Source organism: Palleronia sediminis (assembly GCF_004358695.1).
GTDB lineage: Bacteria > Pseudomonadota > Alphaproteobacteria > Rhodobacterales > Rhodobacteraceae > Palleronia > Palleronia sediminis.
This window is the reverse complement of record NZ_SNAA01000001.1, coordinates 385,022-440,535: the sequence shown is the minus strand read 5'-3', so window position 1 is coordinate 440,535 and position 55,514 is coordinate 385,022. Positions and strand designations below refer to the sequence as shown.

Sequence of the window (55,514 nt, the reverse complement as noted above, 5' to 3'; positions counted from 1 at the left end):
CTATCTGGGCGAACATATCCCCATCGGTCCCGATCGCGTGATTCTCGACCCGCGCACGCTGGCCAAGCTGCTCGAGACCGCCGACATCCAGCCTACCCATCTCGTGCTCGATCTCGGGGCGGGGCATGGCTATTCGACCGCCGTGATCGCGCATCTGGCCGAGGCCGTCGTCGCGGTCGAGCCCGACGAGGCGCTGGCCCGCGAGGCCGAGAGCGCGCTGGCCGAAGCCGGGATCGACAATGCCGCCGTCGAATGTGCCGAGCTTGTCGATGGCGCGCCGGCCCATGCGCCCTATGACGTGATCGTGGTGCAGGGCGGGGTGCAGGTCGTGCCCGACGCCATCATCGCGCAGCTGCGCGAGGGCGGACGAATCGTCTGCCTCTTCATAGAGGGGCACTTGGGAACCTGCCGCCTGGGCATCAAGGTCGATGGCCGGATGAACTGGCGCTATGCCTTCAACGGGGATGCACCGGTGCTGCCGGGCTTTGCCAAGGTGCCGGAGTTCTCGTTGTGAGCGTGCTGCGCCGCGCGGTCCGCTGGGCGCGTCCGGGCGTTCTGGCCGCAGCTCTGGCGCTGCCCGCGGTTCCCGCCTCGGCCGAGACGCTGGCAGATGCGCTGGTGCTGGCCTACCGCCATAGCGGGCTTCTGGAAAAGAACCGCGCCGTTCTGCGCGCCGCCGACGAGGACGTGGCGCAGGCGGTCGCAACCCTGCGCCCGGTCATCGATTACGCGGTGTCGGCCAGCCGCAACTGGGTGTTTCCCAATGACGAGCCGGGCGGGTTCCTGTCCCCCGGCGTCAGCGATACGGCGACGAACAACGTGCAGGCGCAGATCACCGGCAGTCTGCTGTTGTGGGATGGCGGGGCGTCGCGCCTTGCGATCAGCGCGGCGAAAGAGGCGGTGCTCGCCACGCGCGAGGCGCTTGTGCAGGTCGAGCAGCAGGTGCTCGGCTCGGCCGTGCAGGCCTATCTCAACATCCAGGAGGCGCAGGCCTTCGTGAATCTGCGCCAGTCCAATGTCGCGCTGTTGCAGCAACAGCTCGACGCCTCGCGCGAGCGGTTCGAGGTGGGCGAGATCACCCGCACCGACGTCGCGCTGGCCGAGGCGCAGCTTGCCTCGGCACGGTCGCTGCTGGAACAGGCGCTGGGCGATGTCGAGATTGCCAAGGCGCAATATATCAACGTGGTCGGCGAGGTGCCGCGCAACCTCGCGCCCGTGACCACGCTGCCGCAGCTTCCGAACTCGGTCGAGGCCGCCATCGACGTGGCGAAAAAGACCCACCCCTCGATCCGGCAGGCGCAGCGGCTCGTCACCCTGGCCGAGATCAACGTGCTGCGCGCCGAACGTGCGATCCGCCCGCAGCTCAGCGCCAATACCAGCGTGTCGATCGACCAAGATTATACCGAACGCGCCTCGATCGGGCTCAATATCGGCGGGCCGATCTATCGCGGCGGCGCGCTGACCTCGCAATATCGCCAGGCGGTCGCGCGCCGCGACGAAGAGCGGGCCGATCTGCATGTCTCGGTCGACGATATCATCAACCAGGTGCGCCAGGCATGGGTGCAGCTCGACGTGGCGCAATCGCAGATCGCGGCGCAGCAGCTTGCCGTCCGTGCCGCCCGCGTCGCCTACGAGGGCCTTCAGGAAGAGGCGTCTCTGGGTGCGCGGACGCTTCTCGACGTGCTCGATGCCGAGCAGGATCTTCAGGATGCCCGCGCCAACCTCATCTCGGCCGAGATCAGCCGCTACGTCGCGGCCTATTCGATCCTGTCGACGATGGGTCTTCTGACGGTGGACCACCTTGGCCTTGGCATCGTGACCTATGATTTCTCGTTGTATTACAACGCGGTCGAGGATGCGCCGATCCGCAAGGTCAGCCCGCAGGGTGAAAAGCTCGACCGCCTGATCCGGTCGCTGGGGCGGCAGTAGCACGCGACGCCGATTGCCCGATGCCGCTCCGGGCGGTATCATCCCCGAAAAGAGCAGGTCGGACGCGGGCATGACAGAAGCCAGATCGAAGGATATCGAGGACGTTCTCGCGTCCATCAGGCGGCTCGTCGCCGTCGAGCCGCCGCGCGGGAAAGAACCTCCGCCGCGGCTGGTCCTGACCTCCGATCTGCGGGTCGGGCCGGGCCGCCCCGCCGCCGCGCCCGAGGACGAGGCCGCCGGCGTTTCCTTTGTCACGCGCAAGGCCTTCACCGGCAAATCGCTGCGCGAACGCATCGCCGAGCTCGAGGCGGCCGTTTCGCCCCGCCCCGATTTCGAGCCGGACGGCAGCGAGGACCAGGCCCCGCATCGCCCCACGGGCCTGCCCGAACGGGCCGAGCCGCGCATCCCCGAGCCGCGCATCACCACGGCGGCCGCGATGGATCCCAATGCCATCCTCGCCCCCGTGCCCGAGGTCGCGCCCAATGACGAGGGCTTCGTCCTGCCCGACGAGACCCCCCACCGCCCCTTTGCCGATTGGCAGGACGCGCCGCGGGGCGGCACCGACCGACCGCGCTTCGTGCTGGAACCCGTCGACGAGGTGACGCCGCTGCACAGTTTCGGCGGCGGCGATGCCCCCGCTGCGGCCGAAGAGACGACCGAAGACGATTGGCGCGGCACGAAACCCGCGCAGGACGATGCGGGCGGCTATACGGCGGTCGAGGATGTCGCGCCGGACGACACCGGCGACGGCCCCGAGCCCGCCGAGGACACGGCCGAGATCCTCGACGAGGACGACCTGCGCGACCTCATCGCCGAGATCGTCCGCGAAGAGCTTCAGGGCGAACTGGGTGAACGGCTGACCCGCAACATCCGCAAGCTGGTCCGCCGCGAGATCATGCGCGCGCTCAGCGCCAGCGAATTCGGCTGATCGGGGCGGCGCCGGTTGAACACCCCGGCGCATCTCTTGCTGGGCGGCGCGGTGTTCGGGCGCCGGGGCGACCGGGGGCTGACATGGGCGGCGCTGGCCGGCGGGCTCTTGCCCGACCTGTCGCTCTACCTCATGGCCGCGGTGTCCATCCTGCTGCTCGGCATCGGCCCCGACCGGGTGTTCGGCGAGCTCTATTTCTCGGGTGCCTGGCAGCTTGTCTTTGCCGTCGACAACAGTTTCGTCCTGTGGGGCATCGCGCTCGGCGCGGCATTGTGGTTGCGCTCGGGGCGGGGGGTGGCGTTGACCGGCTCGGCGCTGCTGCACCTCGTCTTCGACCTCCTGCTCCACCATGACGATGCCCGTCGGCATTTCTGGCCGCTGAGCGATTGGCGCTTTGCCTCGCCGGTATCCTATTGGGATCCCGCGCATGGCGGCGCCATCGTCGCGCCCATCGAAACGGCGCTGGCGCTGATCTGCGCCGGGATCATCCTGCGGCAGCGTCCGGGGCGGGTTCTGGGCGGGGTGGCGGTGCTGCTCGCGGCCGCGCAATTCGCGCCCTTCGTCGTCTGGGCGCTGGTCTTCGGCGGGCAGGGCGGCTGAGCCCCCGCCAAAACGAAGGGCGCCGCGTCGAGACGCGGCGCCCTTTCATCCATCCGGCAAGGCCTGTCCGATCAGGCGGCTTCGGCCTGCGCGGCGTTGCGACGTTCGCTTTCCTCGCGGCTGAGCGCGACCGAGGTGCGGACGCCGCGGCTGACAAAGGCCATCAGCCCCTTGACGACGCGATCGTTGGGGTCGATGCCGGCGCAGGTAAGGACCTCGCGACCGTCGCGGGAATTGGCCCAACGGGCGATCTGTTCGGGACCGTTGCCGTACTTCTTGTCGTCCGCGATCGCGTCGTCCAGCGCGGCCAGCACCACGGCGGCGAACAGCTTGCGGGCGCGGTTGCCCTGCTCGTGGTTGAAGGCGGTTCCGTCAACGAAGTTGGTCATTACACGTCCTTGTTCTTGTTCTTCCGGCTTGGGGGCCAGCGCCGGTATGGACGCTTTGGCAGCCGATAAGGGTCCCTATCTTCGAAAGGCACATATGCGTCTCACGCATGGCGGGCAAAACTCGGACGCCAGATGCCGCGTGTTGCACGTCGCCCAAACCGCCGATATAGGGAGCGCCATCTTCCTTTCAACAGTCTGACACAATTTGGCCACATGCCCAAAATCAACGGAAACGAGATCCGCCCCGGTGCCGTGCTCGACCACAACGGCGGCCTCTGGGCCGCGGTCAAGGTCGATCACGTCAAGCCCGGCAAGGGCGGCGCCTTTGCGCAGGTGGAACTGCGCAACCTGCGCAACGGATCCAAGCTGAACGAACGGTTCCGCTCGGCCGACAAGGTCGAACGCGTCCGGCTCGAGCAGAAGGACCAGCAGTTCCTCTACGAAAGCGACGGGATGCTCGTCTTCATGGATAACGAGACCTTCGAGCAGATCGAGCTTCCGGCCGAGATCCTGGGCGACCGCCGCCCGTTCCTCCAGGACGGCATGACCATCCAGATCGAATACTACGAATCCGAGGCGCTGAACGCGACCCTGCCGCAAAAGGTCGTCTGCAAGATCGTCGAGACCGAGCCCGTCGTGAAGGGCCAGACCGCGGCCAACAGCTTCAAGCCCGCGATCCTCGATAACGGCGTCAAGGTCATGGTCCCGCCCTTTGTCGGGCAGGACGAGGATATCGTCGTGAACACCGAGACGATGGAATACGCCGAACGCGCCTGAGCGCGCCGTTCAGATCAGCTTTTCCTCGAGCGACAGCTCGACGCCCCCGGCGTCGAGCGGCCCATCGGCGCGGTCGAAGCGCAGATAGGCCAGCGCGCGGTCGCCCGACACGGTATGCAGGGTGCCCGCCGGGCGTCCCTCGGCCGTGATCGTGGTGCCCGGTGCCGCATCGCCCGACAGCGCCACGCGCACCAGTCCTTTCCTTAGCTCGGTCTTGTGGTGCATCCGTGCGACGATCTCCTGCCCGACAAAGCAGCCCTTGCGGTAATCGACGCCGTTCAGCCGCTCGAACCCGAGCTCGAGGATGAAACTCTCGCCCGCGATCAGCTCGATCCCCGCCTGCGGGATGCCCAGCCGCACGCGCAACGCGTCCCAGTCGACCGGCTCGGCGCCGTCCCGGCCCCCGATGGCCCGCCAGCCCATGTCGGGGTGGCGGGGGTCGGCATGGGCGCCCTCGGGCGCGGGGCCGAGCCCGCGGCCGAGCCCCAGATCGATCGCCGCGATCTCGACCTTGCGGCGCAGCTTGTACATGTTCAGCCGCGCCAGCAGCCCGTCCGCCTGCGACGCGGCCACGTCGATCAGGAGCCTCCCGTCATCGCCCGCCCCGTCATGCGCGACAAAGAAATCGGCAAGGTACTTGCCCTGCGGCGTCAGCAGCGCGGCATAGGTCAGCCCCTCTGAGCGGCGGATATCGTTGGTGACGAGGTCTTGCAGGAAATCCACCCGCTCGGGGCCGGACAGGGCGATGATGCGGCGGGGGTCGGTCATTCAGGCGCTCCGGGCTTGGTCGATCTGCAGGCGATAGAGGTCGGCATAGATCCCGCCGCTTTCAAGAAGCGCGTCATGCGTGCCCTCCTGCACCACCCGGCCGGCGTCGAGCACGGCGATATGATCGGCGTCGCGCACCGTCGACAGGCGATGCGCTATGACCAGCGTCGTGCGGCCGCGCGACAGCTCGGCCAGCGCCTCCTGCACCAGCTTTTCCGATTGCGCATCGAGCGCCGAGGTCGCCTCGTCCAGCAGCAGGATCGGCGTGTCGCGCAGGATCGCGCGGGCGATGGCCACGCGCTGGCGCTGCCCGCCAGACAGGTTCGACCCGCGCGGCCCGGCCAGCGTGTCGAGGCCGTTGGGCAGCGTATCGGTGAAATCGGCCACCCGTGCCGCGACGATGGCCGCGCGCAGGCGATCCTCGGGGATGTCGGTACGGCCCAGCAGGATGTTCTCGCGGATGGTTTCGTCAAAGAGCAGCGCATCCTGGCTCACGACCGAGAACGCGGCCCTGAGCGAGGCCAGCGTCACCCCATGCGCGTCCTGCCCGCCGATCTCGACCCGGCCCGCCAGGGGCTCGGCCAGCCGGGTGAGCACTGCGAACACCGTCGTCTTGCCCGCGCCCGACGGCCCCACCAGCGCGGTGGTCTGGCCCGCCCGCGCGGTCAGGTTCAGCCCGTCGAGCACCGCGCGCCCGTCATAGGCGAGGTACAGGTCCGACAGCACGATCTCGGGCGGGCCGTCCAGCGCCAGGGCGGGCGCGCCGTCTGGCGCGGCGATGGCGGGGCGGGTGTCGAACACGTCATAGACATTCTCGAGCGAGGCCGCCGCCACCTGCAACACCCCCGCCGTGCCGCCCAGCCGCCGCAGCGGCTGGAACGCAAGCGCCATGGCGGTGAAGAACGACATGAACTCGCCCACCGTCTTGTCGCCCGACAGGATGTCCTGCCCGCCCAGCACCAGCACGCCGCAAAACCCGAGGCCCGTGACGATGTCGATCAGCCCCGGCAGCGTCGCCTTGCCCGCCTGGGTGCGGATCTGCTCGTGCACGATCCGGTCGACCACGCCGCGGAACCGGCCGAGCTGGTAATCCTCCATCCCGTTCAGCTTGACCGCGGCGATGCCGTGAAAGATCTCGTCGAGCCGCGTCGCCCGCAGCATCGAGGTACGCCGCATCGAGCGTGATTTCTTGCGGACGTATTTCTGAAGCACGACCGAGGGCAGGATCAGCAGCGGCACCGCGATCACCGCGGCCAGCGTCCATCCCGCGTCGATGGTGAGTGCCACGACCGAAAGCGACACCAGCGCCACGACATCGCGGCCGAGCCCCTGGATCAGAAGCTGCCAGACATTCTGCACCGCCATCGTGTCGCCCTGGACCTTTTCGATCAGTACGCCGGGGGCGTTCGCCTGGAAATAGCCCGGATCGAGCGTCATCAGGTGCCCCAGCATGTCGGTCTGCATCCGGGTCGAGGTCAGTTGCGCCACGCGCGTCAGGATGATGCGCTGCGCGACGCCGGTCACGGCGCGGATCACGAACAGCCCCAGGATGCCGCCGCCCACCCACCAGACCGCGCTGCCGTCGCCCTCGACGAAAACGCGGTCGAACATCGGCTGGAGCATCCAGCTCAGCAGCCCCAGCGTGCTGCCCTCGATCAGCATCAGCACGCCCGCCACGGCCAGCGCGACCCGGTGGCGGCGCACGTAGTCGCGCCAGAGCCGGCCCAGAAGGGCGCGGGCGGTTTCGGAAAGGACAGGAGGGCTCGCCATGGCCCGTGGCCCTAGCGCGGATCGCGGTCAAGGGAAAGCGCGGGGCCGATTGACGGGCGCGCGGCGCGGTCCTAGCCCTCGGGCTGCAACAAGGAGCCCGCCATGAGCCTCGCACACGGTCGCGAATATCTCGCCATCCCCGGCCCCTCGGTCATCCCCGATCGCGTGCTCAGGGCGATGCACCGGGCCGCGCCCAACATCTACGAGGGCGAGTTGGTCGAGATCACCGGCACCGCGCTGCGCGATCTCAAGGCGCTGGCCGGAACGGCGGGCGATTGCGCGATCTACATCTCGAACGGGCACGGCATGTGGGAGGCCGCGCTGGCCAACACCATCCGCCCCGGCGACCGGGTGCTGGTGCCCGTGGCGGGACGGTTCGGCCATGGCTGGGCCGAGCTTGCGCGCGATCTCGGCGCCGAGGTCGAGATCCTCGAATTTCCGACGACCGCCGCCGTCGACCCCGACCGCGTGGCCGAGGCGCTGCGCGCGGATACCGCGTACGGGTTCCGGGCCGTGCTGGCGGTGCTCACCGACACCTCGACCGGCATCCGCAGCGATATCGCTGCCCTGCGCCGCGTGCTCGACGATCTCGGCCATCCGGCGCTGCTGATGGCCGATTGCATCGCGAGTTTCGGCTGCGACCCGTTCGAGATGGACGATTGGGGCGTCGACGTGATGATTACCGCCAGCCAGAAGGGGCTGATGACGCCGCCGGGGCTGGGATTCGCGTTCTTCAACGCGCGGGCCGCGGCGGCGCGCGACCGGCTCGACCGGGTCAGCCCCTATTGGGACTGGCGCCCCCGTGCCGCGCCCGAAATGTTCTACCGCTATTTCTTCGGCACTGCGCCCACGCACCACCTCTTTGCCCTGCGCGAGGCGCTCGACATGATCGCCGAGGAGGGGCGGCAGGCGGTGCTCGACCGTCACGCGACGCTGGCACGCGCGCTCTGGGCGGCCTGCGATGCCTGGGGCCGGGGCGGGGCGCTTGCGCTCAACGCGGCCGATCCGGCGATCCGCAGCCATGCCGTCACCGCGATCTCGCTGCCCGGCGGGCCGGCCGACCGGCTGCGGGCATGGTGCGCGGCCGAGGCGGGCGTGACGCTGGGGATCGGGCTCGGCACCGGCGCGGCCACTGGCCCCGGCACGGGCGAGATGTTCCGCGTGGGTCATATGGGGCACGTGAATGCCCACATGCTGCTCGGCGTCGTCGGCGTGATCGAGGCGGGGCTGATCGCGCTCGATATTCCGCACGGGTCCGGCGGCGTCGAGGCCGCCGCGCGGGTCTGTGCAGGCCGCTAGGAAGCGTTGCGCCGCGCGCCGATCCGGCTGATGCCGCGATCGGCGGCATAGGTCACGCCCAGCGTCGCCAGCAACCCCAGCATCGCCCAGACGATCAGCAGCGCGATGAACAGCAGCGGCGCAAGCGTCGCGAGAAAGGCATTCGTGAAATCCGGGGCGGGCTGTCGTTCCATCGCGGCACCTCAGTCCTGTCTGGCATTGGTCGCATCCAGCAGGGCAACGGGCAAGCCCCGCGCAGGTTTCGCCGGGGCGGACGACGTGCCGCAGGTCGGGCCGATCCTGTGCTCGCCCCGCCTCGGCAGACGGGCCCCACGGCCGGCAGCGATGCCGCCGACCGCCCGTGGCGCGCCTCGGTCAGCCGAGCTCGGCCAGACGCTCCTGCGCCGAGCGGAGCCGGTCGCGCTGCGCCTCCTTCTCGGCGACGAGCGCGCGGGTCTCCTCGATCACGTCATCGGGGGCGCTGGCGAGAAAGCGGTCATTGCCGAGCCGCCCCGTCAGGCCGCGCAGGTCCTTGTCGAGCTTGCCCACCGTCTTGTCGAGCCGCGCGCGCTCGGCGGCGACGTCGATGATCTCGGCCAGGGGCAGGGCAAAGCTGCCGCCGCGCACGGGGATCGTGACCGACCCTTTCGGCGCCGCCTCGGCCTCGGTCAGCCGCTCGACCCGCGCGAGGCGGCGGATCAACTCGGCATTACGCTCCCACGCGGCGCGCCCATCCGTATCGAGCTCGGTCGTGACCAGTTCGACCTTGAGCCCTGCCGGCACGTTCATCTCGCCGCGCACCGACCGGATCTGTTCGATCAGATCGATCACCCACCCCATCTCGGCCTCGGCCGCGGGGTCGACCAGATCGGCGCCGAAATCGGGCCAGTCGGCGTGGACGAGCATCCCGTCGCGCGGCTGCTGGCCCCAGAGCTCTTCGGTGATGAAGGGCATGAAAGGGTGCAGAAGGATCAGGCAGTTATCCAGCACGAACGCCATCGTTTCGCGCGTCTCGGCGACCACCGCCGCGTCCTCCGAGGCGAAAAGCGGCTTGGCGACCTCGACATACCAGTCGCAGACACGGCCCCAGACAAAGGCGTAAAGCCCGTTCGCCGCATCGTTGAACCGGAACTCGGCCAGGGCGGTGTCGACCTCTTCGCGGATGCGCCCCAGCTCGCCCAGGATCCAGGCATTCGCGGTCTCGCGCGGGGTCGGGCGCGCGGGGCCGCTGGCGCCCACGCCGTTCATCTCGGCAAAGCGGAACGCGTTCCAGAGCTTGGTGCCGAAATTGCGATAGCCCGCCACGCGGTCCTTGGACAGCTTGAGGTCGCGCCCCATGGCCGCCATCGAGGCCAGCGTGAAGCGCACCGCATCCGCCCCGTATTCGTCGCAGAGCGACAGGGGGTCGATGACATTCCCCAGCGATTTCGACATCTTGCGGCCCTTTTCGTCCCGCACGAGCGCGTGGACATAGACCGTGTCGAAGGGGCGTTGCCCGACCATGGCGTATTGCATCATCATCATCCGGGCGACCCAGAAAAAGATGATGTCGAACCCCGTCACAAGGACCGAAGTGGGGAAATACCGCTCGAGCTCGGGGGTCTGCTCGGGCCAGCCGAGTGTGCCGACGGGCCACAGCCCCGACGAGAACCACGTATCCAGCACGTCGGGATCCTGCCAGACGGGATAGACCAGCCGCCCGGCATCCTGCGTGACGTTGTACTCGGCCAGCGACGCGGCAAAGGTATGTATGGCAGCCGCGCGATCCTCGACCTCGACGATGCGCGCGGCGTTGAGCGGATGGGGAAGGGCGGCGATATCGTCGCGGAACCCCTCGATGACTCCCTCGAACCGGGCCGCGCATTGCCGGCGCTGGCCGGAATGAACCAGCCGGTCCTTCGTCAGCAGCGAGATCAGCTCGACCTCGTCCAGCGCATCGTCGCCCTCGTCGTCGCGAAAGCTTTCGGAGTGCAGGTCGAGCCCGTACCACACCGGCACCCGGTGCCCCCACCAGAGCTGGCGCGAGATGCACCACGGCTCGATATTCTCGAGCCAGTGGAAATAGGTCTTGGCGTCGCGCTCGGGCAGGATGCGCACCTCGCCCTGCCGCACCGCGTCGATCGCCGGGCCGACGATGCGCGCGGCGTCGACGAACCACTGATCGGTCAGCATCGGCTCGATCACCACCTTGGAGCGGTCGCCGAAGGGCTGGGTGATCGTCTTTTCCTCGACCAGTGGCACGAGCTGGTCCAGCCGGGTCTCGCCGCCCTCCTCGGGGGCCGCGGGCGCGGCCGCCTGCGCGCCCAGCCGCGGATCGGTGGCGGGCACCATGACCGCCAGCCCTTCGGCGGTGATATCGGCCACGACCCGAGCACGCGCCTCGAACCGGTCGAGGCCGCGATACTCTTCGGGCACGAGGTTGATCTCGGTCGCGTCGCTCGGGGCGTCCTCTTCGCCGCGGGCGATCCGGCCGGCGCGGGCGGCGGCCTCGGGATAGTCCAGCCCGTCCGCGCGCATCCGCCCCCTGGTGTCCATCAGTACGTAAAGCGGAATGCCGTTGCGGGTCGCGACACCGTAATCGTTGAAATCGTGCGCACCCGTGATCTTGACCGCGCCCGAGCCGAAATCGGGGTCGGGATAGGGGTCGGTTATGATCGGGATCAGGCGCCGCTGCTCTTTCGGGCCAACCGGGATTTCGCAGAGTTTCCCAACGATTGGGGCGTAACGTTCATCCGATGGGTGAACTGCGACGGCCCCGTCGCCCAGCATGGTTTCGGGCCGGGTGGTCGCGATCGAGATATAGTCGCGCTGTTCCTCGAACAGCACCGCGCCATCCTCGTCGCGCTCGACATAGGTATAGGTCTCGCCTCCTGCGAGCGGGTATTTGAAATGCCACATATGGCCGGGCCGGTCGATGTTTTCGACCTCGAGATCGCTGATCGCCGTCTCGAAATGCGGATCCCAGTTCACCAGCCGCTTGCCGCGATAGATGAGCCCCTTGTCGTAGAGATCGACAAAGGCGCGGATCACCGCATCGTGGAAATTGCCCTCTTCGCCCTCGGGGGCGCCGGGGGCGCCCGACATGGTGAACGCCTCGCGCGACCAGTCGCAGGACGCGCCCAGCCGCTTGAGCTGTTCCTTGATGTTGCCGCGCGACCGGCGCTTCTGCTCCCAGACCAGCGCGGTGAACTCGTCGCGGGTCATGTCGGTGCGGCGGCGGTTCGTCTTGGCCAGCTCGCGCTCGACGACCATCTGCGTGGCGATGCCCGCGTGATCGGTGCCGGGCTGCCATAGCGTGTCATGCCCGCGCATCCGGTGCCACCGCACGAGGATGTCCTGCAACGTGTTGTTGAAGGCATGCCCCATATGCAGCGCGCCGGTGACGTTGGGCGGCGGGATCATCACCGAAAAGGCGGGCGCGCCCGGCCGCGCGTTCGCCCCGGCGGCAAAGGCGTTCGCCGCGTCCCAGGCGTCGTAGATGCGCGGCTCGGCCGCGCTCGCGTCGAAGTTCTTGTCCAAGGCCATGCGCGGCGCCCTTTTTCGATGATCTCGTGGCTGTCGAGCGTCGGGATAGCCAATCGCTGCTGAAAGGGAAAGGTCGCGGGCGGCGGCACGGCTTTCCCCCGGCGCGCGAACCGCCTAGATCGTCGGGGGGACATCACGGGAGGGGTCGCGACGATGCAGCCATTCGGGAAAAGCCAGTCGGTCGCCCGGCGCGAGGATATCCGCTTTCTCACCGGGGCGGGGCGCTATGTCGACGATATCGCCCCCGAGGGCGCGCTGGTCGCGGTCTTTGTCCGCGCGCCGGTGGCCCATGCGCGGATCGTCTCGATCGACCTGGAACCCGCGCGCGCCATGCCGGGCGTGGCCATGGTGCTCGACGCGGCGGGGGCCGTCGCGCTCGGCGCCGATCTCGGCATGGGCTATACCTGCGCGCCCGACCGCCGCGGCGGGACCGGCGCCGCGCCCGAGCGGCCCTTTCTCGCCCGCGGCCGGGTTCGTTTCGTGGGCGAGCCGGTGGCGATGGTGGTGGCCGCGACGCGGGCGCAGGCGCTCGACGCCGCCGAGGCGGTCGAGATCGAGTATGACGACCTGCCCGCCAAGATCGACCTGGCACCCGGCGGTGCGCCGCTGCATGACGAGGCGCCCGACAACCTCGCCCTCGACTATGCCATGGGCGACGAGGCCCGGGTCGAGGCCGCGCTTGCCGCCGCCGCGCATCGCGTCGCGATCACGCTTGCCGACAACCGCATCCACGCCGCCACGATGGAGCCGCGCAACTGTTTCGCCACATGGGACGGCACGCGCCTCTCCATGACCTATGGCGGGCAGGGGGTCTGGGATCTCAAGGACGAGCTCATCGCGCGGCTGAACCTCGCCCCCGAGGCGGTTCACGTGACGACCCCCGATGTCGGCGGCGGCTTCGGCATGAAGGGGATGAACTACCCCGAGTATTTCGCCGTCGCCCTTGCCGCGCGCGAGACCGGCCGCCCGGTGAGGTGGAGCGCCGACCGTTCGGAATCGATGCTGACCGACAATGGCGGGCGCGACCTCGTCTCAGCCGTCGAGATGGGGTTCGATGCCGATCTGCGGCTGGTCGCCTATCGCGTCGACAACCTGTCGAATCTCGGCGCCTACAACTCGAATTTCGGGCAGATGATCCAGTCGCACCTGTTCGCCCGCGTCCTGACCGGGGTCTATGACGTGCAGGCCGCCTATCTGGGCTGCCGCGGGATCTATACCAACACCGCGCAGGTCGACGCCTATCGCGGGGCGGGCCGCCCCGAGGCGATATTCGCGCTCGAGCGGGCGATGGACCGCGCCGCGCGCGAGCTCGGCGTCGATCCGTGGGATCTGCGGCGCCGCAACTTCATCGCGCCCGACCGGTTCCCCTATACGACCGTCTCGGGCGAGACCTACGATGTCGGCGATTTCCCCCGCCTGCTGGATCGCGCGGCCGAGGCTGCCGATCTTGCCGGGCTGCCCGCGCGTCGCGCGGCGTCGCGCAAGGCGGGGCGCCTGCGGGGCGTGGGGCTTTGCTATTACATCGAGTCGATCCTCGGCTCGCCTGACGAAGGGGTGCAGATCGCCTTTACCCCGGATGGCGGGGCCGAGATCCGCGTCGGCACCCAGTCGAACGGGCAGGGGCACGAGACCGTCTTTGCCCGGTTCCTTTCGGACCAGACCGGCATCCCGGTCGAACGCATCGCGGTGGTGCAGGGCGATTCGGACCTGATCGCCGCGGGCGGCGGAACGGGCGGCTCGCGTTCGGTCACGGTCCAGACGAACGTGACGCTAAAGGCCGTGGGCGAGATCGTGGCCGGGCTCGGGGCCTTTCTGGCCGAGCGTGTCGGCGTCCCGCCGTCCGATGTGTCGTTCGACGACGAACGGTTCCGCCTGCCCGGTTCGAACGAGACGCCGACGATGCTCGAGGCCGCGGCGGCCGCGCGCGACGCGGGGCGCGAGGATCTGCTGACATGGCGCTGCGAGGCGACGCTTCGGGCGCGGTCCTTCCCCAACGGGGCGCATGTGGCCGAGGTCGAGATCGACCCCGAGACCGGCCGGATCGCCATCGACCGCTATACCGTGATCGACGATTTCGGAAACCTGATCAACCCGATGCTGGCCGAAGGTCAGGTGCATGGCGGGGTGGTGCAGGGCTTGGGACAGGCCCTGTCCGAGCAGGTGGTCCACGACGCCGACGGGCAGCTCCTCAGCGCGAGCTTCATGGATTACGCGGTGCCGCGCGCAGCCGACATGCCGCGCATATCGTTCGAGAACGTGCCGGTCCCGTCGACCGCGAACGCCATGGGGATGAAGGGCTGCGGCGAAGCGGGGACGGTCGGTGCGCTGGCCGCGGTCGCCAACGCGGTGGAGGATGCGCTCTGGCCGCTGGGGGTGCGCGATCTGGACCTGCCGATGACCCCCCACCGCGTCTGGGAGGCGATCCGCCGCGCCGCCCCGCTCGAAGAGATCGCGGCCGAGTAGGGCGCGGGCGATTGCGGCATCCGTGAAAGAGAACCGCCCCCATAGCGGCTATGGGGGCGGTTCGTTGTTCGAATCGTGCAAGCCTCAGGCGACGTGCTGCAACGCCGGCTCGGGCGCGAGACCGAGCGCAAAGACCACGTCGCGGGTCAGGTTCGGCTTGTTCAGCGTATAGAAATGCAGATCCCCGACGCCCTCGGCCAGAAGGTCGCTGCACATCTCGGTGCAGAGCGACGTGGCCAGCAGGTCGCTGCGATCGTCGCGCTCGGCCTTGGCAAAGGCGTCCTCGACCCATGCGGGGATCGGTGTGCCGCAGCTTTCGGCGAACTTGCGAACGCCCTTCCAGTTCTCGATGGGCAGGATGCCCGGCACGATGGGCGCGGTGATCCCGGCCGCGACGCAGCGATCACGGAAGCGTAGGAAACTCTCCGTCTCGAAAAAGAACTGCGTGATGGCCGATTGCGCGCCCGCGTCGATCTTGCGCTTGAGCCATTCGACATTGGCCTCGGCCGACGCGCTTTCGGGATGCCCGTCGGGGTAGGCGCCCACGCGCAGGGTGAACTTGCCCGTCGCGGCCAGCGCCTCGATCAACTCGATCGAATTGGCGAACCCGTCCTCGTGGCGGCGGAACGCCCCGCCGCCCGGCATGTCGCCGCGCAGCGCCACCAGATCGGTGATGCCCGCCTGCGAATAGCTTTCGGCGATCTCGAGCGTCTCGGCCCGCGAGGCATCGACGCAGGTCAGGTGCGCCGCGACACGCAGCCCCGTGGCCTTGTTGATCGTGGTGACGGCCTCGTGCGTCAGCTTGCGGGTGGTGCCGCCCGCGCCATAGGTGACGGACACGAAATCCGGGGCCAGCGGCGCGAGGCTGTGGATCGTGTCCCACAGCCTGAAGGACGCCTCGAGCGATTTGGGCGGAAAGAACTCGAAACTGATGCGCGTCATGGTGGCGTCCCCGGATGTCTTTCCCGCTTGTCCCATGTCGTCCTGCGTGAGACAAACTCATAATCCTAAACTAGATCATGAGTTCCGCGCGGGTATGCACATCGAGATCCGGCACCTTCGGACGGTAAAGGCCATCCATGACGAGGGCGGGCTGGCGCGCGCCGCGTCGCGGCTCAACATCACGCAAAGCGCGCTGAGCCACCAGGTCAAGACCATCGAGGATCAGGCGGGCGTCGAGCTTTTCGTGCGCCGTGCCAAGCCCTTGCGCCTGTCCGCGGCGGGGCTCAAGCTCCTCCGCGCGGCCGAGCGGATCCTGCCCGAGATGGCCGCGCTCGAGGCCGAGTTCTCGGGGCTGCGCTCGGGGCGGTCGGGGCGGCTGCATATCGCCATCGAATGCCACGCCTGTTTCGAGTGGCTGTTTCCCGTGCTCGAACAGTTCCGCCGGGCCTGGCCCGATGTCGATATCGACATCCGCCCCGGCCTCGCCTTCGGCGCGCTGCCGGCGCTGCAACGCGAAGAGGTCGATCTCGTCGTGTCCTCCGATCCCGAAGATCTCGAGGGGGTCGAGTTCACGCCGCTCTTCGATTACGAGCCGGTCTTCGTCGCGGCCTCGGACCACCCGCTTGCCGCCAGGCCCTTTGTCACGGCCGAGGATTTCGCCGACCAGACGCTCATCACCTATCCCGTCGACCGCAGCCGGCTCGACGTGTTCACCGAACTGCTCGGCCCCGCCGGCGTCACCCCCGCGGCCATCCGACAGGTCGAACTGACGGCGATGATCCTGATCCTCGTCGCCTCGCAGCGCGGGGTCGCGGTCCTGCCGGACTGGGTGGTGCGCGACGTGCGGATGGATGGCGACTATGTCACCCGCCCGCTGACCGAGACCGGCGTGACCAAGCGGCTCTTTGCGGCCACCCGTCTCGACGACACGCGGCTGCCCTTCATGGCGCATCTGCTGCGACTGGCCCGGACCGAACCGCTCAAGCTGCAACGCCGCCCCGCGGCCGAGTGACCGGCGCGCGCTCCGGCTTGGCATTCCGGGGGCAAGGGCTTAGGTCCGCACTCCAAGCCATTTCGGGAGCCGCAGATGCAGGGCAGCGCCAATATCAACATCATGGTCAAGGCCGTCCGCGCCGCCGGCCGCAAGCTGGTCCGCGACTTCCGCGAACTCGAGAACCTTCAGGTTAGCCCCGCCGGTGCGGCCGATTTCGCCGCGCGGGCCGAGGTGGCCGCCGCCGCCCCGCTGGCCGAGACGCTGCGCGGCGAGCGGGCGAATTACGGCTGGCTCGCCCGCGGCGCCGAGGAGGTGGCCGGCACCGACCCCACCCGCCGCTGGATCGTCGATCCGCTGGACGGCGCGGCGAACTACGCGCACGGGCTCGCGCATTGGGCGATCTCGGTCGCGCTCGAGCACAAGGGCGAGATCGTCGCCGCGGTGGTGTTCGACGCCGCCAAGAACGAGCTGTTCGGCGCCGAAAAGGGCGCGGGCGCGTTTCTCAACGATACGCGGATGCGGGTCTCGGGCCGCGGGCGGCTGATCGAGGGCGTGTTCGCGACCGGTATTCCGGGCGGCGCCCGTGCCGACCTGCCGCTGGTGCTCAAGGATCTCGGCCGCCTCGCCCCCGCCTCGGGCGGCATTCGGCGGATGGGGGCGGCCTCGCTCGACCTGGCCTATGTCGCGGCCGGCCGGTTCGACGGCTACTGGGAGCGGCGCGTCCGCCCCTGGGAGGTCGCGGCCGGGATGCTGCTGGTGCGCGAGGCGGGCGGCCTGACCGCGCCCATCGCGGGCGAGACGGTGTTCGACGGCGAAACGCTCGTCGCCGCCAACGCCGACATGTTCGACAGCCTCGCCAGGCTGCTGCGGCAGCAGTGACCCGCCGCTCAGCGGCGGCGCCCGGCCCGCGGGACGGTCGAGCGGCGCAGCGGATATGTCGCCTGCGGATGCGGCGGCTGTCCGCGCGTGCGCGACCAGAAGGCCGGGCCGCCGAATGACAGCCAGACCGGGATCGTCAGCAGCAGACCGGCGGCGAACCCCCCCGCATGGGCCCAGTAGGCGACGCCGCCCACCCCGCCCGGCGTCGCGGTGCCCGAGACGACCTGCATCGTGAACCAGATCCCCAGCACGACCCAGGCGGGGATGGGAAAGACGCGGAAGAACACGATCAGGATGATAAGCACATCGACCCGCGCGCGCGGAAACAGCAGCAGATAGCCGCCCATCACGCCCGCGATCGCCCCCGAGGCGCCGACCATCGGGATGGTCGATGACGGCTCGGACGCGGCCTGTCCCAGCCCGGCCGCGACGCCCGACAGCAGATAAAAGCCCAGAAAGGGCAGCGCGCCCATCCGGTCCTCGAGATTGTCGCCGAAAATCCACAAAAACAGCATGTTGCCCGCGAGATGCAGCAGCCCGCCATGCAGGAATTGCGAGGTGAGAAAGGTCGAGGGCGCCGAAAGGGCAGGGATCAACGCCCAATCCGCCATGAAGCGCAGATCGTTCAGATAGGGCGCCGTCGCGGCGAAGACGACCACGTTCAGCACGATGAGCGCGTAGGTCACGACCGGCACGCGGCTCGAGGGGTTGTGGTCGCGGATGGGGAACATGACGCCAAGAGTTGGGGGCCGGACGCGCGGCGTCAAGCGTCCGGCCATGGGTATTTTTCAAAGAGAAGACGGGGGCGGCGTCAATCGCCCCCGATCTCGGCGCGGGCGGCCTCGGCCAGCAGCGCGGCATTGCCGCCCGAGGCGGTGGTGTCCACGCAAAGATGCCGTTCGTGCAGCACGTCGGGCACCGTCACATCGCCCCGCACCAGCCCGATGAGCGGGCCGTCGCGGGCGGCCAGCCGCCGCGCGATGTCGCGGGCGGTCTCGTCGTCGCCCCACCAGACCACGGCCCCGAAGGGTGCGCGTGTCTCGAGATCGGGGATCGAGGCCAGCCGCTCGGCCGCGCCGCCCAGCGCCTCGACCTGCTCGGCCTGCGCCGCGCGGTCCCGGTCGGTCGGCCCCAGGCACAGCACCGGTGGGCGCGGCCTGAGCATGAGGCGGTTCGATTCGCCCGTCGGGCCGGGCAGGTCAATTGGCGATTGCGGCCGCGGCGGATGATGGGGCTGCGCGAAACGGGGCAGGTAGAACGGGCCGCCCGCCTTGGGCCCGGTGCCCGACAGCCCCTCGCCGCCGAAGGGCTGCGAGCCGACGATGGCGCCGATCTGGTTGCGGTTCACGTAGAGGTTGCCCGCCTCGATCCGGTCGGTCACATGCTCGACCCGGTCGTCGATGCGGGTATGCAGCCCGAAGGTCAGGCCGTAGCCGGTGCCGTTGATCGCGTCGATCACGCGGTCGATGTCGCGGGCCTTGAAGGTCGCCACATGCAGCACCGGGCCGAAGACCTCGCGCTCCATCTCGGAGATCGAGTTCACCCCGATGAGGCAGGGCGCGAGGAAGTGCCCCCGCTCGGGCGCCTCGATCTGGTGGAGCAGCCGCCCCTCGGCCTCGGCCGCCGCGACATAGTCGGCGATGTTGCGATGCGCCTCGGCGTCGATGAGCGGCCCGCTGTCGGAGCGCAGGTGCCACGGATCGTCGAGCCGGAACGCGTCCATCGCGCCCTTGAGCATCTCGATGAAATCCTCGGCGATATCCTCTTGCACATAGACGCAGCGGCAGGCCGAACAGCGTTGCCCGGCCGATTGGAAGGCCGATTGCAGCAGCGCCGCGACCGCCTGTTCGGGCAGGGCGGTGCTATCGACGATCATCGCGTTCAGCCCGCCCGTCTCGGCGATCAGCACCGCCGAAGGATCGCAATGCTCGGCCATGGCCTGCTTGATCTTGCGCGCCGTCGCGGTCGAGCCGGTGAAGGCCACGCCGTTCACCCGCGCATCGCCCGTCAGCGCCGCGCCGGTCTCGGTGCCGCCCGGCAGCAATTGCAGTGCCGCACGCGGCACGCCGGCCTCGTGCAGCAGCCTTGTCGCACGGGTCGCGATCAGCGGCGTCTGCGGTGCGGGCTTGGCCAGCACGGCGTTGCCTGCGGCCAAAGCGGCGGCGATCTGGCCGGTAAAGATGGCGAGCGGGAAGTTCCAGGGCGAGATGCAGGTGAAGCGTCCCATGGGCGGGGTCGCCAGATCCTCGATCCGGGTGGCGTAGTAGCGCAGGAAATCGACCGCCTCGCGCAGTTCGGCCACCGCGTCGAGGATGGTCTTGCCGGCCTCGCGCGCGAGAATGGCGAAGAGTTCGCCGAAATGCTCTTCGTAGAGGTCGGCGGCGCGGCGCAGCACGGCCGCGCGGGTCGCGGCATCGGCCTGCCATGGCTCGGCGGCGTCGAGCGCCGCGCTCGCATCCTCGGGGCTGGCCCAGGTGACGCGGCCCACGATCTCGTCGGGATGGGCGGGGTTGCGGATCTCGGCGGTCTCGCCCGCGGGGCGGTCGACGGCCAGCAGCGGCCCGCCCTCGAAGCTCGTGTCGCGGAACGGATCGCGAGCGGCGAAGATTTCCTCAAGGTGCTCGGCACAGGCAAGATCCCATCCGCGCGCGTTCTCGCGCTCGGGCAGGAAGATATCGGTGCCGGGCGTGACGGGCGCATTGCCGGGCAGGGTGGCAAAGGGATCGGCGGCCACCGTTTCGGGCGGCACGTCCTCGTCGACGATCTGGTTGACGAAGCTCGAATTGGCGCCGTTCTCGAGCAGACGCCGCACGAGATAGGCCAGCAGGTCGCGATGCGCGCCCACGGGGGCGTAGATGCGGCAGCGCGTGTCGTGATCGGCCATCACCATGTCGTGCAGCGCCTCGCCCATGCCGTGCAGGCGCTGGAACTCGAACTCGTCGCGACGGGCGCCGAGCTTGTCGGCGATATGCAGCACGGCACAGACCGAATGGGCGTTATGCGTGGCAAGCTGGGGATAGATCCGGTCGCGCAGGCGCAGCAGCTTGGCCGCGTTGGCGATAAAGCTCACATCGGTCGCCGCCTTGCGGGCAAAGACCGGGAACCGCGGCAGGCCCGCGACCTGGGCGCGCTTGATCTCGCTGTCCCAATAGGCGCCCTTGACCAGCCGCACCATCAGCTTGCGACCGTGGCGTTCGGCGGCCTCGGCGATCCAGTCGATGGCCACGTCGGCGCGGGGGCCGTAGGCCTGCACCACGATGCCGAACCCGTCCCAGCCGGCGAGGCGGTCGTCGCTCAGCACGCGCTCGATCACCTCGAGCGACATGGTCAGGCGGTCGGCCTCTTCGGCGTCGACGTTGAACCCGATCTTGAGCTTGGCGGCCTTGGCGGCGAGATCGGCCACGACGGGCACCAGCTCGTCCAGCACCCGGTCGGCCTGCGCGATTTCGTAGCGGGGATGCAGGGCCGAGAACTTGACCGAGATGCCGGGATTGCGGGCGATGTCGCCATGGGTCGCATGCTCGGCCATGCGATCGATGGCGTCGGAATAGGCGCGGCGATAGCGGTCGGCATCGCCATAGGTGCGCGCGGCCTCGCCCAGCATGTCGTAGCTGTAGGTATAGCCCTTTTGCTGCTGTTTCGCCGCCCGTTCGAGCGCGCGGTCCATGTCCTCGCCCAGCACGAACTGGCGGCCCATCTCGCGCATGGCGCGCTTGACTGCCTGTCGGATCACCGGCTCGCCCAGGCGCCGCAGCGCGCCGCGCAGCGACCTGAGCGGCGCGGTGTCGTCGTCGTCCAGCATCCGACCGGTCAGCATCAGCCCCCAGGTCGAGGCGTTGACCAGCGACGAGGACGATTTGCCCAGATGCGCGGACCATTCGCCGGGCGCGATCTTGTCCTCGATCAGCGCGTCGATGGTGGGCGCGTCGGGCACGCGCAGCAGCGCCTCGGCGAGGCACATCAGCGCGATGCCCTCGTCGGTGGACAGCCCGTATTCGGCCAGGAACGATTCCATCAGTCCGGGGCGGTCCATCTCGCGCAGGCGGCGCACATAGGCGGCGGCGCGGGCGACGATGCGCTCGCGCTCTGTCGGGGACAGGTCGGCCTGGTCCACCAGCTTGTCCAGCACCTTGTCCGCGTCGGGATATGGGCCGCGCGGCAGATCGGGTATCAGCAACTTCGTCAAATCGTCCATGGCGCGCGCCCTCTTGCTATCCGCATGAGATTAGAGCGAATTGAGCGGGCGAACAGACTGCAGATGCGCCCGCGGCCGGGCGGATCGACCGAAAAACGGGGGCGATCATGGCGGAAAGCGGGCGCGCGCTCGACCGGTTCGACCTGGCGATTCTCGATGTGCTGGGCAGCGAGGGGCGCATCAGCGTCACCGACCTCGCCGGGCGTGTGGGCCTGTCGAAAAGCCCGGTGCAGGCGCGGCTGAAACGGCTCGAGGATGACGGGGTCATCACGGGCTATCGCGCCCTGATCGACCCGGTGAAGCTGCATCGCGAGCATGTCGCCTTTGTCGAGGTGACGCTGTCGGACACGCGCGAAACGGCGCTGGCGGCCTTCAACCGGGCGGCGCGCCGGATTCCCGAGATCGAGCAATGCCACCTCATCGCCGGGCGGTTCGACTACCTGCTCAAGGTGCGCACCGCCGACATGGCCAGCTATCGCGCGGTCATGGCGACCGGGATCTCGGCGCTGCCGCATGTCTCGCACACGTCCACCTTTGTCGCGATGGAGGCGGTGAAGGACGCGGCGTGGAGCGCGCCGGGCTGACCGGCGGAACAATTCCGCCGCTCGGCGGCTTGGCGCGTCAGCCACAATCGAGGGAACCCCATATGCCTGTCACACCCATCGGCCCCGCCGCGATCCCGAGCCTCGGGCTCGGAACCTTCGAGATGGAGCGCGGCGCGACCGCCGCGCTGGTGCGCGCCGCCATATCCGAAGGTTACCGCCATATCGACACCGCGCAGGTCTATGGCAACGAGGCCGAGGTGGGGCAGGGGGTGCGTGCGGCCGAGACCCCGCGCGACGAGATCTTCGTCACGACCAAGATCCTGCCCGACCGTTTCGCCCCCGACGAGTTCCGCCGCGCGGCCGAAGAATCGCTTCGCCGCCTCGATATCGGCCATATCGACCTCTTGCTGCTGCACTGGCCGTCGCGCGAGGTGCCGCTGTCGGAAACGCTGCCGGTGCTCGACGCGCTGATCGACGAGGGCAAGGTGCGGTTCGGCGGGGTGTCGAACTTTACCGTGGCGCAGCTGAAAGAGGCGCGCGGGATCCTGCGCGCGCCGCTTGCCGCCAACCAGGTCGAGCTTCACCCCTTCATCGACCAGTCCACCCTGCTGGCTCACATGCAGGCCGAGCGCATCCCGGTCGAGGCCTATTCCCCGCTCGCCCGCGGCAAGGTGGTCGACGACCCGACCCTGACCCGCATCGCCGAGGCCCATGGCGCGACCGCCGCGCAGGTGTCGCTGGCGTGGATCCTGTCCAAGCCCGATGCCGTGGTGCTGCCCAAGACGGGCAATCCCGATCGGCTGGCCTCGAACCTCGCCGCCGCCGAGCTGAGCCTCAGCGCCGAAGAGATCGCCGAGATCGACGCGCTGGCCGGGCCCGGCGGGCGCATCATTTCGCCCGAGAGCGTCGCGCCCGACTGGGACGACTGACGCGGGCCGTGTTTCCGGCGCGCCATCCGCGCGCTATGATCGGGGGCGGGACAAGAGGGAACGGCACGCATGAGCGGATTGATCGCGCTACTCGATGACGTGGCGGCCATCGCCAAGGTCGCCAGCGCTTCGGTCGACGATGTCGTGGGCCAGGCCGTCAAGGCATCGAGCAAGGCCGCCGGCGCGGTCATCGACGATGCGGCCGTGACGCCGAAATACGTTCAGGGCTTTTCGGCCGAACGCGAGATTCCCATCGTGTGGAAGATCGCGCGCGGCTCGTTCTTCAACAAGCTCGTGATCCTGCTGCCCATCGCGCTGCTGCTCGCCTCGTTCGCGCCATGGGCGATCCCGCCCCTGCTGATGCTGGGCGGGGCCTATCTCTGTTTCGAGGGGGCAGAGAAGGTCTGGCACAAGATCAACCCCTCGGATCACGGCACCGAAGAACTGGTACAGCAAAAGGCCAGCGGCGCCGCGCTCGAAGAGCGCAAGGTGCGCGGCGCGGTCAAGACCGACTTCATCCTTTCGGCCGAGATCATGACGATCGTCCTGTCGGCCCTGCCGCCCGACCAGTCGCTCTGGCTGCGCGCGGGCGCGCTGGCTGTCGCCGCCATCATCATCACCGTGGCCGTCTACGGTGTCGTCGGCATCATCGTGAAGGCCGACGATGCCGGGCTCGCGCTGGCGCAAAAGGGGCGGCTGGCCGCGACGCGCGCCCTGGGCCGCTTCATCGTCAAGGCGATGCCCCATGTCCTGACGCTGCTCGTCGTCGTGGGCACCGCCGCGATGATCTGGGTCGGCGGCTCGATCATCGTGCATGGCCTGCACGAACTGGGCTGGCACGCGCCCACCGAGATCATTCATGGCATCGCCGTGGCGGCGGCCTCGGGGGTGGGCGAGGGGCTGCGCGGCACCGTGGAATGGGTCGTGACCGCCGCGCTCGACGGCGTGATCGGGCTGGTGCTCGGCGCGGCGCTGATCCCGCTGGTCACGCGGGTCATCGCCCCGATGGCGGGCGCGTTGTTCCCCGAGAAATCCGCCGCCTGAGCGGGGCGCGCGCGGCCTCAGGCCTCGGGAAAGAAACAGGCGGCGGGGTGGGGCGCACCTTCCATCCGGGGGCGGTTCTCGCGGCAGGTATCCTCGGCCTTCCAGCAGCGCGGGGCAAAGGGACAGCCGGGCGGCACGTTCAGCGGCGAGGGCAATTCGCCGACCAGCTTGATCCGTTCCTGCCGGCGCGAGGGATCGGCCGAGGGCGTGGCCGAGATCAGCGCCTTGGTATAGGGATGGCGCGGCGCATCGAAGATCTCGGATTTCGGGCCGAACTCCACCGGGCGGCCCAGATACATCACGAGGATATCGTCGGCGACATGGCGCACGACGCTCAGATCGTGGCTGATGAACAGGTAGGCCAGGTTCATGCGCTGTTGCAGGTCGTTCAGCAGGTTGAGGATCTGGCTCTGGATCGACAGGTCGAGCGCGGAAACCGGCTCGTCCAGCACCAGCAGCTTGGGCTCGAGCATCAGCGCGCGCGCCACCGCGATGCGCTGCCGCTGCCCGCCCGAGAACATGTGCGGATAGCGGTCGTAATGCTCTTCGCGCAGACCGACGAGGCGCATCATCTCGCGCCCCTTTTCCTGCCGCTCGGCCGCCTTCATCCGGGGGCGGTTTATCTTGAGCGGCTCCTCCAGGATGGCGCCGACGCGCTGGCGCAGGTTGAGCGACCCGTAAGGGTCCTGGAACACGATCTGCACGTCGCTGCGCAGTTCGGCCCACCGCTCGGGCGTGACCTCGACCCCGTCGATGCTGAACCGCCCGGCGCTGGGCGCCTCGATCATGGTCACGAGCCGGGCGAGCGTGGATTTCCCGCAGCCCGATTCCCCCACGACGGCAAGCGTCTTGCCCGCATGGACGGCAAAGGACGTATCTTCGACCGCGCGGACGATGCCCGGCTCGCGGAACAGCCCGCCGCCGACCTCGTAGCGGCGCGCGAGGTTCTCGGCCTCGATGACGGGGCGGGCGGCGGTGGCGGCGTCGCTCATGCGCTCACCTGTTCGGCATGGGCGGGCACGTCGAGCGGGTAATGGCAGCGCGCCTGCCCGATGGCGGGGGGCTGGACCGGCGGCGGCACGGTATGGCACCGCTCGTCGGCGAACTTGCAGCGCGGGCTGAACAGGCAGCCCGCCGGCCGGTCGTGCTGGCCCGGCACGACGCCGGGAATGGTCGGCAGCCGCTTTTCGGTGGCGCGCTCGGGCAGGGCGGCGAGCAGCGCGGCGGTATAGGGATGGTGGGGGTGGTCGAAGAGGTCGCCCACCGGCTGATCCTCGACCTTCTGGCCCGCATATTGCACGGCCACCCGTTCGGCGGTTTCGGCGACGACGCCCATGTCATGCGTGATGAGGATCAGCCCCATCCCGGTCTCTTTCTGAAGCCCGGTCAGCAGGTCGAGGATCTGCGCCTGGATCGTGACGTCGAGCGCGGTCGTCGGCTCGTCGGCGATCAGCAGGCGCGGGCGGCACGACAGCGCCATGGCGATCATCACCCGCTGGTTCATCCCCCCCGAAAGCTGGTGCGGGAACGCCTTGAGCCGCCGTTCGGGGTCGGGGATGCCGACCATCTCGAACAGCTCGACGCAGCGCTTGTGCCGCCCCTCGCGCGTCAGGTCGGTATGTTTGCGCAGGGCCTCGCGGATCTGGAAACCCACCGTGAAACAGGGGTTGAGCGACGACATCGGCTCTTGAAAGATCATGGCGAGGTCCGCGCCGATCAGGTTGCGCCGCTCGCGGGGGGGCATCCGGCGCAGGTCGCGGCCATCAAAGCTCAGCTCGTCGGCGGTGACGGTGGCCGTCCAGGGCAACAGCCCCATCGTCGCCAGCATCGACACCGATTTGCCCGAGCCCGATTCGCCCACGATGGCGAGGATCTCGCCCGCGGCAACATCCACGTCGACGCCGTCCACGGCCTTGAAGGGGCCGCCCGCGGTCGGGAACTCGACGCCCAGGTTACGGATCTTGAGTAGGCTCACGGGGTCAGCTCCGCTTCAGCTTGGGGTCGAGCGCGTCGCGCAGCCCGTCGCCCATCAGGTTGATCGCCAGCACCGTCACGAGGATCGCGATGCCGGGGAATGTCACGACCCACCACGCGCGCAGCACGAATTCGCGTGCATCGGCCAGCATGGTGCCCCATTCGGGCGTCGGCGGCTGCGCGCCCATCCCGAGGAACCCCAGCGCGGCCGCGTCGAGGATGGCGGTCGAGAATGACAGGGCCGCCTGCACGATGATCGGCGACAGGCAGTTGGGCAGGACGGTGACGAACATCATCCGCACCCGCCCCGCGCCCGCGACCCGCGCCGAGGTGACGTAATCCTTGGCCCGCTCGCTCAGCACGCTGGCACGCGTCAGGCGGACGTAATGGGGCTGCAACACCAGCGCGATGGCGATCATCGCGTTGAGCAGCGTGGGCCCCAGGATCGCCACCAGCACCAGCGCCAGCAGAAGCGACGGAAAGGCGAGGATGATATCCATCAGCCGCATGATGAGCGTGTCGAGCCATTTCGGCGCGAACCCGGCGATGAGCCCGATCAGGATGCCGCCCGTGGCCGCCACGACCACGACGACGATGCCCACGAAGAACGAGAACCGCGCCCCGAAGATCAGGCGGCTCAGCATGTCGCGCCCGACCGCGTCGGTGCCCAGCGGAAAGGCCCATGTGCCCCCATCCTGCCACACGGGCGGCTGGAGCGTCGCCTCGCGGAACTGCTGCGACGGATCGTAAGGCGCCAGCAACGGGGCGAAGATCGCCGTGAGCAGGAACGCGGTAAAGACATAGAGCCCGATCACCGCGCCTCGGTTCTCGCGGAAATAGCTCCAGAACTCGGCAAGGCGGCCGGGGCGGTCGGCGTCGATGAGCGTGCGGCCGGTCTGGGAGGAGGCGTCGGCCATCTCAGCGCTTCCTGATCTTGGGGTTGATGAGGCCGTAGAGCATGTCGACCACGAGGTTCACGATCATCACGATCACCGCGATCATCAGCAGCCCGCCCTGCACCACGGGATAGTCGCGGCGATAGATCGAATCGACCATCCACTTGCCGATGCCCGGCCAGGAAAAGATCGTCTCGGTCAGGATGGCCCCGGCCAGCAGCGTGCCGACCGACAGGCCGATCACGGTCACGACCGGGATCAGCGCGTTGCGCAGCGCGTGCAGCCCGTTCACCCGGCCGGGCGACAGCCCCTTGGCGCGGGCGGTGCGGATGTAATCCTCGGACAGGACCTCGAGCATGGCGGAGCGCGTCTGTCGTGCGATCACCGCCAGCGGGATCGTCGCCAGCACGAAAGAGGGCAGGATCAGGTGGCTGATGGCACTGCGCAGCGCGCCGTCCTGCCCCGACATGGCGCTGTCGATCAGCATGAAGCCCGTGGGCGTGTCGAAGAAATACAAAAGTCCGATCCGCCCCGAGACCGGCGTCCAGCCGAGGTTGCCCGAGAACACGATGATGAGCAGCAGCGCCCACCAGAAGATCGGCATCGAATAGCCCACCAGCGCGGTGGTCATCAGCGCCCGGTCGAAGAACTTGCCGCGATAGACCGCGGCGATCACCCCGGCGGGCAAGCCCAGCGCCACGGCGATGACGATGGCGCAGAGCGACAGCTCGAGCGTGGCGGGAAACAGCGAGAAAAACTGGTCCCAGACGGGGCGATTCGTCACGAAGGACGTGCCCAGATCGCCCTGCAGGATGCCCGTGAGATATTCCCAGTACTGCACGAGCAGCGGCCGGTCGAAGCCGAATTGCTCGCGCAGCTCGAGGTAACGCTCTTCGGTCATGCCGCGTTCGCCCGCCATGACGATGATCGGATCGCCGGGCAGGACGCGGATGAAGGCGAAGGAGATGATCGTCACGCCGATGAAGGTCGGAACGAATGTGCCCAGCCGGGTCAGGAGGAATCTCAGCATCCCACGGTCATCAGGTCTTTCGGGAACGAGGTCAACGACCGGCTGCCGGTTTCCGTTACGAGAATGTCGTCCTCGATCCTCACGCCGAAGCCTCCGGGCAGGTAGAGACCCGGCTCGTTGGTGAAGACGCAGCCCGGTTCCAGCACGGCGTGATTGCCCCGCATGATATAGGGCGCCTCGTGAACCTCGCGGCCCAGGCCGTGCCCCGTCTTGGTGCGGATACGCTCGGCGAAGGGCGAGGCTTCCAGCACCCCGGTCACGGCATCGTCGATATCGTGGGCCGTCGCGCCGGGGCACGTGGCCGCATGTCCGGCCAGATTGGCGCGCAGCACGGTGTCATAGACCGCGCGCGCCTCGTCCGAGGGCGCGCCGACAAAGACGGTGCGCGTGATGTCGGCGCAAAGCCCGCCCCAGCGCGCGCCGAAATCCAGAAGCAGCGCGTCGCCCGCCGCGATCCGGTAATCGGGCCGCGCATGGGCATGGGGCCGGGCCGAGTTGTCGCCCGCCGCCACGATGGGCGCAAAGGCGAGCCCCTGCGCGCCATGGGCGAAAAGCGCGCCCAGCAGTCGCGATTCGATCTCGGTCTCGGTCTGGCCGACGCGGACGCTGTCGAGCACCTCGGCCAATGCGGCCTCGGATATGGCGATGGCGCGTTCCAGCGCGGCGATCTCGTCGGCGGTCTTGGCGATGCGCAGCCCGCTGATCGCCGCCTCGGCGTCGCGGATCTCGAGATCGCCATAGGCGCGGCGCAACGCGTGATGCACGAAGACCCGCATAACCTGTCCCTCGACCGCGACCGAGCGCAGCGGCATATGCGCGGCCAGCGCGGCGAACGCATCCGCATAGCCGGTCTGGTCGCGCCAGTCGAAAGTCTCGCCCTCGAACCCCAGCGGCTCCCACGAGCCGAGTTCGAGATTGGGCACGATGGCCGCGGGCGGCCCCTCGGCCGGGATCATCAGCACCAGCGGGCGTTCGCTGGTGTGGAAATCATGGCGCATCAGGCGCGCGAAATTGGGCCCCGGAACGAGGGCCACGGCATCGACCCCGATCTGTCGGGCGAGGTCGCGGAACGGGGCGTATCTGTCTGTCATGTCGTGGAAAAACGGGGGACGCCGCGGCGCCCCCCGTCCCTTGGTTCAGCCGTCGGAGTTCAGGCTGACGGTGTCGAACAGGTGCCCGCCCAGCGGGTGCACGATGTAGTCCTCGACCTCGGAGCGCACCGGCATGAACACCACCGAATGCGCGATGGTGGCCCAGGGCGCCTGGTCCTTGAAGATGCGCTGCGCCTCTTCGTACATCTTGGCCCGCTCGGACTGGTCGTTGATCGTCTTGGCCTCCTGCACGATCGAGTCGAACTCCTCGTTGCACCACTGCGCCCGGTTCGATCCGCCGACCGCGTCGCAGCCCAGCAGCACCGCGAGGAAGTTGTCCGGGTCGCCATTGTCGCCCGTCCACCCCAGAAGAACCGCGCCGTCGCGATCCGTAGCCTTGGACCGCTCGAGATACTCGCCCCACTCGTAGGACACGATCTCGACATCGACGCCGACCTCCGAGAAATCCTCCTGGATGAGCTCGGCCATGCGGCGGGCATTGGGGTTGTAGGGACGCTGCACCGGCATCGCCCAGACCTTCATCGACAGGTCGGTCACGCCCTCTTCCTCGAGCATGGCGCGCGCGGCCTCGGGGTCGTAGCCGTCATCCTCGATGGCGTCGTTATAGGACCACATCGTCGGCGGGATCGGGTTCTTGGCCTGTTCGGCCTGCCCCTGGAAGATCACGTCGATGATGGCGCTCTTGTCGATGGCCATGTTCAGCGCCTTGCGCACCTTGGGATTGTCGAAGGGCGCCTGCTGCGTGTTGTAGGCGAGATAGCCGACGTTCAGGCCTTCCTGGTCGAGGAGCTCGAGATCGGTATTCGCGCGGATCGAGTCGATATCGGCGGGGTTGGGGTAGGGCATGACGTGGCATTCGCCCGCCTGGAGCCGCTGGAGCCGCACGCTCGCGTCCGGCGTGATCGCAAAGACGAGATTGTCGACCTTGGGCAGCCCGTCCTGCCAGTAATCCTGGTTCTTGGAGTAGCGGATCACGGCGTCGGTCTGGTAATCCTCGAAGACGAAGGGACCGGTGCCGATGGGACGCTGGTTCAGCATCTCGGGGGTGCCGGCCTCTTCCATGGCGTCGGCGTATTCCTTGGACACGATCGAGGCGAAATCCATCGCCATGTTCGCGATGAAGGGCGCCTCGGCGCGGGTCAGGTTGAAGCGCACGGTCATGTCGTCGACCTTTTCGATCGATTCGATCAGGTCGGGCATCGACATGGCGTTGAAGTATTCCCACGAGCCTTCGCCGTTCTGGCGCTCGAACGAATAGATCACGTCGTCGGCATTCATGTCGCGCGAGGGCGTGAACTGGTCGTTGGAGTGAAACTTGACGCCGGGGCGCAGCTTGAAGGTAAAGCTCTTGCCGTCCTCGCCGACCTCCCAGCTTTCGGCGAGGCCGGGCACGACATTGGTGGTGCCGGTCTCGAACTCGGCGAGCTGGTTGTAGACGGTGTGGCTCGACGCGTCGAACGTCGTGCCCGAGGTGTAGAGCGCCGGGTCGAAGCCCTCGGGGCTGCCTTCGGAGCAATAGACCAGCGTCTGCTGGGCCTGCGCCATACCGCCCGCCAGCGCGAGCGCCATGGCGGATACGGCGAGTGTGGATCGGTAATTCATCGCGGTCTCCCTGTGTCGTCCTTCGTTCCCGGCAGGGTGCCGGCCCGGACGTGTCGCCGGTCGAAGTGCGCGCAGCTTTGCAAGCCGCGACGCGCGCGTCCAGAGCATCCATGCGCGAGAATCGCAGCCTTCCGTCAAGTTACGAAGCGGCCGCCCCGCCCGACACAAGGCGAAAGCCGCAAGGCCCCCCGCTGCGCGAAACTGTCGGGGCCGCCGCGCGCATCCCGCGTCGCGTCGTGGGTATTTGGGAAAGAGAAGACGGATACGCACCGCCGATAGGGTCAGGGGCGCGCGTGGTAGAGCCGGATCGACAGCCCGCCATGGCGGAATTGCGGCCCCTCGCGCAGGTCGAGCCCCGTGGCCCGCGCCAGCCCCGCATCGCTCGTCACGAAGCCCACCCGCCAGCCCCGGAACCGCGCGCGCAGCACATCGCCGAAGGCGCCGTAGAGCCCGAAGAGGAGCTTGCGGTCGCCGATCCGCGCGCCGTAGGGCGGGTTGGTCAGCAAAAGCCCCGGCGGCCCCTCGGGGGGCGCGGCGTCGCTGATCGCGGCGCGGGCGAACTGCGCGATATCGCCCACCCCGGCGCGGGTCGCATTGGCCGCCGCGCGCGCGACCGCGCCGCTGTCGCGGTCCGAGCCGTGAAAGCGCAAATCGGTGGGGCGGGGCGAAAGGTCGGTCAGGGTCGCCGCCCAACCGTCCGCGTCGAACCCCGCGAAGTCGTGAAAGGCGAAGCCCCTGTCGCGGCCGGGCGCCAGCCCCGCCGCGATCGACGCCGCCTCGATCGGGATCGTGCCCGAGCCGCACATCGGATCGACCACCGTCTCGGTGCCGTCGAACCCGCAGGCCCCCAGCAGCAGCGCCGCGGTCGTCTCGCGGAGCGGTGCCTTGCCTGCGTCGAGCTTGTGGCCGCGCTTGTGCAGGCTCTCGCCCGTCGTATCGAGCGAGATCGTCGCGAGGTCGTCATCGATCCTGAGCTTGACGACCACCGCCGCCTCCGCCGCGACCGGGGCGCCCAGCGTTTCCGTGATGGCGCGCGCGACGCGGCCCGCCGCCGCGCGGTCGTGGTAGATGCGCGAGCGGTGGCAACTCGCCTCGACCCGCACGGGGATGTCGGGGCGCAGCACCGCGCCCCAATCGACGCGGCGCGCGCGCTTGTCGAGCTGCGCGAGATGCAGCGCGCGGAACTCGGCCAGGCGCAGCAGCACCCGCGTGGCACCCCGCAGCCACAGGTTCGCGCGCGCGATCTCGGGCCAGCCGCCCTGCGTCTCGACCCCGCCCGGCACCTCGCGCGGGTCGGGCAGGCCGAGCGCGCGCGCCTCGGCGGCGAGGAATGGCTCCAGCCCCGGAGGGCAGACGAGGAAAAGCGGGAAGCTGTCCGACATGGGCCGAGCCTTAGCGATTTGCCGCGCGGGTGGCCATGGCCCCGATGCCGCCGCTCGACAGGGGCGCGGCCGGGCCTAGGATTTCGGGCGACACAACGAAAGGACGCCCCATGAGCCGCCCGCCGACGCCCCGATGGTGGCACCGCGCCACCGGATACCAGGTCTGGCCGCGCAGTTTCCGCGACAGCGACGGCGACGGGGTGGGCGACATTCCGGGGATCGTGTCGCGGCTGGATCACCTGCGCGATCTCGGCATCGGGTTCATCTGGCTGTCGCCGGTCTATGCCTCGCCGATGGTCGATGCGGGCTATGACATCTCGGATTACCGCGCCATCGCGCCCGAGTTCGGGACCATGGAGGATTTCGACCGGTTGGTGGCCGAGGCGCGCGCCCGCGATATCGGGATCGTCATGGATCTGGTGGTCAACCATACCTCGGACCGGCACGAGTGGTTCCGCCGCGCGCGCGAGGATCCGGGCAGCCCCGAACACGCGCTTTACGTCTGGCGCGATCCCGCCCCCGATGGCGGGCCGCCCAGCGACCTCGGCGCCTGTTTCGGCGGGTCGGCCTGGACCTATGTGCCCGAGATCGGCCAGTATTACCTGGGCTATTTCAGCCCCGCCCAGCCCGATCTGAACTGGCAGAACCCCGATCTGCGCGCCCGCATCTGGGACATGATGAACTGGTGGCTCGACAAGGGCATCGCCGGGTTCCGCATGGACGTGATCTCGCTCATCGGCAAGGACGTGGATGCGGGCCGGTTCGAAGAGGGGCCGGACCTGCACCCGTTCCTGCGCGAGATGCACCGCGAGACGCTGGCGGGGCGCGACGTGCTGACCATCGGCGAAAGCTGGTCGGTCACGCGCGAGACGGCGCTGGATTATTGCGGCCGCGACCGGGACGAGATCGACATGGTGTTCCAGTTCAACCACGTCAAAGCCGGCTGGGACCCCGAGTTCGGCAAGTTCCGCCCGCTGCCCTTCGATCTCGCGCGGCTCAAGCGGGTGCTGTTCGACTGGCAGGAGACGCTGTCCGACGATGGCTGGAACGCGCTGTTCTGGTCGAACCACGACCTGCCGCGCCACCTGTCGATCTGGGGCGATGACGGGCGGTTCCGGCGCGACTGCGCGCGCAGCATGGCGACGGCGCTGCATCTGCTCAGGGGCACGCCCTTCGTCTACCAGGGCGAAGAGATCGGCATGACCAACATGGCCTTCGAGCGGCTCGACCAGTTGCGCGATCTCGAGACGCTGGGTCATTGGCGCGAACAGAGCGCGGCGGGGGTGAGCCTCGAGGATTTCCTCGCCGGGGCCAACCGAAACGGGCGCGACAATGCCCGCACCCCGGTCCAGTGGGATGCGGGGCCGCAGGCGGGTTTCACCGAGGCCGAGCCGTGGATCGAGGTGAACCCCAATCGCGTCTATATCAACGCCGCCGCCGACCGGGCCGATCCCGACGGCATATTCGCCCATTACCGCCGCCTGATCGCGCTGCGGCGCGATCTCGACATCGTCTGTTTCGGCAGGACGATCCCGTTCCTGGTCGATCACCCCGCGATCTTTGCCTATGCGCGCGAACTCGACGGCGCACGGCTGTCGCTGGTCGTCAATTTCGGCTCGGACCGGGTGGCGGTCGATCTGCCCGAGGGGCTTGCCGCCGAGGGGCGGTGCCTGATCGCGACCCACGCGCCGCGGCACGAGGCATCCGGGCGGGTCGAGCTTGCGCCGTGGGAGTCCTTTGCCATCCTGGCCGATCCGGCCTGACGGGCCGGGCGTTTGTTCGATATATGAAAGGCTACGCCCGGTTTCCGCCGAGTCGAGCGCCGCTGATATCGTAAAAGCGCAATCGCCTAGAACACCGCATGCGCGCCGCGCGCATCCCCGATCTCGCCCGACAGGCGGCGGGCGATGTGGTCCGCGAATGTCTCGCGGCCGTATTCCGGCGTCGTCGCGGCGTCGTAGCGGCCCGTCGCGGGGTCGAGCACCAGCATCGACTGGGTCGCGTAGTAATGCCCGATCCGCGCCATCTCCGCGGCGCCGCGCGCCCGTGACGAGACGCGGCCCGCCAGTCCCAGCCCCGCGGCGATGCCGCGCAGCATCCCCGGCGGAACCCGGCGTACCCGCTCGGGCCGGCCCGTCGCCGCGAAAAGGGCCGCGCCCATGTCGCGCGGGGTCAGCGCCGGGCCCGGACCGCCGATGGGAAAGAGGCCGGGCGCGCGGTCCGCGACCCGGTCGGCGATATAGGCGGCGAGATCCGCATCGCCGATGGGCTTGCAGGCAGTCAGCCGCCCGTCGCCGAAGACCAGGTAGGGCTTGCCCGCCTGCACGCGGCCAAGCTGGCCCGACAGCGATTTGAAGAACGCCGTGGGGCGGACCACGCTCAGCGGCACGCCCAGCCGGGCAAGGTCGGCCTCGGCGCGCAGCTTGGCGTGCTGAAAGGCCAGCCGGGGATATTGCACGCAGATCGCCGAAAGCAGCAGGACATGGCCCGCGCCCGCCGCGACGCCCGCCCTTGCGACCTCGACCGTGGCGCGGTGGTCGATGGCCCAGGCCTCGTCGGGGGCGCCGCTGCGCGAGGCGAGGCACGACACCACCGTGTCGATCCGCGTCCCGGCGATGGCCGCGGCCACCGCACCGGGTCGGCCCGGATCGGCGGACAGCGTCACGGCACCCGCGGGCAGGACCGGCGCGCCGCGCACCGGGCACAGCACGCGATGGCCGCGCGCGACGAGTTCGGCCGCCGTCGCGCGCCCGATCGAGCCTGTGGCGCCCAGCAGAAGGACGGTGCTCATCCCTCGTCTATGCGCGCCGCGCGCCCGCCACGGCGGCGTGGCGCCTCGGTCTCGGCCAACCCCTCGCGCAGGACGGCAAGCATCGGGTGCCCCTCGCACCGATCCGCGTGGCGCGCGATCAGATCGCGCAGCGCCCCCCGCTGGTCCGTCGCCTCGGGCAGCGACATCGCCCAGTCGAGAAAGATCGACCGGCACTCCGCCATGGTGATGCCGTCGATGCGAAAGCTCTCGTGGATCAACCCCCTTGGGTCGGCGGGCGAGCGGGATTTCATCGCAGCAGCTCCGTGATGATGGCGTCGGCCCCATCTGCCGCGTGGGCGAGGTCGCGCGCAAGCCCGTCCATGTCGCGCGCGCCCGTCTCGCGCAGGATCATCGCCAGCGCCCCCGCGCCCAGCGTCTCGGGGTCGAAGCCGTTGGCCCCCAGCAGCCGCTTGGCGTCCTGGAACCGCGCCAGCAGCCCGCGCGCCGCCTCGAGCCGGCGGGCCGCGTCGGCGCCGATCAGCCCCGCCTCGCGCCCCGCGGCGATCTGGTCGCCCGGCGCCGCGGCCCCCGACCGCGCGAGCAGCCCCAAAAGGGACGCGGCCAGCTCGATCTCGGCGAGGCGGCCCGGCCCGGCCTTGGCGTCCCACGGCCCGCCCGGTTTCGCGCCGCGCAGCCTGTCGCGCATGGCGGCGGTGTCGGCGCGGGCGGCGGCCGCGTCGCGCGGCCCGGCGATGATCGCACTGCGCAGGCCCTCGACCGCCTCGCACAAGGCGGGCGGCCCGGCGATGGCGCGGCCCCGCGTCAGGGCCAGATGCTCCCAGGTCCAGGCATCCTCGCGCTGGTATCGCTCGAACGCCCCGAGCGCCGTGGCGACCGGCCCCTGCTTGCCCGATGGCCTGAGCCGCATGTCGACCTCGTAGAGCCGCCCCTGCGCCGTGGGCGCGGTCAGCGCGGTGACGAGCGATTGCGTGAGCCTCGCGTAATAGACGCCCGAGGATAGCGGGCGGCGCCCTTCGGACGCGTCGACCCCGGCGGCGTCATAGATCACGATCAGGTCGAGATCGGATCGCGCGGTCAGGTGCCCCGCCCCGAGCGAGCCCATGGCCAGCACCATCGCCCCGGTGCCCGGCGGCGGGCCGTGGCGGGTCGCGAACTCGGCCACCACCACCGGCCAGAGCGCGGCGATCGCGGCCTCGGCCAGCTCGGCATATTGGCGCCCCGCCTCGTCGCCCGTCGCGATCCCGCGCAGATGGTGGACGCCGATGCGGAAATGCCAGTCGCGCATCCAGCTTCGCGCCTCGTCGAGCTTGCGTTCGTAATCGGGCCGCGCCTCGAGCCGCTGCGCGAGCCCCGTCTCCAGCGCGGCGAGCCCCGGCCACTCGGTAAAGAAATCGCCGCCGATCACCGCGTCGAGCACCGCGGCATTGCGGCTGAGATACTCGGCAAGCTCGGCCGAGCTGCCCGCGATATCGACGATCAGCGCGGTGAGATGCGGGTTCGCCTCGAACAGCGAGAAAAGCTGGACCCCGGCGGGCAGGCCGCGCAGGAACCCGTCGAAATTGAGCAGCGCCCGGTCGGGCCGCGGCGAGGCGAGCAGCCCCGTGAGCACCGCGGGCTTGATCCGGTCGAAGATGTCGAGCGCGCGTTCCGAGCGCAGCGCCGGGTAGCCGCGCCAGGATTGCACCAGCCGTTTGCGGTCCGCGTCGAGCTCGGGCATGTCCGACGCTGCTGGCCGCGCGGGGGAAAAGAACCCTTCGGTCAGGCCCGAGACCCGGTCGAGCCGCGCGCGCAGCTCGGCCCGCAACTCGGTCTCGTCGCGGTCGAGAAACGCGGCGAGCCGGGCGAAGCCCTCGGGCGAAGCGGGCAGGTCGTGGGTCTGCTGGTCGGCGATCATCTGCAACCGGTGCTCGACCTCGCGATGGGCGCGGTAATCCTCGGTCAACTGTCGCGCGGTATCGTCGGGCACCCACCCCGCGCGCACGAGCTGGGCCAGCGCCTCGATCGTGCCGCGCACCCGCAGCGACGGGTCGCGCCCGCCCGCGATGATCTGGCGGGTCTGGGTAAAGAACTCGATCTCGCGGATGCCGCCGCGCCCGAGCTTCATGTCGTGGCCGGGCAGGGCGATGGGGCCGCCGAGCCCCTTGTGGTCGCGGATGCGCAGCCGGATCGCGTGGGCATCCTCGATGGCGGCGAAATCGAGATGCCGCCGCCAGGTAAAGGGCGCCAGCCGGTCGAGAAACCGCTCTCCGGCCGCGATATCGCCTGCCGCCGGGCGCCCCTTGATCCAGGCGGCCCGCTCCCATGTGCGCCCGAAGGCCTCGTAATAACGCTCGGCCGCATCCATGCCGATGCAGACCGGCGTGACCGACGGATCGGGCCTCAGCCGCAGGTCGGTGCGAAAGACGTAGCCCTCGGGGCCGGTATCGGACAGCAGGGAGCACATGCGCCGCGTGGCCTTGACGAGGCTCGCCCGCGCCTCGCCCGCCTCGGCGCCGTAAAGCTCTTCGTCGAACAGCACGATCAGGTCGATATCCGAGGAATAGTTCAACTCGAACGCGCCCATCTTGCCCATCGCGATGGCGACGAGCCCCGCGCCCGTCTCGAGATCGTCCTCGGTGCGGCCGGGCAGGCGGCCCCGCCGGATCTCGGTTCCGACCTCGCGCCGCACGGCCAGCCCGGTGGCCAGATCGGCCAGCCGGGTCAGCGCGCCGGTGACGTCCTCGAGCCCCCAGACGCCGCCGCAATCGCAGACCGCGGCCAGCAGCGCGACCCGCCGCTTGGCCTGGCGCAGCGCGCGCGGCAGCGCATCGTCGGGCGCGGCCGCCGTTTCGGACAGCACCTGTTGCAGGCGCACATGCGGATCGTCCCCCAGCGCGCCGCGCAGCCACTCCGCCTCGAAGTTCATGAGATCGCGCAGGTAGGGCGCGCAGCCCGCGATGCCCGCCAGGAGGTCGCGCGCCTCGGGCGGTTCGCCCGAAAAGGCGGACGCGATCTCGGCGGCGCGCTCGGCGTCGAAGGGGCGGGGGCTGCGGGAGATGGCGCGGACGAGTGACATGCCCGCCCAGTTGGGCCGGCGCCGGGGGGCTGGTCAAGCGGCGCGTGGCGCGAAACACTGGCCGCGACCCCGCCCAGCTACAGGAGCGCCCATGAGCAAGAGCCTCGCCCGCGTCCGTGCCGCCCTTCGGGCCGCCGGCATCCCCGCCGAGCCCGTCGAAAGCCGCGTGCCCACCCGCACCGCCGCCGAGGCCGCGGCGGGCATCGGCGTCGAGACCGACCAGATCGGCAAGGCCATCGTCTTTGTCGGCGGGACCAGCGGCGCGCCGCTCCTGTTTCTCACCGCGGGCAGCCGCCGGGTCGATCTCGACCGCGCCGCCGCGCTGGCGGGCGAGGCGCTGGGCCGCGCCGATGCGGCCGCGATCCGCGCGCTGACCGGCTTCGCCATCGGGGGCGTAGCGCCGCTGGGCGCAACGGGGCCCCTGCGCGGCTTCATGGATCGGCGGCTTTTCGACTTCGACACGATCTGGTGTGCGGCCGGAACCCCGCGCCACAATTTCCCCGCCGCGCCAGCGGCGCTGGCGCGGGCGACGGGCGCCGAGATCGGGGATTTCGCGCGCCCGGCCGGGTGACGCGCGTGATGTGAAAAAGATTAACATGATCCCTTGCGCGCGGCGGGGGACATTCCCATCTAGCGTCATGTGAAAGACATTAACATCCCGAAGGAGCAGACCATGTCCACACTCGCCGACTTCCCCGCGACACGCGGCAACTGGATCACCCGCACCGAAGGGTGGCTCGATGCACGCGGCAAGGGCGCCTGGATCGCGCTCATGATCGCGGGCTTCATCTTCGTCTGGCCCGTCGGGCTCGCCGTTCTGGGCTACATGCTCTACGCCGGCAAGTTCCAGCTTTCGCGCAGCGGCGCGGGATGCGGGATGCGCCGAAGCGCGGTGAACCTGCGCGCCTCGTCAGGCAACGCCGCCTTCGACGCCTACCGCGCCGAGACGCTGCGCCGGCTCGAGGACGAGCAGGCCGCGTTCGAGGCCTTCCTCGGGCGTCTGCGCGAGGCCAAGGACAAGGCCGAGTTCGACCAGTTCATGGACGACCGCAAGCGCCGCGACGACCGCGCCGAACCGACCGTCCAGGACGCGTGATCGACCGGGCCCGCCCTCTTTCACAGGGGGCGGGCCCTTCCCATATCGAGGGACATGACCATGACCGCCATCGGCCTGCCCGATCCGCTCCGCCATTCCGAGTTCTACCGCGACACCGCCTGGAAAAGGCTGTTCGCCTGGGTGCTCGACGTGATCGCCATCACGATCCTGTCCATCGTGCTGACGCCGCTCACGCTGTTCACCTCGATCTTCTTCTTTCCGCTGTTCTACCTCTGCGTCGGGTTCGCCTATCGCTGGGCCACGATCTCGCGCTGGTCGGCCACGCCGGGCATGCGGCTGATGTCGGTCGAGCTGCGCGATGCGCGGGGCGGGCCACTCGATTCCGGGCTCGCCTTCCTGCACACGGCCGGTCACACCGCGGCGATCTGCATATTCCCGCTCATCCTCATGTCGGGCGCGATGATGTGGGGCACCTCGCGCGGGCAGGGGCTGTCGGACATGGTGCTGGGTACGGCGGCGATCAACCGCGCCGCGATCGACTGAGACGGGCCGCGCGGGGGGGTTGCGTCCCCCGTGCGGAACGCTAGCCTCTGGGGCGCACGGACGGGTCGGGGGCTCATGCGACACACTCTGCCAATCGCGCCGCAATTCTATGTGACGGCCCCGCAGCCCTGCCCGTATCTCGACGGCCGGACCGAGCGAAAGCTGTTCACCGCGCTTCAGGGCGACCAGGCGCAGCTACTCAATGACGAGCTGTCGAAACAGGGGTTCCGGCGCAGCCAGAACGTGCTTTACCGCCCCTCCTGCGCCGAGTGTTCGGCCTGCCTCTCGGCGCGCATCCGCGTGGCCGATTTCGCCCCCAACCGGACGCAGCGGCGGCTGCTGCGGCGCAATGCCGATGTCACGCGCAGCGCCAATGCCCCGTGGGCCACCGAAAGCCAGTACGAGCTGTTTCGCGCCTATCTCGACGCGCGCCATGCCGACGGGGGCATGGCCGACATGGATATCTTCGAATTCGCGGCCATGATCGAGGAGACGCCGATCCGTTCGCGCGTGGTCGAGTATCGCCGCCCCGACGAGACCGGCACGCCCGAGCTTCTGGCCGTGGCGCTGACCGACGTGCTCGATGACGGGCTGTCGATGGTCTATTCCTTCTACGATCCCGCCGAGGCGGTGCGGTCGCTGGGCACCTATCTCATCCTCGATCACGTCGAGATCGCGCGCGAGGCGGGGCTGCCCTATGTCTATCTAGGCTACTGGGTGCCGGGCAGCAGCAAGATGGGCTACAAGGCGCGGTTCAACGCGGTCGAGGTCTATCACCGCCGCCGCTGGCAGGATCTGGGCGATCCGAACCGCTATGCGGCCGACACCCATCCGCTGTCGACCGATCCCATCGCCGAGCAGGTGGCCCGGCTCAACCTGCCCGACACGATGACGCGCCCGCGCTAGCGCTCAGCCCTCCCAGCCCTTGACCAGGTCGTCGAGCGCGCGCAGCCGCCCGATCAGCCCCTCCATCTCGTCCACGGGGATCATGTTCGGCCCGTCCGAGGGCGCGCGGTCCGGCGCCTCATGCGTCTCGATGAACAGCGCCGAGACGCCCACCGCCACCGCCGCGCGGGCCAGCACCGGGGCGAATTCGCGCTGCCCGCCGCTGGTCGTGCCCTGTCCGCCCGGCTGCTGGACGGAATGGGTCGCGTCGAACACCACGGGCCAGCCGGTCCGGGCCATGATCGGCAGGCCGCGGAAATCCGACACGAGCGTGTTGTAGCCGAAACTCGTCCCCCGGTCGCACAGCAGGATGCGCGCGTTCCCGGTCGAGGCGATCTTGGCCGCGACATGTTCCATGTCCCAGGGTGCGAGGAACTGGCCCTTCTTCACGTTGATCGCCGCGCCGGTCTCGCCGGCCGCCAGCAGCAGATCGGTCTGGCGGCAGAGGAACGCGGGGATCTGCAGCACGTCGCAGGCCTCGGCCGCGGGGCCGCAATGGTCGGGCAGGTGCACGTCGGTCAGGACCGGACAGCCGAACTCGTCGCGGATGCGCGACAGGATCGACAACCCCTCGTCGAGCCCCAGCCCCCGCGCCGTGCCGATCGAGGACCGGTTGGCCTTGTCGTAGCTCGCCTTGAAGATGAACCGCGTGCCCGTGGGCGCGCAGGCCGCCGCGATCCGCTCGGCCATCATCCGCGCGTGATCGAGGCTTTCGAGCTGGCACGGCCCGGTGATCAGCGCGACGGGGCGCGTGGCGCCGATCTCGATATCGGCGACGGTGACGATACGGGGGGCGGTCATCGGGCGTTCTCCTTCAGTGCGGCCTCGATCCGGGGGATGTCGCCGGGGTTGTTCAGCTCCCAGAACACGCGGCCGCGCCCCTCGACCTCGACGCAGGCGACGCGGTGCCCGTGTTCGAGGAACCTGAGCTGCTCGAGCCCCTCGAGCCGTTCGAGCCGCCCCTCGGGCAGGGCGCCATAGGCGGCGAGCGCATCGGGCGTGTAGGCATAGACGCCGACATGGTGCCACACCGGGATCTCGCCCGACAGTCGCGCGGGATCGAGCCAGGGCAACACCTCTTTCGAGAAATAGAGCGCATCGCCCCGCGCGTCGAACACCGCCGTCGTGCCGCCGACGCGGCCCTGCCGCCGGTCCTCGACGAAATGGGCATAGGTCACGGGATCGCAACGCAGCACCGGGGTCGCGACCTGCGCGCCCCCCTTCATCGCGGCGATCAGCGCCTCGACGAACCACGGCGGGGTGAGCGGCGCGTCGCCCTGCAGGTTCACCACGCAATCCGCGGCGAACCCTCCGGCCTGGAGCGCGGCGGCGCAGCGTTCCGTCCCGTTGCGGCAGGTCTCGGGCGTCATCACCACCCGCGCGCCGAACCCCTCGCAGGCGTCGCGGATGCGGGCGTCATCGGTCGCCACGACAATTTCGGCCACGCCGCGCACCTGCTGCGCGGCCTCCCATGTCAGGCGGATCAGCGACCGGCGCGCGCCGCCGGGCAGGGTCAGCTCGGCCAGCGGCTTGCCGGGATAGCGGGTCGAGGCATAGCGCGCCGGGATCACGATGACGGTTCTCATGCTCAGGCCACCCCGGCGCGCAAAAGGTCATGGATATGCAGCACGCCCACCGGGCGGCGGTCGTCGTCGCAGACGATCAGCACCGAGATCTTGCGCGCGTTGAGCAGCCCCAGCGCCTGCGCGGCCATCATCCCCGGCGCGGCCGTCACCGGGTCGGGCGTGGCGATCTCGCCCGCGCGGCGCGTCATCAGGTCGGTCATGTTGCGGCGCAGGTCGCCATCGGTCACGACACCGGCCAGCCGCCCCGCCGCATCCGTCACGGCCGTGATGCCGAACCCTTTCGACGTCATCTCGAGCAGCGTCTCGCCCATATCGGCCCCGACGGGCACGAGCGGGATGGCGTCGCCGCCATGCATGAACTCCTCCACCCGCGCGAGCTGCGCCCCGAGCTTGCCGCCGGGATGAAAGGCCGCGAAATGCTCGGCGCCAAAGCCGCGCAGCTCCATCAGGGCGACGGCCAGCGCATCGCCCAGCGCCAGCGCGGCCGTGGTCGAGGTGGTGGGCGCCAGCCCCATCGGACAGGCCTCGGCCATGGGCGGCAGCAGCAGCCGGAACCCCGCGGCGCGCATCAGCGTGCTGTCGGCGCGCGAGGACAGCCCGACCAGCGGGATCGCGAACCGCTTGGCATAGGCCAGCAGGTCGCGCAGCTCGGCCGTCTCGCCCGAGTTCGAGATCAGCAGGCAGATATCGCCCGACCCGATCATGCCCAGGTCGCCATGGCTCGCCTCGGTCGGGTGGACGAAACTGGCCTGCGTGCCGGTCGAGGCCAGCGTCGCCGCGATCTTGCGTCCGACATGGCCGGACTTGCCGACGCCCGCCACGATGACCCGCCCCGTGCAGGCGCGGATCGCGCGGACGGCCCCCGTGAAATCTGCCGGAAGGTCGCGCGCGAGCGCGCTCAGCGCCGCGGCTTCGACGCTCAGCACCCGTTCGGCCGCGGCAAGGATGGCATCGTCGGTCATGGCGCCCCCCATAACGGGCGGCTCGTGCGCGGTCAAAGCCCCCCGCGGCCCGGACGCCGCCGCTTGCGCGGCCCCGCCGGGATCTTTGAGCGGAACCCCGGCGGGCGGCGTGACACCCAGCCGATGAACTTCGCGATCCTCGGATGGGCGCGCAACGCCCCGAGCGTGCTGTAATCGCGGGCAAGCTCGGTCTCGGTCAGCGTGGCGTGGATCTCGGAATGGCAGATCTGGTGCAACAGCACCACCGGGCCGCCCTTGCCGCCCCTGAGCTTGGGCACGAGGTGGTGCAGGCTTTGCGGCACATCGGGCGGGATGGGCCGGCCGCACAGGCCGCAGATCGGATGACGCTCCTCCATGGCTCCCAGATCGGGGCGGTCGCGCCCCGGCGCAAGACCCCCGCTCAGCGCATCCAGAGCCCCGCCGATTTCAGCCGGTTGCGGATCGCGCGCTCGCGCCGGGGCAGGGCCGCGCGGTCGAACATCGCCCGCGCCCGTGCGCCCCGCCCCTGCAAGAGGAACCGCCGGAACGGCTCGTGCTCCTTCAACACCTTCTTGATGCGGTTGGGCTGGATCGCCTCCAGCGCGGCGGTCACGGCGGCATCGGATTCGCGCGCGAAAAGCAGCCCCATGACGCGCCAGTGGCATGTCACCGACCCGTCGAGCAGCCCCTCGGGGATCGTCCGCCGCCCGCCGCCCAGGGCGTGGACGACCAGCGGCAGCGCCACCTGGTCGAGCCACGGATCGAGCGATTGCAGCTCGGCCGCACGCGGCGTGCGGTCGCGGATGGCCAGCGCGGTCTCGAGATAGCGCCGCCCGAAACTCGGCCCGCAGCGGTAAAAGAACCAGCCGGCGTTGAAATAGAGATACCGCTCCCAGTACTCGTCGGGCTGATCGGGGTCGAGCGAGCTTGCGAAATCGAGCCCCATGAGGTCGTAGAGCGACCCCCAGATCTCGGAATATCCCGGCCCGTAAAACTCGATCTCGGGCCATGTCCCCTCGCGCCGCAGCGATGCGCAGGGCCGGTCGAAATCGAAGGGCACCGCGCTCAGCGGCCCCGTCACCAGCGTGTCGCTGTCGAAAAAGACAAAGGGCGCGCCGGGATCGAGCGCGGCCAGCGCCTCGATCTTGTTGCCCTGCGGATAGGCGGCGCCGAAATGAACCGCGTCGAAAGGCCGGATCTCGGCGCAGAGCTCGCCCGCAAGCAGGTCGCGCTGCGCATCGCTCATCCGCGGGTCGCCCGGCCAGGCCCCGCCGGGCCTCGGCTCGGCCACGATGAGCCGCCCCGCGAATCCCGGATCGGCCCTGCGCAGCGAGGCGGCGAAGAGGATCGCCTCGTACCCCACCCGCCCCTTCTGGCCGATCACGACGACATCGAAAGGCTCTGCGGTCATGCGGGGTCCGATCCTGTTGCGCGCGCCGAATATCACCGCCGAAGACAGCGGAAAAGCGACATGCACGCGACAATTTCGGGCGCAAGCGCGAGAGGCACGCCGGGCAGGGGGGCCGTCTGCCCCCCGCCGCCGCTACGCGGCGCCTCCCCCCGAGGATACTTGCCCGGAGGAAAACCACCCGCCCGTTTTTCCTCCGCCCAAATATCCTGGGGAGTCCGGTCGCAGACCGGACGGGGCAAAGCCCCGCCGACCTCGACGGAATCCTGCGGGGTGAAATTTGGGCTGGACGCCAAACTGTGCGATCAAGTGGTGGGCGACCCTGGAATCGAACCAGGCGTGCGTCTCCGCGAGGGAGTTACAGTCCCCTGCCACACCTTGCGGCCTGTCGCCCACTAGGGCGGCGAGGTATCGCCGCGCCCCCCAGCCGTCAACCCGAAAATCGCTTGATCGCGGGCGCGGGGAAGGACATGCAGGCCGGACCGCAGGAGGGCCCCGGTCATGGCGCAGAAACCCAGGTGGGTGATCGAGAAAGAGCAGGCCGCGCGCGCCAACGAGCTTTGGCTATTTGGCCTGCACGCGGTGCGCGACGCGCTGGCCAACCCCGCCCGCGAAAAGCTGCGCCTCGTGCTGACGCGCAACGCCGCCGACCGGATCGGCGATGCCGTGGAGGCGGCGGGGATCGCGCCCGAGATCGCCGATCCGCGCCGGTTCCCGGTGCCGCTCGATCCGGGGTCGGTTCACCAGGGCGCGGCGCTGCTGGTGCGGCCGCTCGATTGGGGGCCGCTCGACCGGGTCGCGGGGGGCGCCGGCGCGCCGCTGGTCGTCTGTCTCGACCGCGTCACCGATCCGCATAACGTGGGCGCGGTGCTGCGCTCGGCCGAGGTGTTCGGCGCCCGCGCCGTGATCGCGCCCGCGCGCCACTCGGCCCCCGAGACCGGGGCGCTGGCCAAGACGGCGTCGGGCGCGCTCGAGCGGCAGCCCTATCTGCGGGTCGGCAACCTCGCCGCCGCGATGGAGGAGCTGCGCGCGATGGGGTTCCGCCTGCTCGGGCTCGACGGCGAGGCCCCGGTGACGCTGGGCGCGGCCCTGGCCCAAGGGCGGGGCGCGCCGGTGGCGTTGGTGCTGGGCGCCGAGGGGCCGGGCCTGCGCGCGCGCACCCGCGAGACCTGCGACGCGCTGGTGCGGATCGAGGCGGCCGGCGGGTTCGGATCGCTCAACGTGTCGAATGCGGCGGCGGTGGCACTTTATGCCGCGGCGCAGGCGTTGCGGGGCTGAACGCGAATCACGTTGCCGCGACCGGGGATGTTTTTTGGCGCAAACATGCCAGATTGAATGGTGCGGCGGGCTGGAACACCCGTCGCCTCATCACTGTCCCTCGTTCCATACCTTGGCCCGGGCCCCGCTCGGGCCATTTTTCTGCGCCCCTTGCCAGCCCCTTGCCAGTGGCGCGCGCAGCGCCAGATCGTCGCGCATGACCGATGACGAGTTCCGCCGCATCCTCGCCGACACGCGCCGCATCGCGGTCGTCGGCGTCTCGCTCAAGCCCGAGCGGCCCAGCCATCGGGTCACGCAATGGCTGGTCGATATGGGTTACGAGGTCTTTCCCGTGAACCCCGGCCACGCGGGCCGCACGGTCTGCGGCCGTCCCGTCGCCGCTGGTCTGGGCGATCTGCCGCGCGATATCCAGATGGTCGACATCTTTCGCAGCCCCGAGCATGTGCCCGCCGTGGTCGCCGAGGCGCTCGACCTCTTTCCCGCGCTCGAAACCGTGTGGATGCAGATCGGGGCGGGCCATCCCGAGGCGGCGGCCATGGCGCGCGGCCGCGGCGTGGCCGCGGTGATGGATCGCTGCCCCGTGATCGAACATGCGCGCCTGTTCGGCGCCGCCTCGGCGCCGCGCTAGCGCCGCGCGGATTTCTCGTCGATGCCCGACCGCCCCTCGCGCCGGGCGAGTTCGGCCTCGATATCGGCAAGGCTCACGTCGCGCGCGGCGCACATGACCAGCAGGTGAAACAGCGCATCCGCGGCCTCGGCCGTCAGCCGCGCGCGGTCGCCGCGCACGGCCTCGATCACGGCCTCGATGGCCTCTTCGCCGAATTTCTCGGCGCATTTCTCGGGGCCCTGCGCCAGCAGCCGCGCGGTCCAGCTCGTCTCGGGGTCGGCGTCGCGGCGTGCGGCGATGGTGGCGGCCAGCCGGTCGAGCGCGCTCATGTCAGGCGCACCGGGATACCGGCCGCGGCCATATGCGCCTTGGCCTCGGCGATGGTGAACTCGCCGAAATGAAAGATCGACGCGGCGAGCACGGCACTCGCCCCGCCCTCGGTCACGCCCTCGACGAGGTGATCGAGCGTGCCGACCCCGCCCGAAGCGATCACCGGCACCGGCACCGCGTCCGAGATCGCGCGGGTGAGCGGGATGTTGAACCCCGCTCGCGTGCCGTCGCGATCCATCGAGGTCAGCAGGATCTCGCCCGCGCCCTTGTCGGCGACCGTGCGCGCGAATGCGACGGCGTCGATGCCGGTGGGGCGGCGGCCGCCATGGGTAAAGATCTCCCAGCGGCCGGGCGCCACGGTCTTGGCGTCGATGGCCACGACGATGCATTGGCTCCCGAACCGGTCGGCCGCGCGCGCGACCACGTCGGGATCGGCCACCGCCGCCGAGTTGAAGCTGACCTTGTCCGCCCCCGCCAGGAGCAGGTCGCGCACGTCGTCGGCGCTGCGCACGCCGCCGCCGATGGTCAGCGGCATGAAGCATTGCTCGGCGGTGCGGGTCGCCAGTTCGTAGAGCGTGCCGCGATTCTCGTGCGTGGCGTGGATGTCGAGAAAGCAGAGCTCGTCCGCGCCCGCCGCGTCATAGGCGCGCGCCGCGTCCACCGGGTCGCCCGCATCGCGCAGGTCGACGAAATTGACGCCCTTGACCACGCGCCCGTCGGCCACGTCGAGGCAGGGAATGATCCGGGTCTTGAGCATGGCGGCCCTCCTGTTGCGGCAGGGGATGCCGGAGCGCGCGGGCTTTGGCAACAGCGCGGACCCCGCGCCGGCAAGGCCGGGGGGAACCGCGCTGCGGCCCCGCCGGTTGTCGCCCGACAGAGGAGTGAACCGATGACCCGTATCCTGCCCGCCCTGGCGCTTGCCGTCCTGCCCATGGCCGCCGCCGCCGAAATCGAGACCGCCGAGGCCGAGGGCAGCGTGGCCGAGGTGATGAACCGGCTCGAGATCGCCGTCGCCGAGGCCGGCGCCACGATCTTCGCCAAGGTCGATCACGCCGGCGGCGCCGATGCCGTGGGCATGGCGATGAACGACGCGCAGCTTCTCATCTTCGGCAATCCCCGGCTGGGCACGCCGATCATGCAGGCCGATCCCCGCGCCGGGCTGGTGCTGCCGATGAAGATGCTGGTCTATGCCGACGATGACGGCCGGACCCATATCGTCTGGCCCGAGGTCGAGTCGATGTTCGACGAGTTCGACGTGGACGGCGATCTCGAGGCGATCGACAAGATCGAGGAGGTCGTCAACAATTTCGTGCAATCCGCGACGCAGTAGCCCCCCGCCTCAGCCGCGCAGCGCCTCCAGCGCCGCGCCGAGGTCGAGCGCCCCGTCGTAGAGCGCCCGCCCCGAGATCGCGCCCGCAACGACGCCGGTATCGCGCAGCGCGACCAGGTCGCCCAGCGACGCCACCCCGCCGCTGGCGATCACGGGGATGTCGACGGCGCGCGCGAGCGCAGCGGTCGCCGCGACATTCGGCCCGCCCATGGCGCCGTCGCGGTCGATATCGGTGTAGATCAGCGCCGCCACCCCGGCATCCTCGAAACTGCGGGCAAGCTCGGTCACCTTTATGTCGGTCTCCTCGGCCCAGCCGCGGGTGGCCACGCGGCCATCGCGCGCGTCGAGCCCCACCGCGATGCGGCCGGGAAAGGCGCGCGCCGCCTCGCGCACCAGATCGGGCGCCTCGACCGCGACCGTGCCGAGGATCACCCGCGCGATCCCGCGCTCCAGCCAGCGCTCGATGGTGGCCATGTCGCGGATGCCCCCGCCAAGCTGGGCGGGCACCGAGACGCGCCCGAGGATGGCCTCGACCGCGTCGCCGTTCACCGGCTGCCCGGCAAAGGCGCCGTTCAGGTCCACAAGGTGCAGCCAGTCGCAGCCCGCCGCCTCGAAGGCCGCCGCCTGCGCGGCCGGGTCGTCGCCGAACACCGTCGCGGCCTCCATGTCGCCCTTGAGCAGCCGCACGCACTGGCCGTCCTTCAGGTCGATGGCGGGATAGAGGATCATGGCGCGCTCCCTCGTGACTGACGCGCGGCCGGGTCTAGGCGCGCGCGGACGGTTTGCCAAGCCGCCGGCCGCTGCGCGGAACGCGGGCGGGGCGCGCGCCGTTGGGCCTGCGATCCGCCCGGACCGCGAGACCGAACCAAGGAGCCCACCGATGCCCATCATCCGCACCGCCGACAAGACCGAGCTTTTCGTCAAGGACTGGGGCGAGGGCCGCCCCGTCATCCTCATCCACGGCTGGCCGCTCAATGCCGACAGCTGGGAGCGTCAGGCCCTCTCGCTCGCCGATGCGGGATACCGCGTGGTCAGCTACGACCGGCGCGGCTTCGGGCGGTCGGGCCAGCCCTTCGGCGGCTACGATTACGACACGATGGCCGACGATCTCGCCTCGGTGATCGACGGGCTCGACCTGCGCGACGCGGCGTTGGTGGGCTTTTCGATGGGCGGCGGCGAGGTGGCGCGATACGTGGCGCGCCACGGCACGGCGCGGCTGCGCCAGGCCGTGCTGATCTCGTCGATCGCGCCCTTCATGCTTAAGACGCGCGACAATCCCGAGGGCGTCGCGCCCGAGGTGTTCGAGCAGATGGAACAGGGCGTGACCGAGGACCGGCCGCAATTCCTGCGCGATTTCCTGCCGGGCTTTTACGGGCAGGACACCGAGGGGGGCGGCGTCAGCGCGGGCGTGCTCGACTGGACATGGGGCATGGCGATGATGGCAAGCCCCAGGGCCACGCTGTCCTGCATCGACGCCTTCGGCCGCACCGACCTGCGCCCCGACATGAAGGCCTTCGATATCCCGGTGCTGGTCGTCCACGGCACCGGCGATTCGGTAGTGCCCATCGACGTGTCGGGGCGGCGGGCGGCCGCCTCCATCGAGGGTGCCGAGCTCCGCGAATACGACGGCGCCCCGCACGGGCTGATCGCCACCCATGCCGACCGGCTGTCGCGCGACCTCGTGGATTTCCTCAAGGGCTAGCGTCCGCGCCGTTTACCGAACGGCAAGACCTGTCATGCTAGAAAGCCCCTGCGCGCAAAGGAAGACAGCGAGATCGGGGAGGGGTCGTTCGGGGTTGCGCCCGGACGGATCTGCCAACCGCTCTCACCGGTGAGACGAACGGCCGGGGGTGACGCCCCGTCCCCTGCTCTCGTGCCCCGGCGGCGCCGCCCTGTTTCCATCCCATCCACGACGATACGGATCCAGCCCGAAGCCGCCACCGGCTTTCCGGGCCGAACCCGTTCGCGCCGCCGCGCGGCGGCGGGGGCGATGCGCCGCCCGGCCTATGTCTTCTCTTTCCAAATACCCCGATCCCAGGCCCGCCGCCCGCGGGACCATCCCGGCCGCGGGGCGCCTCAGGGGCGCCAGCCGAGGAAATTGGCGATCAGCCGCAGCCCGGCCGACTGGCTCTTTTCGGGATGGAACTGGGTGCCCACCGCGGTCCCCTCGGCCACGATGGCCGTCACCGCCTCGCCATAGTCGCAGGAGGCGAGCCGTTGCGCCGGATCGGAGCAGCGCATGTGGTAGGAGTGCACGAAATAGGCGTGATCGCCCGTCGCGATCCCGTCCAGAACCGGATGCGCCCGTTCCACGACGAGATCGTTCCACCCCATATGCGGCACCTTCAGCCGGTCGTCGCCGGGTTCGATCGGCACCACCTCCGCGTCGATCCAGCCAAGGCCCGGCGTCGGCCGATGCTCGAGCCCGCGCCGCGCCATGAGCTGCATGCCCACGCAGATCCCCAGGAACGGGCGGCCGCGCGTCTCGACCGCCTCGCGCAGCGCCTCGTGCAGCGCCGGGCGGTCCTGCATCAGCGCCCGCGCGCAGGCGGGAAAGGCGCCGTCGCCCGGCAGCACGATCCGCTCGGCGCGGGCCACGTCCTCGGGCGCGGCCGAGACCAGCACGGGGCCGGCCCCGGTCTCGGCCGCCATGCGCTGGAACGCCTTTTCGGCCGAATGCAGGTTGCCGCTGTCGATATCGATCAGGACCGTGGTCATCGGCTCACAGCGCGCCCTTGGTCGAGGGCACCGCCTCGCCCTTGCGGCGGTCGGGCTCGACCGCCTGGCGCAGCGCGCGCGCCAGCCCCTTGAACGCGGCCTCGGCGATGTGGTGACTGTTGAGCCCCCGCACGAGGTCCACGTGCAGCGTGATGCCGCCATGGGTCGACAGCGCCTGGAAGAACTCGCGCACCAGCTCGGTGTCGAAGCTGCCGATCTTTTCGGTGGGAAAGGGCAGGTTCCAGCCCAGCCAGGGCCGCCCCGACAGATCCAGCGCCACGGTCACGAGCGTGTCGTCCATGGGCAGCGCGCATTGGCCGTAGCGCCCGATCCCGCGCTTGGCCCCCAGCGCCTCGCGCAGCGCCTGTCCCAGCGCGATGCCGCAATCCTCGACGCTGTGGTGGTCGTCGATATGCCGGTCGCCCTCGCATTTGATGTGCATGTCGATCATCGAATGCCGCGCGAGCTGGTCGAGCATGTGGTCGAAGAACCCAACGCCTGTCTGGATGCCGGCAGTGCCGGTCCCGTCGAGATCGACCATGGCGGTGATCGCCGTCTCGGAGGTGGTGCGGGTGATCGAGGCGCTGCGCGGCATGGGGGCGGCTCCGTCAGGGTGGGGGATGCGGACGCGCGCCGGTATAGGGCCGGGGCCGCGGCTTGACTAGGGCGCGGGCGGGCGGTCGTCTTGCCTCGTTTGAAGCTGTTTCGCCCTGCACGATTCGCAACCCCGAAATGCCCAATGGCGGGTTTCCTCCGTTGTCGGGGACCGATAACGTTCGAAGCCATCTAGTCTGCACGGGGGTTGGGAGGCCCCATGCCGGATCGCGCCCGCGGGGTCGCGCTTCGCGCGCCTTCCGACACGGCCCGTCGACCAACGGACCGAAAGGGTGTTCGCAATGAAGGATTCCGGGCAAGGGTCGGATATCGACCCCGTCGAATCGCAGGAATGGCAGGAGGCGATCGAGGACGTGATCGCCCGCGACGGTCCCGACCGGGCGCATTACCTGCTCGACAAGGCGGTGCAGCAGGCCCGCGCGGCGGGGGCGACGCTGCCCTTCAGCTCGACCACGCCCTACCAGAACACCATCCCCGCCGACGATCTGCTCGAGATCCCCGGCGATGCCGAGATGGAAAAGCGCATCCGCAGCATCAACCGCTGGAACGCGATGGCGACGGTGGTGCGCGCCAACAAGACCGAGGACGGCATCGGCGGGCATATCTCGTCCTTCGCCTCGTCGGCGGTGATGTACGATCTCGGGCTCAACCATTTCTGGCGCGCCCGCTCGGCGACCCATGGCGGCGATCTCGTGTTCTTCCAGGGCCACGTCATTCCCGGCATCTACGCCCGCTCCTTCATGGAGGGGCGCCTGTCCGAGGAGCAGATGGCGGGCTTCAGGATGGAGACCGGCGGCAAGGGGCTCAGCTCTTACCCCCACCCGTGGCTGATGCCCGATTACTGGCAGTTCCCCACCGTCTCGATGGGGCTCGGGCCGCTGATGGCGATCTACCAGGCGCGGTTCATGAAATACCTCGAGAACCGGGGCCTGATCGAGAAATCCGACCGCAAGGTCTGGGCCTTTCTCGGCGATGGCGAGATGGACGAACCCGAGAGCCTCGGCGCCATCAACCTCGCCGCGCGCGAGGGGCTCGACAACCTGATCTTCGTCATCAACTGCAACCTCCAGCGGCTCGACGGGCCGGTGCGCGGCAATTCCAAGATCGTGCAGGAACTCGAGGGCAGCTTCCGCGGCTCGGGCTGGGAGGTGTTCAAGGTGCTCTGGGGCAAGGGCTGGGACGACCTGCTCGAGCGTGACACCTCGGGCAAGCTGCGCCAGCTCATGGACGAGACCATCGACGGCGACTACCAAACCTTCAAGTCCAGGGACGGCGCCTATATCCGCGAACATTTCTTCGGCAAGTACCCCGAGACCGCCGCGCTGGTCGAGGACTGGACCGACGAGGAAATCTTTGCCCTGCGGCGCGGCGGGCACGACGCGCGCAAGGTCTATACCGCCTACAAGCGCGCGACCGAGACCAAGGGCCGCCCGGTCTGCCTGCTGGTCAAGACCGTCAAGGGCTACGGCATGGGCACCGCGGGCGAGGGGCAGAACGTCGCCCACCAGTCGAAAAAGATGGACGAGGCCCAGCTTCGCGCCATGCGCGACCGCTTCAAGATCCCGGTCGACGATGCCGATATCGACAAGGTGCCGCTCGTCTCGCTCAACAATGCGCAAAAGGCCTATCTCGCCGACCGCCGCAAGGAACTGGGCGGCGCCTTCCCGGCGCGGTTCCGCGATGCGCCCGATCTCGAGGTGCCGGGGCTCGACGCCTTCAAGCGCGAGCTGCAATCGACCGGAGAGCGCGAGATCTCGACCACGATGGCCTTCGTGCGCATCCTGACGACGCTCCTGCGCGACAAGAAGATCGGCCAGCGCGTCGTGCCCATCGTGCCCGACGAAAGCCGCACCTTCGGCATGGAGGGGCTGTTCCGCTCGGTCGGCATCTACAACCCGCTGGGGCAGAACTACACGCCCCAGGACGCCGAGCAGATGTCCTATTACAAGGAATCGCAGGACGGCCAGGTTCTCCAGGAGGGGATAAACGAGGCCGGGGCCATGGCCGACTGGATCGCGGCGGCGACGGCCTATTCCAACCACGGCGTCCCGATGATCCCGTTCTACATCTTCTACTCGATGTTCGGGTTCCAGCGCGTGGGCGATTTGTGCTGGGCGGCGGGCGATTCGCGCGCGCGCGGCTTCCTGCTGGGCGGCACGGCGGGGCGCACCACGCTCAACGGCGAGGGGCTCCAGCACGAGGACGGGCACAGCCACGTCATCGCCGGCACCGTGCCCAACTGCATCAGCTACGACCCGACCTTCAGCTACGAGGTCGCGGTGATCGTGCAGCACGGGCTGAAACGGATGTTCGCCGACCAGGAGGACGTCTATTTCTACATCACCCTGATGAACGAGAACTACCGCCACCCCGACATGCCCACCGGCGCCGAAGAGGGGATCATCAAGGGGCTCTACCGCGCCCGCAAGGCCGACAAGCCCGGCAAGAAGCACGTCAACCTGATGGGGTCCGGCACGATCCTGATGCAGGCCATCGCCGCGGCCGAGATGCTGCGCGAGGATTTCGGCGTGACCTCGGATATCTGGTCGGCCACGTCGTTCAACGAACTGGCGCGCGAGGGGCAGGATTGCCTGCGCTGGAACCGCCTCAACCCCACCGAAGAGCCGCGCGTGCCCTATGTCACGCAGACGCTTTCGGACGCCAAGGGGCCGGTGATCGTGGCGACTGACTACATCAAGACCTATGCCGAGCAGATCCGCGCCTTTGTCGAACAGCCCTACACCGTTCTGGGCACCGACGGGTTCGGGCGGTCCGACAGCCGCGAGGCGCTGCGCCGGTTCTTCGAGGTCGACGCCAACCACATTGCAGCGGCCGCCATGCACGAGCTTTACAAGGCCGGAACGGTCAGCAAGTCCGATATGGAAAAGGCCGTGCGCAAATACGACATCGACGGCAACAAGCCGAACCCGCGCCTGAGCTGAGCGGCACGAGAACGAAAAGGGACAGACCAATGGCCACCGAAGTGAAAGTGCCCGATATCGGCGATTTCGACGACGTTCCCGTCGTCGCGGTGCTGGTGAGCGCGGGCGATCGCGTCGAGAAGGAAGACCCGCTGATCGAGCTGGAAAGCGACAAGGCTACGATGGAAGTGCCCTCGTCCCATGCCGGCACCGTGAAAGAGGTGCGCCTCAAGGAAGGCGACAGCGCCGGCAAGGGCACCGTGATCCTCCTGCTCGAAGAGGACGAGACCGGCGACGACGGCGCGAATGGCGCCGACGATGCCCCCAAGGCGGACGCGCCCAAGGCGGATGCCCCCAAGAACGACGCCCCCAAGGGCGATGCCCCCAAGGCGGATGCGCCGAAACAGGACGCCCCTGCCTCGTCCGAGGGCTACGGCAATCGCGGCGGCGATGCGCCCGCCTCGAACGCGGCGTCGAGCGCGGTGGTCGATACAGGCAGCAGCAAGTTCCACGCCTCGCCCTCGGTCCGGGCCTTTGCCCGCCGGGTCGATATCGACCTGCGGCAGGTGAACGGATCGGGCCGCAAGGGCCGCATCCTGCGCGAGGATGTCGAGGCCGCGCTGGCGTCGCGGGCGGGTTCGGGCGCGTCGGGCGCGGGACAGGCGCAGGGCGGCATGGGCATCCCGCCCATCCCGGCCGTCGATTTCTCGAAATTCGGGCCGGTCGAGACCGTCGAGATGCCCCGCATCAAGAAGATCTCGGGCCCCGCGCTGCACCGCTCGTGGCTGAACATCCCGCATGTCACCCACCAGGAAGACGCCGACATCACCGAGCTCGACCTCTACCGCAAGGAGCTCGACACCCAGGCCAAAACCGAAGGCTACCGCATCACGCTGCTGTCCTTCGTCATCAAGGCCAGCGTCGCCGCGCTGAAAAAGCACTGGGAGTTCAACTCCTCGCTCCACCCCGACGGCGACAAGCTGATCCGCAAGGACTTCTACAATATCGGTTTCGCCGCCGACACGCCGAACGGGCTGATGGTGCCGGTCATCAAGGATGCCGACCGCAAGGGCATCGTCGAGATCTCGAAAGAGCTGATGGAGCTGTCCTCCGCCGCGCGCGAGGGCAAGCTCAAGGGCGCCGACATGCAGGGCGCGACCTTCACGATCTCGTCGCTGGGCGGCATCGGCGGCACCGCCTTCACCCCCATCGTCAACGCCCCCGAGGTCGCGATCCTGGGCCTGACCCGGTCGAAAATGGCGCCGGTCTGGGACGGCACGCAATTCGTGCCGCGCAACATGCTGCCCATGTCGCTCAGCTACGATCACCGCGCCGTCGATGGCGCGCTGGCCGCGCGCTTTGCCGCGCATCTGTCCTACCTGCTGGCCGATCCGCGCCGGCTGATGCTGTAAGGGGCCGCTCATGGACATCAAGGTTCCCGATATCGGCGATTTCA

The 55,514-nt window shown here is 69.5% G+C and carries 52 protein-coding genes and 1 tRNA gene (2 of these 53 running past the window's edge); 24 read left to right on the top strand and 29 right to left on the bottom strand.

The features are described from left to right. The 4 genes from E2L08_RS02265 to E2L08_RS02250 all read left to right on the top strand — a co-directional run. A protein-coding gene (locus tag E2L08_RS02265; protein WP_133395412.1) for a protein-L-isoaspartate O-methyltransferase family protein crosses the window boundary here: on the top strand, positions 1–514 show its 3' portion. 140 nt of this gene lie to the left of the window's left edge; only the last 514 of its 654 coding nucleotides appear in the window; the start codon falls outside the window, past its left edge; its stop codon occupies positions 512–514. Beyond that, complete coding sequence (locus E2L08_RS02260) at positions 511–1,929, top strand: TolC family outer membrane protein (RefSeq protein ID WP_240757958.1); 1,419 nt, start codon at positions 511–513, stop codon at positions 1,927–1,929. Before E2L08_RS02265 ends, E2L08_RS02260 begins: the two co-directional genes overlap by 4 nt. 70 nt (positions 1,930–1,999) lie before the next feature. Beyond that, the gene (locus tag E2L08_RS02255) at positions 2,000–2,857 is read left to right on the top strand and encodes a hypothetical protein (protein ID WP_133395411.1); all 858 of its coding nucleotides are present in this window, start codon (positions 2,000–2,002) and stop codon (positions 2,855–2,857) included. A gap of 15 nt (positions 2,858–2,872) precedes the next feature. Further along, on the top strand, positions 2,873–3,457 hold the full coding sequence (locus tag E2L08_RS02250) for a cobalamin biosynthesis protein CobQ (protein WP_133395410.1): 585 nt from the start codon (positions 2,873–2,875) through the stop codon (positions 3,455–3,457). Positions 3,458–3,528: 71 nt separating this feature from the next. On the opposite strand, the gene E2L08_RS02245 is transcribed toward E2L08_RS02250, so the two are convergent. Beyond that, on the bottom strand, positions 3,529–3,846 hold the full coding sequence (locus E2L08_RS02245; RefSeq protein ID WP_133395409.1) for a DUF6280 family protein: 318 nt from the start codon (positions 3,844–3,846) through the stop codon (positions 3,529–3,531). Between the two features lie 213 nt (positions 3,847–4,059). Between E2L08_RS02245 and efp the strand changes: the two genes are divergently transcribed. Then, positions 4,060–4,623 carry an elongation factor P gene (gene efp, locus E2L08_RS02240; RefSeq protein WP_133395408.1) on the top strand — a complete coding sequence of 188 codons (564 nt, stop codon included), beginning with the start codon at positions 4,060–4,062 and terminating at the stop codon, positions 4,621–4,623. A 9-nt stretch (positions 4,624–4,632) separates the two neighbouring features. On the opposite strand, the gene ygfZ is transcribed toward efp, so the two are convergent. Next, a complete protein-coding gene (gene ygfZ, locus E2L08_RS02235) occupies positions 4,633–5,391 on the bottom strand; it encodes a CAF17-like 4Fe-4S cluster assembly/insertion protein YgfZ (RefSeq protein ID WP_133395407.1) in 759 nt (252 codons plus the stop codon). Beyond that, positions 5,392–7,161: an ABC transporter ATP-binding protein gene (locus E2L08_RS02230; RefSeq protein WP_133395406.1), complete on the bottom strand. Its 1,770-nt coding sequence runs from the start codon at positions 7,159–7,161 to the stop codon at positions 5,392–5,394. A 102-nt stretch (positions 7,162–7,263) separates the two neighbouring features. Between E2L08_RS02230 and E2L08_RS02225 the strand changes: the two genes are divergently transcribed. Then, on the top strand, positions 7,264–8,460 hold the full coding sequence (locus tag E2L08_RS02225) for a pyridoxal-phosphate-dependent aminotransferase family protein (RefSeq protein WP_133395405.1): 1,197 nt from the start codon (positions 7,264–7,266) through the stop codon (positions 8,458–8,460). Here the strand turns inward: E2L08_RS02225 and E2L08_RS16930 are convergent. Together E2L08_RS16930 and E2L08_RS02220 are read right to left on the bottom strand one after the other, a co-directional pair. Continuing rightward, on the bottom strand, positions 8,457–8,633 hold the full coding sequence (locus E2L08_RS16930) for a hypothetical protein (protein ID WP_168771021.1): 177 nt from the start codon (positions 8,631–8,633) through the stop codon (positions 8,457–8,459). The genes E2L08_RS02225 and E2L08_RS16930 overlap by 4 nt on opposite strands. Before the next feature lie 181 nt (positions 8,634–8,814). Next, positions 8,815–11,964 (bottom strand): valine--tRNA ligase, encoded by a 3,150-nt coding sequence (locus E2L08_RS02220; RefSeq protein ID WP_133395404.1) that lies wholly within the window; start codon positions 11,962–11,964, stop codon positions 8,815–8,817. A 153-nt stretch (positions 11,965–12,117) separates the two neighbouring features. On the opposite strand from E2L08_RS02220, the gene E2L08_RS02215 reads away from it, so the two are divergent. Then, a complete protein-coding gene (locus E2L08_RS02215) occupies positions 12,118–14,427 on the top strand; it encodes a xanthine dehydrogenase family protein molybdopterin-binding subunit (RefSeq protein ID WP_133395403.1) in 2,310 nt (769 codons plus the stop codon). Positions 14,428–14,511: 84 nt separating this feature from the next. On the opposite strand, the gene metF is transcribed toward E2L08_RS02215, so the two are convergent. Then, positions 14,512–15,369: a methylenetetrahydrofolate reductase [NAD(P)H] gene (gene metF, locus E2L08_RS02210; protein WP_133395402.1), complete on the bottom strand. Its 858-nt coding sequence runs from the start codon at positions 15,367–15,369 to the stop codon at positions 14,512–14,514. A gap of 94 nt (positions 15,370–15,463) precedes the next feature. Here metF and E2L08_RS02205 point away from each other — a divergent pair, with 94 nt between their 5' ends. Then, positions 15,464–16,381 carry a LysR family transcriptional regulator gene (locus tag E2L08_RS02205; protein WP_133395401.1) on the top strand — a complete coding sequence of 306 codons (918 nt, stop codon included), beginning with the start codon at positions 15,464–15,466 and terminating at the stop codon, positions 16,379–16,381. 75 nt (positions 16,382–16,456) lie between these two features. Beyond that, a complete protein-coding gene (locus E2L08_RS02200; RefSeq protein WP_133395400.1) occupies positions 16,457–17,242 on the top strand; it encodes an inositol monophosphatase family protein in 786 nt (261 codons plus the stop codon). A gap of 8 nt (positions 17,243–17,250) precedes the next feature. Here E2L08_RS02200 and E2L08_RS02195 read toward each other — a convergent pair whose 3' ends face one another. Together E2L08_RS02195 and putA are read right to left on the bottom strand one after the other, a co-directional pair. After that, the gene (locus E2L08_RS02195; RefSeq protein WP_133395399.1) at positions 17,251–17,973 is read right to left on the bottom strand and encodes a rhomboid family intramembrane serine protease; all 723 of its coding nucleotides are present in this window, start codon (positions 17,971–17,973) and stop codon (positions 17,251–17,253) included. 80 nt (positions 17,974–18,053) lie between these two features. Beyond that, positions 18,054–21,437, bottom strand: coding sequence for a bifunctional proline dehydrogenase/L-glutamate gamma-semialdehyde dehydrogenase PutA (gene putA / locus E2L08_RS02190; protein ID WP_133395398.1), 3,384 nt, complete (start codon positions 21,435–21,437; stop codon positions 18,054–18,056). Positions 21,438–21,544: 107 nt separating this feature from the next. On the opposite strand from putA, the gene E2L08_RS02185 reads away from it, so the two are divergent. The 3 genes from E2L08_RS02185 to E2L08_RS02175 all read left to right on the top strand — a co-directional run bounded on the left by E2L08_RS02185 (position 21,545) and on the right by E2L08_RS02175 (position 23,955). Beyond that, the gene (locus E2L08_RS02185; protein WP_133395397.1) at positions 21,545–22,021 is read left to right on the top strand and encodes an Lrp/AsnC family transcriptional regulator; all 477 of its coding nucleotides are present in this window, start codon (positions 21,545–21,547) and stop codon (positions 22,019–22,021) included. Between the two features lie 62 nt (positions 22,022–22,083). Further along, positions 22,084–22,911 (top strand): aldo/keto reductase, encoded by an 828-nt coding sequence (locus tag E2L08_RS02180; protein WP_133395396.1) that lies wholly within the window; start codon positions 22,084–22,086, stop codon positions 22,909–22,911. 69 nt (positions 22,912–22,980) lie between these two features. Continuing rightward, positions 22,981–23,955 (top strand): DUF808 domain-containing protein, encoded by a 975-nt coding sequence (locus E2L08_RS02175; protein ID WP_133395395.1) that lies wholly within the window; start codon positions 22,981–22,983, stop codon positions 23,953–23,955. Between the two features lie 17 nt (positions 23,956–23,972). Here E2L08_RS02175 and E2L08_RS02170 read toward each other — a convergent pair whose 3' ends face one another. The 7 genes from E2L08_RS02170 to E2L08_RS02140 form a co-directional block, all read right to left on the bottom strand. Next, positions 23,973–24,947: an ABC transporter ATP-binding protein gene (locus E2L08_RS02170; protein WP_133395394.1), complete on the bottom strand. Its 975-nt coding sequence runs from the start codon at positions 24,945–24,947 to the stop codon at positions 23,973–23,975. Continuing rightward, on the bottom strand, positions 24,944–25,930 hold the full coding sequence (locus E2L08_RS02165) for an ABC transporter ATP-binding protein (protein WP_133395393.1): 987 nt from the start codon (positions 25,928–25,930) through the stop codon (positions 24,944–24,946). The genes E2L08_RS02170 and E2L08_RS02165 overlap by 4 nt, the downstream gene beginning before the upstream one ends. Before the next feature lie 4 nt (positions 25,931–25,934). Then, on the bottom strand, positions 25,935–26,846 hold the full coding sequence (locus E2L08_RS02160) for an ABC transporter permease subunit (protein ID WP_133395392.1): 912 nt from the start codon (positions 26,844–26,846) through the stop codon (positions 25,935–25,937). 1 nt (position 26,847) lies between these two features. Then, positions 26,848–27,855: an ABC transporter permease subunit gene (locus E2L08_RS02155; RefSeq protein ID WP_133395391.1), complete on the bottom strand. Its 1,008-nt coding sequence runs from the start codon at positions 27,853–27,855 to the stop codon at positions 26,848–26,850. Continuing rightward, positions 27,849–28,946, bottom strand: a complete 1,098-nt coding sequence (locus E2L08_RS02150; RefSeq protein ID WP_133395390.1) for a M24 family metallopeptidase — start codon at positions 28,944–28,946, stop codon at positions 27,849–27,851. The genes E2L08_RS02155 and E2L08_RS02150 overlap by 7 nt, the downstream gene beginning before the upstream one ends. Positions 28,947–28,991: 45 nt before the next feature. Then, the gene (locus E2L08_RS02145; RefSeq protein WP_133395389.1) at positions 28,992–30,569 is read right to left on the bottom strand and encodes an ABC transporter substrate-binding protein; all 1,578 of its coding nucleotides are present in this window, start codon (positions 30,567–30,569) and stop codon (positions 28,992–28,994) included. A gap of 281 nt (positions 30,570–30,850) precedes the next feature. Beyond that, positions 30,851–31,951: a THUMP domain-containing class I SAM-dependent RNA methyltransferase gene (locus E2L08_RS02140; RefSeq protein ID WP_133395388.1), complete on the bottom strand. Its 1,101-nt coding sequence runs from the start codon at positions 31,949–31,951 to the stop codon at positions 30,851–30,853. Positions 31,952–32,061: 110 nt separating this feature from the next. Here E2L08_RS02140 and E2L08_RS02135 point away from each other — a divergent pair, with 110 nt between their 5' ends. Then, on the top strand, positions 32,062–33,714 hold the full coding sequence (locus tag E2L08_RS02135) for an alpha-glucosidase (protein ID WP_133395387.1): 1,653 nt from the start codon (positions 32,062–32,064) through the stop codon (positions 33,712–33,714). 86 nt (positions 33,715–33,800) lie between these two features. Here E2L08_RS02135 and E2L08_RS02130 read toward each other — a convergent pair whose 3' ends face one another. Genes E2L08_RS02130 through E2L08_RS02120 form a run of 3 tightly spaced genes read right to left on the bottom strand, consistent with a single transcriptional unit; the run spans position 33,801 to position 37,779 of the window. Then, complete coding sequence (locus tag E2L08_RS02130) at positions 33,801–34,742, bottom strand: NAD(P)H-binding protein (protein WP_133395386.1); 942 nt, start codon at positions 34,740–34,742, stop codon at positions 33,801–33,803. Beyond that, positions 34,739–35,014 carry a hypothetical protein gene (locus E2L08_RS02125; protein ID WP_133395385.1) on the bottom strand — a complete coding sequence of 92 codons (276 nt, stop codon included), beginning with the start codon at positions 35,012–35,014 and terminating at the stop codon, positions 34,739–34,741. Before E2L08_RS02125 ends, E2L08_RS02130 begins: the two co-directional genes overlap by 4 nt. Further along, the gene (locus E2L08_RS02120) at positions 35,011–37,779 is read right to left on the bottom strand and encodes a bifunctional [glutamine synthetase] adenylyltransferase/[glutamine synthetase]-adenylyl-L-tyrosine phosphorylase (protein ID WP_133395384.1); all 2,769 of its coding nucleotides are present in this window, start codon (positions 37,777–37,779) and stop codon (positions 35,011–35,013) included. Before E2L08_RS02120 ends, E2L08_RS02125 begins: the two co-directional genes overlap by 4 nt. Before the next feature lie 91 nt (positions 37,780–37,870). On the opposite strand from E2L08_RS02120, the gene E2L08_RS02115 reads away from it, so the two are divergent. From E2L08_RS02115 to E2L08_RS02100, 4 genes are all read left to right on the top strand, one after another. Continuing rightward, positions 37,871–38,350, top strand: a complete 480-nt coding sequence (locus tag E2L08_RS02115) for a YbaK/EbsC family protein (RefSeq protein ID WP_133395383.1) — start codon at positions 37,871–37,873, stop codon at positions 38,348–38,350. A 102-nt stretch (positions 38,351–38,452) separates the two neighbouring features. After that, positions 38,453–38,875 carry a DUF2852 domain-containing protein gene (locus E2L08_RS02110; protein ID WP_133395382.1) on the top strand — a complete coding sequence of 141 codons (423 nt, stop codon included), beginning with the start codon at positions 38,453–38,455 and terminating at the stop codon, positions 38,873–38,875. A gap of 60 nt (positions 38,876–38,935) precedes the next feature. Beyond that, positions 38,936–39,379, top strand: a complete 444-nt coding sequence (locus E2L08_RS02105) for an RDD family protein (RefSeq protein ID WP_338069516.1) — start codon at positions 38,936–38,938, stop codon at positions 39,377–39,379. 75 nt (positions 39,380–39,454) lie between these two features. Continuing rightward, complete coding sequence (locus tag E2L08_RS02100; RefSeq protein ID WP_133395380.1) at positions 39,455–40,285, top strand: arginyltransferase; 831 nt, start codon at positions 39,455–39,457, stop codon at positions 40,283–40,285. Positions 40,286–40,288: 3 nt separating this feature from the next. Here the strand turns inward: E2L08_RS02100 and kdsA are convergent, their stop codons facing one another. From kdsA to E2L08_RS16925, 6 genes are all read right to left on the bottom strand, one after another. Next, positions 40,289–41,125, bottom strand: a complete 837-nt coding sequence (gene kdsA, locus E2L08_RS02095; RefSeq protein ID WP_133395379.1) for a 3-deoxy-8-phosphooctulonate synthase — start codon at positions 41,123–41,125, stop codon at positions 40,289–40,291. Further along, complete coding sequence (locus tag E2L08_RS02090) at positions 41,122–41,910, bottom strand: 3-deoxy-manno-octulosonate cytidylyltransferase (RefSeq protein ID WP_133395378.1); 789 nt, start codon at positions 41,908–41,910, stop codon at positions 41,122–41,124. Before E2L08_RS02090 ends, kdsA begins: the two co-directional genes overlap by 4 nt. 2 nt (positions 41,911–41,912) lie before the next feature. Further along, entirely contained in the window at positions 41,913–42,872 is a 960-nt protein-coding gene (locus E2L08_RS02085; RefSeq protein ID WP_133395377.1) for a KpsF/GutQ family sugar-phosphate isomerase, read from the bottom strand. Between the two features lie 32 nt (positions 42,873–42,904). Further along, positions 42,905–43,228 (bottom strand): HNH endonuclease, encoded by a 324-nt coding sequence (locus tag E2L08_RS02080; RefSeq protein WP_133395376.1) that lies wholly within the window; start codon positions 43,226–43,228, stop codon positions 42,905–42,907. Positions 43,229–43,272: 44 nt separating this feature from the next. Beyond that, entirely contained in the window at positions 43,273–44,262 is a 990-nt protein-coding gene (locus tag E2L08_RS02075) for a GT-B fold glycosyltransferase domain-containing protein (RefSeq protein WP_133395375.1), read from the bottom strand. Between the two features lie 307 nt (positions 44,263–44,569). After that, a tRNA-Tyr gene (locus E2L08_RS16925) sits at positions 44,570–44,653 on the bottom strand. Positions 44,654–44,760: 107 nt separating this feature from the next. Between E2L08_RS16925 and rlmB the strand changes: the two genes are divergently transcribed. Next, a complete protein-coding gene (gene rlmB, locus E2L08_RS02070; protein ID WP_133395374.1) occupies positions 44,761–45,537 on the top strand; it encodes a 23S rRNA (guanosine(2251)-2'-O)-methyltransferase RlmB in 777 nt (258 codons plus the stop codon). 196 nt (positions 45,538–45,733) lie between these two features. Continuing rightward, positions 45,734–46,165: a CoA-binding protein gene (locus tag E2L08_RS02065; RefSeq protein WP_133395373.1), complete on the top strand. Its 432-nt coding sequence runs from the start codon at positions 45,734–45,736 to the stop codon at positions 46,163–46,165. On the opposite strand, the gene E2L08_RS02060 is transcribed toward E2L08_RS02065, so the two are convergent. Continuing rightward, a complete protein-coding gene (locus E2L08_RS02060; RefSeq protein ID WP_133395372.1) occupies positions 46,162–46,473 on the bottom strand; it encodes a phosphoribosyl-ATP diphosphatase in 312 nt (103 codons plus the stop codon). The two genes, E2L08_RS02065 and E2L08_RS02060, sit on opposite strands and share 4 nt — an antisense overlap. Next, the gene (gene hisF / locus E2L08_RS02055) at positions 46,470–47,231 is read right to left on the bottom strand and encodes an imidazole glycerol phosphate synthase subunit HisF (RefSeq protein WP_133395371.1); all 762 of its coding nucleotides are present in this window, start codon (positions 47,229–47,231) and stop codon (positions 46,470–46,472) included. Before hisF ends, E2L08_RS02060 begins: the two co-directional genes overlap by 4 nt. 132 nt (positions 47,232–47,363) lie before the next feature. Here hisF and E2L08_RS02050 point away from each other — a divergent pair, with 132 nt between their 5' ends. Further along, a complete protein-coding gene (locus E2L08_RS02050; RefSeq protein ID WP_133395370.1) occupies positions 47,364–47,804 on the top strand; it encodes a DUF302 domain-containing protein in 441 nt (146 codons plus the stop codon). Positions 47,805–47,813: 9 nt separating this feature from the next. Here the strand turns inward: E2L08_RS02050 and hisA are convergent, their stop codons facing one another. Further along, positions 47,814–48,533 (bottom strand): 1-(5-phosphoribosyl)-5-[(5-phosphoribosylamino)methylideneamino]imidazole-4-carboxamide isomerase, encoded by a 720-nt coding sequence (hisA, locus tag E2L08_RS02045; RefSeq protein ID WP_133395369.1) that lies wholly within the window; start codon positions 48,531–48,533, stop codon positions 47,814–47,816. A gap of 151 nt (positions 48,534–48,684) precedes the next feature. On the opposite strand from hisA, the gene E2L08_RS02040 reads away from it, so the two are divergent. Continuing rightward, positions 48,685–49,506: an alpha/beta fold hydrolase gene (locus E2L08_RS02040; protein WP_133395368.1), complete on the top strand. Its 822-nt coding sequence runs from the start codon at positions 48,685–48,687 to the stop codon at positions 49,504–49,506. A gap of 374 nt (positions 49,507–49,880) precedes the next feature. Here the strand turns inward: E2L08_RS02040 and hisH are convergent, their stop codons facing one another. Together hisH and hisB are read right to left on the bottom strand one after the other, a co-directional pair. Continuing rightward, on the bottom strand, positions 49,881–50,522 hold the full coding sequence (gene hisH / locus E2L08_RS02035; RefSeq protein WP_133395367.1) for an imidazole glycerol phosphate synthase subunit HisH: 642 nt from the start codon (positions 50,520–50,522) through the stop codon (positions 49,881–49,883). 4 nt (positions 50,523–50,526) lie between these two features. Next, complete coding sequence (hisB, locus tag E2L08_RS02030) at positions 50,527–51,117, bottom strand: imidazoleglycerol-phosphate dehydratase HisB (RefSeq protein ID WP_133395366.1); 591 nt, start codon at positions 51,115–51,117, stop codon at positions 50,527–50,529. 301 nt (positions 51,118–51,418) lie between these two features. On the opposite strand from hisB, the gene aceE reads away from it, so the two are divergent. The 3 genes in view from aceE to lpdA are tightly spaced (at most 10 nt apart) and all read left to right on the top strand, a layout consistent with a single transcriptional unit that may run on beyond the window. After that, entirely contained in the window at positions 51,419–54,079 is a 2,661-nt protein-coding gene (gene aceE, locus E2L08_RS02025; protein ID WP_133395365.1) for a pyruvate dehydrogenase (acetyl-transferring), homodimeric type, read from the top strand. Then, complete coding sequence (locus E2L08_RS02020) at positions 54,037–55,470, top strand: dihydrolipoyllysine-residue acetyltransferase (RefSeq protein WP_240757988.1); 1,434 nt, start codon at positions 54,037–54,039, stop codon at positions 55,468–55,470. The genes aceE and E2L08_RS02020 overlap by 43 nt, the downstream gene beginning before the upstream one ends. A 10-nt stretch (positions 55,471–55,480) precedes the next feature. Beyond that, positions 55,481–55,514, top strand: the 5' portion of a protein-coding gene (lpdA, locus tag E2L08_RS02015) for a dihydrolipoyl dehydrogenase (RefSeq protein WP_133395363.1). The gene runs 1,730 nt beyond the window's last position; only the first 34 of its 1,764 coding nucleotides appear in the window; the start codon lies at positions 55,481–55,483; its stop codon lies off the right edge, out of view.

Bases quoted from the DNA above. Each gene is read 5' to 3' on its own strand.
- E2L08_RS02180 (WP_133395396.1), top strand. From the start codon at position 22,084: ATGCCTGTCACACCCATCGGCCCCGCCGCGATCCCGAGCCTCGGGCTC.
- E2L08_RS02105 (WP_338069516.1), top strand. From the start codon at position 38,936: ATGACCGCCATCGGCCTGCCCGATCCGCTCCGCCATTCCGAGTTCTAC.
- E2L08_RS02200 (WP_133395400.1), top strand. From the start codon at position 16,457: ATGCAGGGCAGCGCCAATATCAACATCATGGTCAAGGCCGTCCGCGCC.
- E2L08_RS02230 (WP_133395406.1), bottom strand. From the start codon at position 7,161: ATGGCGAGCCCTCCTGTCCTTTCCGAAACCGCCCGCGCCCTTCTGGGC.
- E2L08_RS02120 (WP_133395384.1), bottom strand. From the start codon at position 37,779: ATGTCACTCGTCCGCGCCATCTCCCGCAGCCCCCGCCCCTTCGACGCC.
- E2L08_RS02060 (WP_133395372.1), bottom strand. From the start codon at position 46,473: ATGAGCGCGCTCGACCGGCTGGCCGCCACCATCGCCGCACGCCGCGAC.
- E2L08_RS02170 (WP_133395394.1), bottom strand. From the start codon at position 24,947: ATGAGCGACGCCGCCACCGCCGCCCGCCCCGTCATCGAGGCCGAGAAC.
- E2L08_RS02140 (WP_133395388.1), bottom strand. From the start codon at position 31,951: ATGTCGGACAGCTTCCCGCTTTTCCTCGTCTGCCCTCCGGGGCTGGAG.
- E2L08_RS02145 (WP_133395389.1), bottom strand. From the start codon at position 30,569: ATGAATTACCGATCCACACTCGCCGTATCCGCCATGGCGCTCGCGCTG.
- E2L08_RS02225 (WP_133395405.1), top strand. From the start codon at position 7,264: ATGAGCCTCGCACACGGTCGCGAATATCTCGCCATCCCCGGCCCCTCG.
- E2L08_RS16930 (WP_168771021.1), bottom strand. From the start codon at position 8,633: ATGGAACGACAGCCCGCCCCGGATTTCACGAATGCCTTTCTCGCGACG.
- E2L08_RS02075 (WP_133395375.1), bottom strand. From the start codon at position 44,262: ATGACCGCAGAGCCTTTCGATGTCGTCGTGATCGGCCAGAAGGGGCGG.
- rlmB (WP_133395374.1), top strand. From the start codon at position 44,761: ATGGCGCAGAAACCCAGGTGGGTGATCGAGAAAGAGCAGGCCGCGCGC.
- E2L08_RS02155 (WP_133395391.1), bottom strand. From the start codon at position 27,855: ATGCTGAGATTCCTCCTGACCCGGCTGGGCACATTCGTTCCGACCTTC.
- E2L08_RS02040 (WP_133395368.1), top strand. From the start codon at position 48,685: ATGCCCATCATCCGCACCGCCGACAAGACCGAGCTTTTCGTCAAGGAC.
- E2L08_RS02125 (WP_133395385.1), bottom strand. From the start codon at position 35,014: ATGAAATCCCGCTCGCCCGCCGACCCAAGGGGGTTGATCCACGAGAGC.
- E2L08_RS02080 (WP_133395376.1), bottom strand. From the start codon at position 43,228: ATGGAGGAGCGTCATCCGATCTGCGGCCTGTGCGGCCGGCCCATCCCG.
- E2L08_RS02115 (WP_133395383.1), top strand. From the start codon at position 37,871: ATGAGCAAGAGCCTCGCCCGCGTCCGTGCCGCCCTTCGGGCCGCCGGC.
- E2L08_RS02085 (WP_133395377.1), bottom strand. From the start codon at position 42,872: ATGACCGACGATGCCATCCTTGCCGCGGCCGAACGGGTGCTGAGCGTC.
- E2L08_RS02110 (WP_133395382.1), top strand. From the start codon at position 38,453: ATGTCCACACTCGCCGACTTCCCCGCGACACGCGGCAACTGGATCACC.
- E2L08_RS02205 (WP_133395401.1), top strand. From the start codon at position 15,464: ATGCACATCGAGATCCGGCACCTTCGGACGGTAAAGGCCATCCATGAC.
- hisA (WP_133395369.1), bottom strand. From the start codon at position 48,533: ATGATCCTCTATCCCGCCATCGACCTGAAGGACGGCCAGTGCGTGCGG.
- E2L08_RS02135 (WP_133395387.1), top strand. From the start codon at position 32,062: ATGAGCCGCCCGCCGACGCCCCGATGGTGGCACCGCGCCACCGGATAC.
- hisH (WP_133395367.1), bottom strand. From the start codon at position 50,522: ATGACCACGGTCCTGATCGATATCGACAGCGGCAACCTGCATTCGGCC.
- E2L08_RS02100 (WP_133395380.1), top strand. From the start codon at position 39,455: ATGCGACACACTCTGCCAATCGCGCCGCAATTCTATGTGACGGCCCCG.
- E2L08_RS02255 (WP_133395411.1), top strand. From the start codon at position 2,000: ATGACAGAAGCCAGATCGAAGGATATCGAGGACGTTCTCGCGTCCATC.
- metF (WP_133395402.1), bottom strand. From the start codon at position 15,369: ATGACGCGCATCAGTTTCGAGTTCTTTCCGCCCAAATCGCTCGAGGCG.
- efp (WP_133395408.1), top strand. From the start codon at position 4,060: ATGCCCAAAATCAACGGAAACGAGATCCGCCCCGGTGCCGTGCTCGAC.
- E2L08_RS02215 (WP_133395403.1), top strand. From the start codon at position 12,118: ATGCAGCCATTCGGGAAAAGCCAGTCGGTCGCCCGGCGCGAGGATATC.
- E2L08_RS02090 (WP_133395378.1), bottom strand. From the start codon at position 41,910: ATGAGAACCGTCATCGTGATCCCGGCGCGCTATGCCTCGACCCGCTAT.
- aceE (WP_133395365.1), top strand. From the start codon at position 51,419: ATGAAGGATTCCGGGCAAGGGTCGGATATCGACCCCGTCGAATCGCAG.
- E2L08_RS02220 (WP_133395404.1), bottom strand. From the start codon at position 11,964: ATGGCCTTGGACAAGAACTTCGACGCGAGCGCGGCCGAGCCGCGCATC.
- E2L08_RS02065 (WP_133395373.1), top strand. From the start codon at position 45,734: ATGACCGATGACGAGTTCCGCCGCATCCTCGCCGACACGCGCCGCATC.
- E2L08_RS02185 (WP_133395397.1), top strand. From the start codon at position 21,545: ATGGCGGAAAGCGGGCGCGCGCTCGACCGGTTCGACCTGGCGATTCTC.
- ygfZ (WP_133395407.1), bottom strand. From the start codon at position 5,391: ATGACCGACCCCCGCCGCATCATCGCCCTGTCCGGCCCCGAGCGGGTG.
- hisF (WP_133395371.1), bottom strand. From the start codon at position 47,231: ATGCTCAAGACCCGGATCATTCCCTGCCTCGACGTGGCCGACGGGCGC.
- E2L08_RS02245 (WP_133395409.1), bottom strand. From the start codon at position 3,846: ATGACCAACTTCGTTGACGGAACCGCCTTCAACCACGAGCAGGGCAAC.
- E2L08_RS02160 (WP_133395392.1), bottom strand. From the start codon at position 26,846: ATGGCCGACGCCTCCTCCCAGACCGGCCGCACGCTCATCGACGCCGAC.
- E2L08_RS02050 (WP_133395370.1), top strand. From the start codon at position 47,364: ATGACCCGTATCCTGCCCGCCCTGGCGCTTGCCGTCCTGCCCATGGCC.
- E2L08_RS02175 (WP_133395395.1), top strand. From the start codon at position 22,981: ATGAGCGGATTGATCGCGCTACTCGATGACGTGGCGGCCATCGCCAAG.
- E2L08_RS02150 (WP_133395390.1), bottom strand. From the start codon at position 28,946: ATGACAGACAGATACGCCCCGTTCCGCGACCTCGCCCGACAGATCGGG.
- putA (WP_133395398.1), bottom strand. From the start codon at position 21,437: ATGGACGATTTGACGAAGTTGCTGATACCCGATCTGCCGCGCGGCCCA.
- kdsA (WP_133395379.1), bottom strand. From the start codon at position 41,125: ATGACCGCCCCCCGTATCGTCACCGTCGCCGATATCGAGATCGGCGCC.
- E2L08_RS02130 (WP_133395386.1), bottom strand. From the start codon at position 34,742: ATGAGCACCGTCCTTCTGCTGGGCGCCACAGGCTCGATCGGGCGCGCG.
- hisB (WP_133395366.1), bottom strand. From the start codon at position 51,117: ATGCCGCGCAGCGCCTCGATCACCCGCACCACCTCCGAGACGGCGATC.
- E2L08_RS02195 (WP_133395399.1), bottom strand. From the start codon at position 17,973: ATGTTCCCCATCCGCGACCACAACCCCTCGAGCCGCGTGCCGGTCGTG.